This window comes from Mesorhizobium sp. AD1-1 (assembly GCF_020164655.1).
Taxonomy (GTDB): Bacteria; Pseudomonadota; Alphaproteobacteria; order Rhizobiales; family Rhizobiaceae; genus Mesorhizobium; species Mesorhizobium ciceri.
In genome coordinates, this window is the sequence record NZ_JAIUGP010000001.1 from 169,420 (window position 1) to 226,072 (window position 56,653).

General features: G+C 63.3%; 53 protein-coding genes (2 of these 53 running past the window's edge). 28 read left to right on the forward strand and 25 right to left on the reverse strand.

The genetic code is table 11. The annotated features are described in order from the left end of the window. Both LB519_RS00815 and LB519_RS00820 read right to left on the reverse strand, forming a co-directional pair. Positions 1-404 carry the beginning of an LLM class flavin-dependent oxidoreductase gene (locus LB519_RS00815; protein WP_224618352.1) on the reverse strand. It extends 604 nt beyond the left edge of the window, so 404 of the gene's 1,008 nt are visible here — the first part of the coding sequence; the start codon lies at positions 402-404; its stop codon lies beyond the left edge, outside the window. Between the two features lie 124 nt (positions 405-528). Next, positions 529-1,449 (reverse strand): LysR family transcriptional regulator, encoded by a 921-nt coding sequence (locus LB519_RS00820; RefSeq protein ID WP_013528236.1) that lies wholly within the window; start codon positions 1,447-1,449, stop codon positions 529-531. Positions 1,450-1,580: 131 nt separating this feature from the next. Here LB519_RS00820 and LB519_RS00825 point away from each other — a divergent pair, with 131 nt between their 5' ends. The 4 genes from LB519_RS00825 to LB519_RS00840 all read left to right on the forward strand — a co-directional run bounded on the left by LB519_RS00825 (position 1,581) and on the right by LB519_RS00840 (position 6,075). Beyond that, on the forward strand, positions 1,581-2,798 hold the full coding sequence (locus LB519_RS00825) for a urate hydroxylase PuuD (protein ID WP_024501931.1): 1,218 nt from the start codon (positions 1,581-1,583) through the stop codon (positions 2,796-2,798). A 1-nt stretch (position 2,799) separates the two neighbouring features. Then, on the forward strand, positions 2,800-4,116 hold the full coding sequence (gene guaD, locus LB519_RS00830) for a guanine deaminase (protein WP_063169826.1): 1,317 nt from the start codon (positions 2,800-2,802) through the stop codon (positions 4,114-4,116). Between the two features lie 193 nt (positions 4,117-4,309). Further along, entirely contained in the window at positions 4,310-4,813 is a 504-nt protein-coding gene (locus tag LB519_RS00835) for a heme-degrading domain-containing protein (protein WP_063169827.1), read from the forward strand. Next, positions 4,810-6,075, forward strand: coding sequence for a glycerate kinase (locus tag LB519_RS00840; RefSeq protein WP_063169828.1), 1,266 nt, complete (start codon positions 4,810-4,812; stop codon positions 6,073-6,075). Before LB519_RS00835 ends, LB519_RS00840 begins: the two co-directional genes overlap by 4 nt. A 51-nt stretch (positions 6,076-6,126) precedes the next feature. Here LB519_RS00840 and LB519_RS00845 read toward each other — a convergent pair whose 3' ends face one another. The 4 genes from LB519_RS00845 to LB519_RS00860 form a co-directional block, all read right to left on the reverse strand. Beyond that, positions 6,127-7,584: a UdgX family uracil-DNA binding protein gene (locus LB519_RS00845; protein WP_063169829.1), complete on the reverse strand. Its 1,458-nt coding sequence runs from the start codon at positions 7,582-7,584 to the stop codon at positions 6,127-6,129. A gap of 2 nt (positions 7,585-7,586) precedes the next feature. Further along, complete coding sequence (locus tag LB519_RS00850; RefSeq protein ID WP_224618353.1) at positions 7,587-8,822, reverse strand: putative DNA modification/repair radical SAM protein; 1,236 nt, start codon at positions 8,820-8,822, stop codon at positions 7,587-7,589. Between the two features lie 80 nt (positions 8,823-8,902). Continuing rightward, entirely contained in the window at positions 8,903-10,288 is a 1,386-nt protein-coding gene (locus tag LB519_RS00855) for a glutamine synthetase family protein (RefSeq protein ID WP_027163809.1), read from the reverse strand. 32 nt (positions 10,289-10,320) lie between these two features. Further along, complete coding sequence (locus tag LB519_RS00860) at positions 10,321-11,700, reverse strand: aspartate aminotransferase family protein (RefSeq protein WP_063169830.1); 1,380 nt, start codon at positions 11,698-11,700, stop codon at positions 10,321-10,323. Between the two features lie 154 nt (positions 11,701-11,854). Here LB519_RS00860 and LB519_RS00865 point away from each other — a divergent pair, with 154 nt between their 5' ends. After that, on the forward strand, positions 11,855-12,307 hold the full coding sequence (locus tag LB519_RS00865) for a hypothetical protein (RefSeq protein WP_063169831.1): 453 nt from the start codon (positions 11,855-11,857) through the stop codon (positions 12,305-12,307). 6 nt (positions 12,308-12,313) lie between these two features. Here LB519_RS00865 and LB519_RS00870 read toward each other — a convergent pair whose 3' ends face one another. Continuing rightward, complete coding sequence (locus LB519_RS00870) at positions 12,314-13,288, reverse strand: WD40 repeat domain-containing protein (RefSeq protein ID WP_027163812.1); 975 nt, start codon at positions 13,286-13,288, stop codon at positions 12,314-12,316. 253 nt (positions 13,289-13,541) lie between these two features. After that, entirely contained in the window at positions 13,542-14,594 is a 1,053-nt protein-coding gene (locus LB519_RS00875; protein WP_224618355.1) for a CobW family GTP-binding protein, read from the reverse strand. 199 nt (positions 14,595-14,793) lie between these two features. Here LB519_RS00875 and LB519_RS00880 point away from each other — a divergent pair, with 199 nt between their 5' ends. Both LB519_RS00880 and LB519_RS00885 read left to right on the forward strand, forming a co-directional pair. Then, complete coding sequence (locus LB519_RS00880; protein ID WP_063169833.1) at positions 14,794-15,540, forward strand: intradiol ring-cleavage dioxygenase; 747 nt, start codon at positions 14,794-14,796, stop codon at positions 15,538-15,540. Positions 15,541-15,761: 221 nt separating this feature from the next. After that, a complete protein-coding gene (locus tag LB519_RS00885; RefSeq protein WP_013528223.1) occupies positions 15,762-16,232 on the forward strand; it encodes a MarR family winged helix-turn-helix transcriptional regulator in 471 nt (156 codons plus the stop codon). A gap of 24 nt (positions 16,233-16,256) precedes the next feature. Here LB519_RS00885 and LB519_RS00890 read toward each other — a convergent pair whose 3' ends face one another. After that, entirely contained in the window at positions 16,257-17,126 is an 870-nt protein-coding gene (locus LB519_RS00890; protein WP_127365919.1) for an AraC family transcriptional regulator, read from the reverse strand. 49 nt (positions 17,127-17,175) lie between these two features. Between LB519_RS00890 and LB519_RS00895 the strand changes: the two genes are divergently transcribed. The 5 genes from LB519_RS00895 to LB519_RS00915 all read left to right on the forward strand — a co-directional run bounded on the left by LB519_RS00895 (position 17,176) and on the right by LB519_RS00915 (position 21,232). Further along, positions 17,176-17,583 carry a DUF2000 family protein gene (locus LB519_RS00895; RefSeq protein ID WP_013528221.1) on the forward strand — a complete coding sequence of 136 codons (408 nt, stop codon included), beginning with the start codon at positions 17,176-17,178 and terminating at the stop codon, positions 17,581-17,583. Positions 17,584-17,780: 197 nt separating this feature from the next. Continuing rightward, the gene (locus LB519_RS00900; RefSeq protein WP_063173523.1) at positions 17,781-18,665 is read left to right on the forward strand and encodes a DMT family transporter; all 885 of its coding nucleotides are present in this window, start codon (positions 17,781-17,783) and stop codon (positions 18,663-18,665) included. Between the two features lie 77 nt (positions 18,666-18,742). Next, positions 18,743-19,765, forward strand: a complete 1,023-nt coding sequence (locus tag LB519_RS00905; RefSeq protein ID WP_081714208.1) for a LacI family DNA-binding transcriptional regulator — start codon at positions 18,743-18,745, stop codon at positions 19,763-19,765. Further along, the gene (locus LB519_RS00910) at positions 19,762-20,745 is read left to right on the forward strand and encodes a 2-hydroxyacid dehydrogenase (RefSeq protein ID WP_224618357.1); all 984 of its coding nucleotides are present in this window, start codon (positions 19,762-19,764) and stop codon (positions 20,743-20,745) included. Before LB519_RS00905 ends, LB519_RS00910 begins: the two co-directional genes overlap by 4 nt. Positions 20,746-20,827: 82 nt before the next feature. Further along, positions 20,828-21,232, forward strand: coding sequence for a hypothetical protein (locus LB519_RS00915; protein ID WP_024501916.1), 405 nt, complete (start codon positions 20,828-20,830; stop codon positions 21,230-21,232). On the opposite strand, the gene LB519_RS00920 is transcribed toward LB519_RS00915, so the two are convergent. Beyond that, on the reverse strand, positions 21,233-22,006 hold the full coding sequence (locus tag LB519_RS00920; RefSeq protein ID WP_127259555.1) for a gamma-glutamyl-gamma-aminobutyrate hydrolase family protein: 774 nt from the start codon (positions 22,004-22,006) through the stop codon (positions 21,233-21,235). 263 nt (positions 22,007-22,269) lie between these two features. On the opposite strand from LB519_RS00920, the gene LB519_RS00925 reads away from it, so the two are divergent. Beyond that, positions 22,270-23,379, forward strand: a complete 1,110-nt coding sequence (locus LB519_RS00925; protein ID WP_013528215.1) for a TRAP transporter substrate-binding protein — start codon at positions 22,270-22,272, stop codon at positions 23,377-23,379. A gap of 85 nt (positions 23,380-23,464) precedes the next feature. Here LB519_RS00925 and LB519_RS00930 read toward each other — a convergent pair whose 3' ends face one another. The 4 genes from LB519_RS00930 to LB519_RS00945 all read right to left on the reverse strand — a co-directional run bounded on the left by LB519_RS00930 (position 23,465) and on the right by LB519_RS00945 (position 27,971). After that, on the reverse strand, positions 23,465-24,493 hold the full coding sequence (locus LB519_RS00930; RefSeq protein WP_224618704.1) for a zinc-dependent alcohol dehydrogenase family protein: 1,029 nt from the start codon (positions 24,491-24,493) through the stop codon (positions 23,465-23,467). A gap of 18 nt (positions 24,494-24,511) precedes the next feature. Next, positions 24,512-26,293: a TRAP transporter large permease subunit gene (locus LB519_RS00935; RefSeq protein ID WP_263484486.1), complete on the reverse strand. Its 1,782-nt coding sequence runs from the start codon at positions 26,291-26,293 to the stop codon at positions 24,512-24,514. Continuing rightward, complete coding sequence (locus tag LB519_RS00940; protein WP_013528212.1) at positions 26,293-26,877, reverse strand: TRAP transporter small permease subunit; 585 nt, start codon at positions 26,875-26,877, stop codon at positions 26,293-26,295. The genes LB519_RS00935 and LB519_RS00940 overlap by 1 nt, the downstream gene beginning before the upstream one ends. A gap of 188 nt (positions 26,878-27,065) precedes the next feature. Next, the gene (locus LB519_RS00945) at positions 27,066-27,971 is read right to left on the reverse strand and encodes a branched-chain amino acid ABC transporter permease (RefSeq protein WP_224618360.1); all 906 of its coding nucleotides are present in this window, start codon (positions 27,969-27,971) and stop codon (positions 27,066-27,068) included. A gap of 148 nt (positions 27,972-28,119) precedes the next feature. Between LB519_RS00945 and LB519_RS00950 the strand changes: the two genes are divergently transcribed. From LB519_RS00950 to LB519_RS01000, 11 genes are all read left to right on the forward strand, one after another. Further along, positions 28,120-28,731, forward strand: coding sequence for a CGNR zinc finger domain-containing protein (locus LB519_RS00950; protein WP_064992906.1), 612 nt, complete (start codon positions 28,120-28,122; stop codon positions 28,729-28,731). After that, on the forward strand, positions 28,724-29,260 hold the full coding sequence (locus tag LB519_RS00955) for a hypothetical protein (protein WP_013528209.1): 537 nt from the start codon (positions 28,724-28,726) through the stop codon (positions 29,258-29,260). The genes LB519_RS00950 and LB519_RS00955 overlap by 8 nt, the downstream gene beginning before the upstream one ends. 219 nt (positions 29,261-29,479) lie before the next feature. Continuing rightward, entirely contained in the window at positions 29,480-32,974 is a 3,495-nt protein-coding gene (locus LB519_RS00960) for an indolepyruvate ferredoxin oxidoreductase family protein (RefSeq protein WP_224618362.1), read from the forward strand. Positions 32,975-33,118: 144 nt separating this feature from the next. Beyond that, entirely contained in the window at positions 33,119-35,431 is a 2,313-nt protein-coding gene (locus tag LB519_RS00965) for a putative bifunctional diguanylate cyclase/phosphodiesterase (protein ID WP_013528207.1), read from the forward strand. Positions 35,432-35,766: 335 nt separating this feature from the next. Continuing rightward, the gene (locus LB519_RS00970; protein WP_013528206.1) at positions 35,767-36,546 is read left to right on the forward strand and encodes an N-acyl amino acid synthase FeeM domain-containing protein; all 780 of its coding nucleotides are present in this window, start codon (positions 35,767-35,769) and stop codon (positions 36,544-36,546) included. A gap of 120 nt (positions 36,547-36,666) precedes the next feature. Then, positions 36,667-36,816, forward strand: a complete 150-nt coding sequence (locus tag LB519_RS00975) for a DUF3096 domain-containing protein (protein ID WP_013528205.1) — start codon at positions 36,667-36,669, stop codon at positions 36,814-36,816. A 206-nt stretch (positions 36,817-37,022) separates the two neighbouring features. Beyond that, positions 37,023-37,247 (forward strand): aa3-type cytochrome c oxidase subunit IV, encoded by a 225-nt coding sequence (locus LB519_RS00980; RefSeq protein WP_013528204.1) that lies wholly within the window; start codon positions 37,023-37,025, stop codon positions 37,245-37,247. Positions 37,248-37,332: 85 nt separating this feature from the next. Beyond that, positions 37,333-38,613, forward strand: a complete 1,281-nt coding sequence (locus LB519_RS00985; protein WP_013528203.1) for a Re/Si-specific NAD(P)(+) transhydrogenase subunit alpha — start codon at positions 37,333-37,335, stop codon at positions 38,611-38,613. After that, positions 38,613-39,038 (forward strand): NAD(P) transhydrogenase subunit alpha, encoded by a 426-nt coding sequence (locus tag LB519_RS00990; RefSeq protein WP_032809881.1) that lies wholly within the window; start codon positions 38,613-38,615, stop codon positions 39,036-39,038. The genes LB519_RS00985 and LB519_RS00990 overlap by 1 nt, the downstream gene beginning before the upstream one ends. A gap of 6 nt (positions 39,039-39,044) precedes the next feature. Next, the gene (locus LB519_RS00995; protein ID WP_013528201.1) at positions 39,045-40,442 is read left to right on the forward strand and encodes an NAD(P)(+) transhydrogenase (Re/Si-specific) subunit beta; all 1,398 of its coding nucleotides are present in this window, start codon (positions 39,045-39,047) and stop codon (positions 40,440-40,442) included. A 147-nt stretch (positions 40,443-40,589) separates the two neighbouring features. Next, a complete protein-coding gene (locus LB519_RS01000) occupies positions 40,590-42,071 on the forward strand; it encodes a hypothetical protein (RefSeq protein WP_224618364.1) in 1,482 nt (493 codons plus the stop codon). 98 nt (positions 42,072-42,169) lie between these two features. Here LB519_RS01000 and LB519_RS01005 read toward each other — a convergent pair whose 3' ends face one another. Beyond that, complete coding sequence (locus tag LB519_RS01005) at positions 42,170-43,087, reverse strand: hypothetical protein (RefSeq protein WP_013528199.1); 918 nt, start codon at positions 43,085-43,087, stop codon at positions 42,170-42,172. A 231-nt stretch (positions 43,088-43,318) separates the two neighbouring features. Beyond that, positions 43,319-45,790 (reverse strand): DNA topoisomerase (ATP-hydrolyzing) subunit B, encoded by a 2,472-nt coding sequence (gene gyrB / locus LB519_RS01010; protein ID WP_013528198.1) that lies wholly within the window; start codon positions 45,788-45,790, stop codon positions 43,319-43,321. 194 nt (positions 45,791-45,984) lie between these two features. Here gyrB and LB519_RS01015 point away from each other — a divergent pair, with 194 nt between their 5' ends. Then, positions 45,985-46,125: a hypothetical protein gene (locus LB519_RS01015; RefSeq protein WP_155924935.1), complete on the forward strand. Its 141-nt coding sequence runs from the start codon at positions 45,985-45,987 to the stop codon at positions 46,123-46,125. Positions 46,126-46,240: 115 nt separating this feature from the next. Here the strand turns inward: LB519_RS01015 and LB519_RS01020 are convergent, their stop codons facing one another. Next, the gene (locus LB519_RS01020; protein ID WP_063169841.1) at positions 46,241-46,810 is read right to left on the reverse strand and encodes an NADPH-dependent FMN reductase; all 570 of its coding nucleotides are present in this window, start codon (positions 46,808-46,810) and stop codon (positions 46,241-46,243) included. A 177-nt stretch (positions 46,811-46,987) separates the two neighbouring features. Here LB519_RS01020 and LB519_RS01025 point away from each other — a divergent pair, with 177 nt between their 5' ends. Then, positions 46,988-48,355, forward strand: coding sequence for a cytochrome P450 (locus LB519_RS01025; RefSeq protein WP_013528196.1), 1,368 nt, complete (start codon positions 46,988-46,990; stop codon positions 48,353-48,355). Between the two features lie 29 nt (positions 48,356-48,384). On the opposite strand, the gene LB519_RS01030 is transcribed toward LB519_RS01025, so the two are convergent. The 8 genes from LB519_RS01030 to LB519_RS01065 form a co-directional block, all read right to left on the reverse strand. Then, positions 48,385-49,362, reverse strand: coding sequence for a complex I NDUFA9 subunit family protein (locus LB519_RS01030; RefSeq protein ID WP_013528195.1), 978 nt, complete (start codon positions 49,360-49,362; stop codon positions 48,385-48,387). 93 nt (positions 49,363-49,455) lie between these two features. Next, on the reverse strand, positions 49,456-49,908 hold the full coding sequence (locus LB519_RS01035) for a DoxX family protein (protein ID WP_224618375.1): 453 nt from the start codon (positions 49,906-49,908) through the stop codon (positions 49,456-49,458). A 196-nt stretch (positions 49,909-50,104) separates the two neighbouring features. After that, entirely contained in the window at positions 50,105-50,386 is a 282-nt protein-coding gene (locus tag LB519_RS01040; protein ID WP_224618376.1) for a hypothetical protein, read from the reverse strand. Between the two features lie 241 nt (positions 50,387-50,627). Continuing rightward, on the reverse strand, positions 50,628-51,629 hold the full coding sequence (locus tag LB519_RS01045) for an Ldh family oxidoreductase (protein WP_024501902.1): 1,002 nt from the start codon (positions 51,627-51,629) through the stop codon (positions 50,628-50,630). Positions 51,630-51,744: 115 nt separating this feature from the next. Beyond that, positions 51,745-52,554, reverse strand: coding sequence for an ABC transporter permease (locus LB519_RS01050; protein WP_224618377.1), 810 nt, complete (start codon positions 52,552-52,554; stop codon positions 51,745-51,747). After that, entirely contained in the window at positions 52,554-53,267 is a 714-nt protein-coding gene (locus LB519_RS01055) for an ABC transporter permease (RefSeq protein ID WP_196815384.1), read from the reverse strand. The genes LB519_RS01050 and LB519_RS01055 overlap by 1 nt, the downstream gene beginning before the upstream one ends. Positions 53,268-53,422: 155 nt before the next feature. After that, positions 53,423-54,223 (reverse strand): transporter substrate-binding domain-containing protein, encoded by an 801-nt coding sequence (locus LB519_RS01060; RefSeq protein WP_224618378.1) that lies wholly within the window; start codon positions 54,221-54,223, stop codon positions 53,423-53,425. Positions 54,224-54,276: 53 nt separating this feature from the next. Further along, positions 54,277-55,092 (reverse strand): ABC transporter ATP-binding protein, encoded by an 816-nt coding sequence (locus tag LB519_RS01065; RefSeq protein WP_063169844.1) that lies wholly within the window; start codon positions 55,090-55,092, stop codon positions 54,277-54,279. Positions 55,093-55,305: 213 nt separating this feature from the next. On the opposite strand from LB519_RS01065, the gene LB519_RS01070 reads away from it, so the two are divergent. Both LB519_RS01070 and LB519_RS01075 read left to right on the forward strand, forming a co-directional pair. Beyond that, entirely contained in the window at positions 55,306-56,178 is an 873-nt protein-coding gene (locus tag LB519_RS01070; protein ID WP_063171053.1) for a dimethylarginine dimethylaminohydrolase family protein, read from the forward strand. Continuing rightward, a protein-coding gene (locus tag LB519_RS01075; protein WP_032809890.1) for a TetR family transcriptional regulator C-terminal domain-containing protein crosses the window boundary here: on the forward strand, positions 56,175-56,653 show its 5' portion. Its footprint extends 169 nt past the window's final position; the window shows 479 of its 648 coding nt (coding positions 1-479); the start codon lies at positions 56,175-56,177; its stop codon lies beyond the right edge, outside the window. Before LB519_RS01070 ends, LB519_RS01075 begins: the two co-directional genes overlap by 4 nt.

Sequence of the window (56,653 nt, forward strand, 5' to 3'; positions counted from 1 at the left end):
TCGTTAGGCGAAAATCCTTCGGGCCGGCTGAAATTGGCTGCTTCCCGTGGCGCTTGCGTCATGGTTGCGTTCCAGCCACTGCGGCCGTGGCTGATAACGTCGAGCGAAGCGAAACGGCGTGCCAGATTGTAGGGTTGGTGGGCAATTGTCGAGGCAGCGGCAACCAAGCCGATCCTGCTTGTGACAGTCGCCAGAGCGGCCAGCAAGGTCGTCGCTTCGAAGGGCATCCGTTTGTTCGCGGCTTCGCTTTCGGACGCTGGCGCGGCATCGGCAAGCAGCACCATGTCCAGCCCGGCTGCTTCAGCCTTTTGCACGAAACCAGCCAGGCGGCTGAATTCCAACCCAGTCTCGAGTGATGGATCGGCGAGCGAAACGGCAAGATGCATTGTGGCGCCGTTGTCCATCGAGGGTTCCCTATGAGATGAAATGCCACCCGAACTATGTTCGCCACATCCTGGGATGGCAACCGCCGGCGCTGGGCCAAACCGCCGCTCACCTACCGGCCAGTCCCTATTTGCCGGCCAGCCTTTATTTGCCAGCAAGAAGATCGTTGATCAGCCGCTGGCAGCGCTCGGCCATGAAGTCGAGCAGCAGCCGCACTTTTGGGTCCTGCAGCTTCTTGTGCGGATAGACGGCGGCGAACTGCACCGGTGTCGGCGGCGTGCTGGGCAGGATCACCTTCAGCCGCCGATCGCGGATGAATGGCTCTACCTCGAAGCGCGGCTTGTTGATGATGCCGCGGCCTGAAAGCGCCCAGCCGGTCAGCACGTCGCCATCGTCGGTGTCGTAGGGCCCGTGTACCTCGAATTTCTGCGGGCCTGTGGGGGTCTGCAGCGTCCACACATATTCGCGCGCGCCGGAATAACGCAGCATCAGGCAGTCGTGCTTCTTGCCGATCAGCTCCTGCGGCTCCAACGGTTCGCCGCGCGCTTCGAGATATTTCGGCGCCGCCACCAGCACGCGCTCGCATTCCATGATGCCGCGCATCCTGAGGCTGGAATCCTCGATGATGCCGAGCCGGAAGGCGACGTCGATGCCTTCCTTCATGATGTCGACATTGTGGTCCGAGAGCCTGAGCCGCACCTCGATATCAGGGTATTTGTCGTGGAAATCGGGGATGCCCGAAGCCACCAGCCGGCGGCCGAGGCCGAGCGGTGCCGTGACGCGGATGGTGCCGCGCGGCTGGCCGGAAAGCGCCGAGACTGCCGCTTCCGCCTCGGTGATTGCCTCCAGCACCTGCTTGGCGCCCCCGTAAAAAACCGTGCCATGCTCGGTCGGCATCAATTGCCGCGTGGTGCGGTTGAACAGCCGCACGCCAAGGTGCTTCTCCAGTTCCTTGATGCGGTTGGAAGCGACCGCCGGCGAAATGCGCATGTCGCGCCCGGCCGCCGACAGATTGCCGAGTTCAACGACGCGAACGAAGACGGCGATGTTGTCGAGATAGGCCATGCGGAGCACCTTCGCCGGTTTGCAGGATCAACCTAGTATTTTCCATTTTTTTTTGAAAGTCCTCGTGCGCCTCGCCTCTTTCCGTTTGCGCTCCAGCCCGTAAAGTCACCCAATCGGCAGGGACGATTTCAATGATGGATTTCGCGATTTTCTGGGATTGGCTGAGTTTTGCCGTGCGCTGGCTGCATGTCGTCACCGGCATCGCCTGGATCGGCTCGTCGTTCTATTTCGTCGCGCTCGATCTCGGCCTGCGCCAGCGTCCCGGCATGCCCGTCGGCGCCTTCGGCGAGGAATGGCAGGTGCATGGCGGCGGCTTTTATCACATCCAGAAATATCTGGTGGCGCCGGCCGAAATGCCGGAACACCTGACCTGGTTCAAATGGGAATCCTACGCCACCTGGCTTTCCGGCTTCGCCATGCTGTGCGTCGTCTATTATGCCGGAGCCGATCTGTTCCTGATCGATCCGAACGTGCTGCCGATGTCGGTGCCGGTCGGTATCCTGCTGTCGCTGGCAACGATCGGCGTAGGCTGGGTGGTCTACGATCTGCTGTGCCGCTCGCCGCTCGGAAAAAGCGACACCGGCCTGATGCTGGTGCTCTATTGCGTGCTGGTGTTCATCGCCTGGGGACTGACCCACCTGTTCACCGGCCGTGCCGCCTTCCTGCATCTGGGCGCCATCACCGCCACGATCATGTCGGCCAATGTCTTCATGGTCATCATCCCCAACCAGAAGATCGTCGTCGCCGACCTCATCGCCGGCCGCAAGCCCGACCCGAAATACGGCAAGATCGCCAAGCAGCGCTCTCTCCATAACAATTACCTGACGCTGCCGGTGCTGTTCCTGATGCTGTCGAACCACTATCCGCTGGCGTTCGGCACTGAGTTCAACTGGGTCATCGCCTCGCTGGTGTTCATCATCGGCGTGCTGATCCGGCACTATTTCAACTCGGTCCATGCGCGCAAGGGCAATCCGACCTGGACCTGGATGGCGGCACTCGTCCTGTTCATCGTCATCATTTGGCTGTCGACCGCGCCGAAAGTGCTGACCGGCGAACCCAAGGAATCCGCGTCGGCGCAAGTCTATGTCGCTTCAGCGCATTTCCCGGCGGTGCGCGACACCGTGCTCGGCCGCTGTTCGATGTGCCACGCGGCGGAGCCGGTCTATGAGGGCATCTATCATGCGCCCAAGGGCGTGATGCTCGACACCGATGCGGATATCGCCAACCACGCCCGCGAAATCTATCTGCAGGCCGGCCGCAGCCACGCCATGCCGCCCGCCAACGTCTCTCAGATCACCGACAAGGAACGGGCGCTGCTGGTGGCCTGGTTCGAAGGCGCAGGGAAATAGCATGAATTCGACACTTCTGCGCGGCCGCACGCTGTCCTTTGTGCGCTGGCCGCAAACTCTCGAAGACCATTCCGCCTGGCGCTACGAGGAGGATGGCGGACTGCTGATCCGTGACGGCAGGATCGTCGCCGCGGGTAGTTATGCCGATGTTGAAAAGCAAGCCGACGAAACGGTGAAAAGGATTGACCACCGGCCGCATCTGCTGCTGCCCGGCTTCATAGATGCCCATGCGCATTTTCCGCAGATGCAGATCATCGCCTCCTACGGCGCCGAACTGCTCGACTGGCTGAACACCTACACTTTTCCGGAAGAAACGAAGTTCGCCAACGCCCAGCACGGCCGCCGCATCGCGCGGCTGTTCCTCGACGAAATGGTGCGCCACGGCACCACGACGGTCGCCGCCTACTGCTCGGTGCACAAGGCCTCGGCCGAAGCCTTCTTCGCAGAATCGCATGACCGCAACATGCTCAACATCGCCGGCAAGGTGATGATGGATCGCAATGCGCCCGACGGCGTGCTCGACACCCCGCAATCCGGCTATGACGACACAAAGGCGCTGATCAAGGAGTGGCACGGCAAGGGCCGCCAGCACTACGCCATCACGCCGCGCTTCGCCATCACCTCGTCGCCGGAGCAGATGGAGATGGCGGGCGTGTTGTGCCGCGAACATCCCGGCCTGCACATGCAGACGCATCTGTCGGAAAACCACGCCGAGATCGCTTTCACGCAGGAACTCTACCCGTGGGCGCGCGACTACACCGACGTCTACGAGCATTACGGGCTGTTAGGCAAAAAGAGCCTGTTCGGCCACTGCATCCATTTGTCGGAGCGCGAAGCGGATGCGCTTTCGGACTCGGGCTCGGTGGCGGTGTTCTGCCCGACCTCGAACCTTTTCCTCGGCTCCGGCCTCTTCGATTATCAGCGCTTTCGCCGACGCGACAAGCCGATCCGCATCGCCGCCGCCACCGATGTCGGCGGCGGCACCAACTACTCCATGCTGCGCACCATGGACGAAGGCTACAAGGTGATCGCGCTGAATGGCGAAAAGCTCAACCCGTTCCAGTCCTTCTGGCAGACGACGCGCGGCAATGCCGAGGCGCTGTCGGTGGTGGAAAAGATAGGCACGCTGGACGCGGGCACCGACGCCGACATCGTCGTGCTGGACGCCAGGGCAACGCCGGGAATGCGACTCAGGATGGAGACGGTCGAGACGCTGGCGCAGGAACTCTTTCTCCTGCAGACGCTGGGCGACGACCGCTCCGTCCGCGAAGTTTATGTGGCGGGGCGGCCAGCCAAGGCTGACATGAGCGCGGGGTAAGGCCCCCTCACCCGGATTGCCAACCGAATTGCGAAGGCAATTCGGGGCAATCCGGCCTCTCCCCGAGGGGAGAGGAGGAAGCCGAGGCCCGTGCTCGTCTCTTCTCCCCTCGGGAGAAGGTGGCCACGCCACGGAAGCTTGACCGAGCGGAGCTTGTCGTACACACGACGTGTGACGATTTCGGAGAAAGAAAATGGCCGTTGCTGACGACATCGCTCTGATCAAGAGACAGGAAGAGACCCTTGTCTTCGCGACCTTTGACGAGGCCGTCGCTTTCAAAATCGGCTCCGCCATTCGCGATCGTGCAATCGCCGAAGATCTACCCATCATAGTCGACATCAGGCTGTGGGACCGGCCGCTGTTCTACGCCGCGCTGCCGGGCTCGAACGCTTCCAATCCCGACTGGGCGCGGCGCAAGATCAATGTGGTCAAACGGTTCCTGAGAAGCACCTATCGCATGGTGTTGGAACAGCAGCGCCCCGACCGCACCTTCAAGATTGGTGAAGGGCTGGATATTGCCGACTACGTGCTGGCCGGCGGTGGCTTTCCGGTGAACGCCAAGGGCACCGGCGTCATTGGCGTCATCGCCGTTTCCGGACTGCCGGAGCGCGAGGATCACGGCGTCGTCGTCGATGCGCTGTGCGATCATTTGGGCGTCGACAAGCGCGGCTTGGCATTGCCTCGGGAAGCCGAATGACCGTGCTCGACCCCAAATCGTTCCTCGTCTCTATCTTCAACGCCGCCGTCGCCGCCGCCGATCCGGAACGAACCATCAGGGATCATCTGCCGGCCAAGCCCAAGGGCCGTACCATCGTCATCGGCGCGGGCAAAGGCTCGGCGCAAATGGCGGCAGCCTTCGAGAAAGTGTGGGACGCCCCCATCGAAGGGCTGGTCGTCACCCGCTATGGCTATGGCGCGACCTGCGAGCGCATCGAGATCATCGAGGCGGCGCACCCGGTGCCGGACGATGCCGGCCTTGAAGCCTCGCGCCGGCTGCTGGCGAAGGTGCAAGGGCTGACGGCGGACGATCTGGTGGTGGCGCTGATTTCCGGCGGCGGCTCGGCGCTGTTGCCGTCGCCGGCCGGCAGCTTGACGCTGGCCGACGAGATCGCCGTCAATGAGGCGCTGCTCGCCTCGGGTGCGCCGATCGCGGCGATGAACACTATCCGCAAGCACCTTTCCACCATCAAGGGCGGCAGGCTGGCGGCGGCCGCATGGCCGGCCAGGGTGGTGTCGCTGATCGTCTCCGATATTCCCGGCGATAATCCGGCAATGGTCGCCTCCGGCCCAACCGTACCGGATACAGGCAGCCGCGCCGACGCGCTGGCCTCGATATCGGCCTATGGCATGAAACTGCCGGCCTCGGTGATGGCGCATATCAATTCGCCGGCCGCCGATGCGCCAAGCCCGGATGACGAGCGCTTTTTGCGCAACGAGGTGCATCTGATCGCTTCGGCCGGGGTATCGCTGGAAGCCGCCGCTACGGAAGCGAAACGGCAAGGCGTCGAGGCGGTTATCCTCTCCGATGCCATCGAAGGCGAAGCGCGCGAGGTTGGCGGTGTCCACGCCGCGATCGCGCGTGAAGTGGCGACGCGCAACAGGCCTTTCTCGAAGCCGGTGCTGATCCTGTCGGGCGGCGAGACAACCGTGACGCTGCGCGCAAAAGGCAAGGGCGGCCGCAATTCGGAATTCCTGCTCGCCTTCGCCATCGGCATCAATGGCGTCGACGGTATCAATGCGCTGGCCGCCGACACTGACGGCATCGACGGTTCGGAAAACAATGCCGGTGCCTTTGCCGATGCTTCGACCGTGTCGCGCATGCGCGCTGCCGGGGTGGACGCCAAGGCTATGCTTGCCGGCAACAATGCCTGGACGGCCTTCAACGCGGTTGACGATCTCTTCGTACCCGGCCCGACCGGTACGAATGTCAACGATCTCAGGGCAATTCTGATCAGGTAGCCGCAGCAATTCCAGGAAGGTTTTCTGTCCGGAATCGCGCAAAACAGACAATCAGGCGGCCATCAGCCGCTTCACCAGCTTCATGTCCTGCAGGAACCGTTCGCGTTCAGCCTCCTTGTCCGCGGGTTCGCGGATGCGCAGGATGAAGGAGGGATGGATGGTGATGAACACGCGCAATCCGTCCTCGCGCTCGATCACTTGTCCGCGCATCTTTGTCACCGGAATCGCCTTGCCGAGCAGCGACATCGCCGCTGTCGCGCCGAGTGCCACGGCGAGGTTCGGCTTGATCAGCTCGAATTCTTGGTCGATCCACCAGCGGCAGGCCTGAATCTCACCGGAATTCGGTTTGGAGTGGATGCGGCGCTTGCCGCGCGGCTCGAACTTGAAGTGCTTGACCGCGTTGGTGACATAGACCTTTTGCCGGTCGACACCGGCATCGTCCAGGATCGCATCGAACACCTTGCCGGCCGGACCCACGAAAGGTTTGCCGGCGAGGTCCTCCTGATCCCCCGGCTGTTCGCCGACGAAGATCACCTTGGCATTGTCAGGGCCTTCACCGAAGACGGTCTGCGTCGCGTCGCGCCACAGCGGGCAGCGGCGGCAGCCTTTCGCTGCCTCGCGCAATTCCGGAATCGTGCTTGCATCATCTTCCGGTGCTTCGACGGGCTGCTTCGGCCAATGCCGTGCCTGCACCTTTGCGTGGTGCGGCGCGGGTGTTGTCGGCATCTTCGCAATCATGTCCTTGGCGGCCTTGTCCGCTCCTGCGATCATGTCTGGAATGAGCGAGGCCTCGGGAAGGTTCCGCCAATATTTCTTCGGCATCTCCTTCTGCATGGTTTTCACCTTCAATCGCGCCGGGTTGAAGATGTTCTCGAAATAGGTGCGCCAGAGCGCCTCGGTATCGTCCTGATCAGGCGCATCGCCCTTGGCCGCGCCCGGCCCGATCGCCAGCCTTTCGCCATCCCAGTCGGCAGAGGCATAAGGGGTCAGGATCGTCCAGCGCATGCCGGTGAAACGTCTGACGAAGAAATCGGCGTTGCGCTCGACGATGAAATGATCCGGCTCGAACCAGGCGACATAGCGCTCATCGGCACCGTCGCCGATTTTCCGGAAACGTACGAAGGCGTGCATCTTGTGGCTGTCGCGCCGCACCGCCTTCTCCATGGCCTCGAGCCGCCTGGTGTCGGAATCCGACGCGATTTCCAGCAGTTTAGCTTCGTCGCGCAATCGCCACAGCATTCGGTAGAGAAAGGCAAACCGGCCGGGATCGGAATGGCAGAACGCCGTTTCGGCATGCCCGAGGAAGTCGCGCGGCACGACGAGTTGCGCGCCCGCAGGCACTTCAGGCAATTGTGCCTGATCAGAGCCTGGCGCGACATGCCAGTCGACGTCCTCGGGCCTGACCTCATTCAAGGCCAGCCGCCGTGCCGCGTCACGCCAGCCGGCAAAATCCGTCTCGCTGTCGAGCCGAACTCTGTATCTGGCGAGATCGAGTTCCGCCGGCCGCATGATCAGAACAACGATAATTGTTCGCAGGAGTGGACGATCCTGTCGCGCAGGCCGGCCTTGTCGGTCAGCGCACCAGGCGACCAGCCTTCGGCGATGATGAAGGGCCTGAGCTTGGCGATCGACTGGCAGAACCGCCCGACATCCTCGAGCCGCATGCGCCGGTGCCGGCGCGTCTCCAAAATCTTCGCCACCACCTTGGTGCCGAGACCCGGCACCCGCAGCAGCGCTTCGCGGTCGGCGCGATTGATGTCGACGGGAAACTGCCCCCGGTTGCGCAGTGCCCAGCCCAGCTTCGGGTCGATGGCGAGATCGAGCATGCCGTCGCTGCTGCCGGCGAGGATTTCCGGTTGCGAAAAGCCGTAAAACCGCATCAGCCAGTCGGCCTGATAAAGCCGGTGCTCACGCATCAGCGGCGGCTTCTGCAGGGGCAGCGACGACGACGAATCCGGAATCGGACTGAAGGCCGAGTAATAGACCCGCCGCAGATGGTAGCTGCCATAGAGCCGGGCGCTCGTGTGCAATATGCCGTCGTCGGATGTCTTGTCGGCGCCGATGATCATCTGCGTCGACTGGCCGCCCGGCGCAAAGCGTTCGCGCTTTTTGGTCTTCAAAGTCGGCTCGGCCTTCTCCTCCATCTTCTGGCGCAGCCTGGCCATGGAAAGCCGGATTGTCTCCGGCTTCTTCTCGGGCGCCAGCCGCTTCACACCCTCGTCGGTCGGCAGTTCGACATTGATCGACAGCCGGTCGGCATAGAGACCGGCCTGCTCGACCAGTTCGGCCGAGCTTTCCGGGATGGTCTTCAAATGGATGTAGCCGGAGAATTTCTCCTCCAGGCGCAGCCGGCGCGCCACCTCGACCATCTCGCCCATGGTCTCGTCCGGCGAGCGAACGACACCCGAGGACAGGAACAGGCCTTCTATGTAGTTGCGCCGGTAGAAATCCATGGTCAGCTTCACCACCTCGTCGATGCCAAAGCGGGCGCGCCGCACATTGGACGACGATCGGTTGATGCAGTAGCTGCAATCATAGATGCAGAAATTGGTCAGCAGGATTTTCAGCAGCGAAATGCAGCGGCCGTCCGGCGCGTAGGAATGGCAGATGCCCATGCCCTCGGTGGAGCCGATGCCGCCTGATTCCAGCGAGTCCTTTTTCGCCGCACCCGACGAGGCGCAGGACGCATCGTATTTGGCGGCATCGGAGAGGACAGCCAGTTTTTCACGGACGGTGAGTGCGCTCATCTGTTCATGATATGTTCTTATCCGCCCTTATGCCACCTCATTTGATGGAAACGGCGAAAAAGTGATCGCCCGCCCGGCCCTCAGACTTCGTGCAGATAGAGGTGGTAATCCAGTTCGCTGACCGTGCGTGCCACGCGCAGGTATTCGGACTGTTTGATCGCCACGAAGGTCCGGTGCAGGTCCTCGCCGAGCGCGTTCTTCAGGAAGCTGGACGCCCGGGCCGATTCGATCGCGGCGCGCCAGTCGACAGGCATGGTTGTGCGCGTGACCGCTGCCTCATAGCCGTTGCCGGTCGTTTCGGGCCCCGGATCGAGCCCTTCATCCATGCCCTTGATGATGCCGGCGAGCACGGTTGCGGCGATCAGATAGGGGTTGGCGTCGACGCCCGACGGCCGGTGCTCGATGCGCCGGTTCTTGGCGTCGCCGGCCGGCACACGCAGCGCCACCGATCGGTTGTTGACGCCCCATGTCGGTGCCACCGGCGCATAGGATTGCGAGACGAAGCGCCGCCAGGAATTGGCGTGCGGCGCAAACACCAGCATCGATTCCGCCATGGTCTGGATGAGGCCGCCGAGCCCTTGCAGCAGCGGCAGCGACCAGCTCTCGCCGCCGGCTTCGGCAAAGACGTTTCGGCCGGCTCTGTCCTGCAGCGAAACATGGAAATGCATGCCCGAGCCGGCGTATTTCTCGATCGGCTTGGCCATGAAGCAGGCGGTGACGCCGTGGCGGCGCGCCTGCGCCCGCACCAGCCGCTTCAGCATGACCAGGTCGTCGGCCGCCCGCATCACATCCTTGCGGTAGTTCAGCGTCAATTCGTACTGGCCGGGCGCATATTCGGAAATGACCGTCTCGGCCGGAATGCCTTGCGCCTTGGCTGCGGCATAGATGTCGGAAAACAGCGGCTCCATGCCGTGCAGATGATCAACGGAATAGACTTCCGTCTTGCCCGAGACGCGGCCGTCGAGCACGGCGCGCGCCGGCTGCACCTTGCCGTCGGCGTCGCGCTCATTGGCCAGCAGGAAGAATTCAAGTTCGAAGGCTCCGGCCGGATAGAGGCCCTTGGCCGCCAGGATGTCGACTTGCCGAGCCAACGCCAGCCGCGGATCCGACGACATCGGCCGGCCGTCGAGCATGTACATCGCCATCAGCAGCTGGCCACGTGGCGGGCTCGTGCCGTAGAGCGGCACCAGCGTACCGGGGATCGGCCATGCCCTGAGATCGCCGTCGCCGGTCGTCCAGATCAACCCGGTCTCGTGCACATCCTCGCCGGTGATGTCGAGGCCCAGGATCGAGATCGGCATATGGCGGCCGCCCTCGAAGATGCTCTTCAGCTCATGCCGGCGCACGATCTTGCCGCGGCCGACGCCATTGGCGTCGGTCAGCACGATATCGAAGGCTTCGATCTCGGGATGGGCGTCGAGAAAGGCGTGCGCCTCGGCGGATGTCGAGCCCGAAGGTGAGGTCATTGTGGCATTGGGATGGTCCATCGCCGCTTGTCTCATGCCCCAAGCTTTGCCGCAACCGCGCCGAAGGCGGTGATCAGCCGGTTGACCTGGGTCGCAGTGGTCGCCGGCGAGATCAGCATCATGTTGTGGAAGGGTGCGATCAGCACGCCGCGATTGATCAGCGCGACATGGATGGCGGCCTCCAGTTCCGGCGCATGCGCCACTTCCGCCTCGGCGCCATTGCGCAGCGGACCGGGCGCGCAGATGAACTCGACGCGGGCGCCGACACGGGAAACATGCCAGGGCAGGCGATAGCGATCGATCACGCCGGTCAACCCGGCATCGAGCCGCCGCGCCAGGTGATCCATGCGGTCATAATTTTCCGGCGTCATCACCTCTTCAAGCGCGGCGCGCATCGCTGCGAACTGCAGCGGGTTGGCCGAGAGCGTCGTGCCCATGCCGGAATAGCCCGGCTCCTTGGTCCTGTTGTAGTCCGCGTAGCGCGAGGCGACGTCGTCGCTCATGCCCCAGACACTGGCCGGCACGCCGCCGGCGATCGGCTTGCCCAGGACGAAGAAGTCCGGGTCGAGACCATATTTCCTCGTGTAGCCGCCGGGGCCGGTCGAGATCGTGTGCGTCTCGTCGATCAGAAGCAGTGTGCCGGCTTGGCGTGTCAGTTTGCGCAGGGCGTCATGGTAGCCCGGATCGGCAAGCACCATGCAGGAGTTGGTCAGCACCGGTTCGGCGATGACGCAGGCGACGTCCTTATCCCCAAGCGCGGCTTCGAGTGCTGAGATGTCGTTGAACTCGATGACCTTGGCCGTACGCGTCAGGTCGCGGAACTCGCCCGCCAATCCCGGCCGGTTGACGGGCTTGCCGTCGATCAGCCGCACCATCGTCTCGTCGACCGAGCCATGGTAGCAGCCGTTGAAGACAAGGATCTTCTCCCGGCCGGTGACGGCGCGGGCGACGCGCAATGCAAAACGGTTTGCGTCGGTTGCCGTCGTCGCGATCTGCCAGAATGGCAGGCCGAAGCGCTGCTGCAGCAGCGGCCCGATGGCCAGCGCATCTTCCGAAGGCAGCATATAGGTCAGGCCACGTCCGGCCTGGCGGCGGATGGCGCGCGCCACCGGCGGCGGCGAATGGCCGAACATCGAGCCGGTGTCGCCAAGGCAGAAATCGTCGAGCTTGTTTCCGTCGATGTCGGTGATCGTGGCGCCCTTGGCGCTGTCGACCAGGATCGGAAACGGCGTCGGCCAGTCGTTCATCCAGTGCATCGGCACGCCGCCGAAGAAGCCGGGCAGGCCGTTGCCGACCTTTACCTGAGATTGCGGCCGCGCCTTGCGGAAGGCTGCCCCCTCGGTCTCGCGCAGATCGGCAATGCGGTCGCGGCCGATGCCGCCGATGGACGTCTTGGACATATCGCTGTGCATGAAAACCCCTCTGGTCGATTCCTCTTAGCCAATCCGTGTCTGCATCCGCAATTGGCCGCGCATCTGTCCTGCGTTGGCTCAGCCTTTGGCGGCGGCGCTTGACCGTGCTGCCGAAGTCGGCGCCAATATGAGCGGGAATTGAGGGGGAGGGGTAATGAGGACGGTCATCTGTGTGGCGATGCACCTGTCGTCGGCGAGCGCGGCCTTCGCCTCGGGCGGCATCTGGTGCTCCACCGACGACCCGGCGGCGACATTCGAGGTCGAGGCCGGCGTCACCAGAGGCATGGGCGGGCCGACCTTCAACTTTCGCGGCAACCTCGAAATTCTGAGCCGGCCTGCCAGCGACAGCCTGCGCAAGACCGTGTTCGAGGATTCCAACCTGACGCAGTACTGGCTCGACGGCAAGGAATTGCGGCTGAACATCTATCGTGAGCACGAGGCCGCGCAAAAGATCAACTCGGTCGAACTGACGATCCTGACCAGGACCAGCGACGAAGGCGTCTACGACGGGAGCTATACGCTCTCCATCTACGACGCCGCAGCGGATACGGACCAGGACGGCAAACCGGTCGAAATCAGCGGCAAAGTGTCGTGCGGAGCGGAGTGAGCGGGGTCAGGCCGTGATGTCGATGACGCCGCAGTCGCCTGCCGCGCTGCCGAAGGCGACGCGGCGTTCTTCCTTGTCCCACATCATCGAGGTGATGGCGCCCTTGCCCGGCCGCCGCAACAGCACTTCCTTGGCGTCGGCAAAACGCACCGCCATCACCATGCCGTCATCATAGCCGACGGCGACGACATCCTGGCTCGGGTGACAGGCGACAGCCGTCACCATGGCATTGCCGCGCGTGCCGAGTTCCAGCGGTGCCTTGCCCATCGGCCCGTCCTTGCCGGAAAACGGCCAGACGATCGCCGCCGGCGCGCCGGAACTCGCAAGCCACTTGCCCTTTACGCTCCACGACAGGCTTTTGACCTTGCCGGGATAGCCGGTCATGCGCATGTGCTTGCCGTCGGCGAGCTTCCACCCGTGCAATGCGTTTTCTTGCATGGTGGTGACGAGGAAGGCGCCATCCGGCGAGAAGGTGATGCCGGTATGGGCGCCGGCCCATTCGAGTTCCACCGGCTTGCCCTCGGCGGCCGGGAAATGCAGCGTCGCGCCATTGTAGCGGGCGACGCCGAAGCGCATGCCCTTGGGCGAGAAGGCCAGCCCCTCCACCGAACGCGGATGGACGAATTCCCTGGTCTTGCCGTCGGCGAAGCGCACGAAGGCAGTCTTGCCCGAGGCATAGGCGATGGCGCCTTGCGGCCCGGCGGCAACGCTGGTGATCCACTTCCTGGCCGCGCTTGCCAATTCCGTGGCCTCGCCGCCCGTTTTCACGGCAAACACCTTGCCGTCCTCGCCGCCGGTGATCAGCCGGTCATTGGCCGCATCATGGAAGGCGGCGAGCAGCCCGTCATTGGCCTGAACCGTCTTGTGGCCATGGTCGAGCCGATGGATGGCGCCGTCGGCCATCGCGAAATGCGGCACGTCGCCGAGAAAGACGGCGGCGATGCAATGGCCTTCGAGGTCTAGGGGGGCGACTGTTGGCATCAGGGAACCATTCCAATGAAGTTTGTTGCCATCCCCGGGAAGTCGCCAGCGCGGCCGGGTGTGGCGCCAACCTTCTCCCCTTGTGGGAGAAGGTGGATCGGCGCGCAGCGCCGAGACGGTTGAGGGGTGTTGGACGGATCGCCGTCGGTGCCCAGCTGGAGCACCCCTCATCCGACCGAGCTTCGCACGGCCACCTTCTCCCACAAGGGGAGAAGGACAGAAGGGGCAGCGCTAGCGTTATAAGGCTTGGAAATCAAGCCGCCTGGCAGGCGTCAAAACTCTTCTTCAGCCGCTCGGCGTCGAGTTCCCTGCCGATGAACACCAGCCGGCTCTCGTGCTTTTCGCCGTCTTTCCAGGCGCGCTGGTGGTCGCCTTCGATGATCATGTGCACGCCCTGGATGACATAGCGCTCGTCGTCGCCCTTGAGCGCGATGATGCCTTTCAGCCGCAGGATGTTGGGGCCTTCCATCTGGGTGATCTTCTCGATCCAGGGGAAGAATTTCTTCGGATCCATCTCGCCGCCGCGCAGCGACACCGATTGCACCGTCACGTCATGAATGTCGGAAGCATGCGCATGATGGTGGTGCCCGTCATGATCATGGTGGTGGTGGTCGTGGTCATGGTCATGGTCATGATGATCGTGATCGTCATGCGCCTCGAGGAAGTGCGGATCGTTTTCCAGTGCCCGGGACAGATCGAAAGCGCCGCGGTCGAGTACTTCGGTCAGGTCGACGCCGGCGCGGGTGGTACGATGGATCTTTGCCGCCGGGTTGATGGCGCGGATCGTTGCCTCGACCTTGGCGAGTTCTTCTGACGTGACGAGGTCGGTCTTGTTGAGCACGACGACGTCGGCGAAGGCGATCTGGTCCTCGGCTTCCCTGGAATCCTTGAGCCGCAACGGCAGGTGCTTGGCGTCGACCAGCGCCACCACCGCGTCAAGCCTGGTCTTGGAGCGCACATCGTCGTCCATGAAGAAGGTCTGCGCCACCGGCACCGGATCGGCGAGCCCGGTGGTCTCGACGACGATGGCGTCGAAGCGGCCGGGGCGGCGCATCAGGCCCTCGACGACACGGATCAGGTCGCCGCGCACCGTGCAGCAGATGCAGCCATTGTTCATCTCGTAGATTTCCTCGTCGGATTCCACGATCAGATCGTTGTCGATGCCGATTTCACCGAACTCGTTGACGATGACGGCGTAGCGCTTGCCGTGGTTTTCCGACAGGATGCGGTTGAGCAGCGTCGTCTTGCCGGCGCCGAGATAGCCGGTGAGAACGGTTACGGGGATTTGCGTCTGTGCGTCGCTCATGGCTTGCCTCGAAAGTGCTGGGCCGCGAAAGATCCGGCCCTCAAAAGGGATTGTCGGTTCCATATAGGATGTGTGCCGGGCTTTTGCACGGGGCAAACCGATGGGCCAAACCGGCTTGCTACAATACCGGATTTTGACTGGCGAAAGCCGCTGTGATTGCCTAGCTCGGGATGCGGAAGGTCAATTTGAGAGGCAAGATATGTCCGGCAAGCCATCCTCCTTCTCATTGAGCCGGCGCCAGGCGCTCGGGTTGATCGCGGTCACCGCCGGAGGTGGTGCCTTCCTGCCGGCCTCGGCAATGGCCGCTCAATCTTCGGCTGCCCAGGCTTCACCCTATGCCGGACTGGCCTTGTTCGAAAACGGCGCCGGTGTCTGCACCATTACGCCTGAAGTGACCGAGGGACCGTTCTATTTCGACCCGAAACTCGAACGTGCCGATGTCACCGAAGGCAAGAAAGGTATTGCCCTTGACGTCCGGCTGCAGGTTGTCGACGTGGACTGCCGCCCACTTGCCGGCGCCCGCGTCGATATCTGGCATTGCGACGCGCAGGGCGCCTATTCCGGCTATCCCGGACAGGGTGACGGCCGCGACGTCGACACGTCGGGCCAGACCTTCCTGCGTGGTTGGCAGAAAACCGATGCAAGCGGCATCGTCTCCTTCGCCACGATCTATCCCGGCTGGTATCGCGGCCGCACCACCCATATCCATTTCAAGGTCTTCCCTGACGACAGGTCGGTGATGACCGGCCAGTTGTTTTTCCCCGACAGCCTCAGCGAGCAGATCTTCACCTCTGTCGCGCCCTACAATGACCGGCCCGGCAAGCGCGACACTTCAAATGCCGATGACGGCATCGCCAGGCGGGCCGGATCGCAATCGCAGGCTGCGCTGCGCGAGTTGGAGGATGCCTATCAGGCGCTGATGATCGTGGCGGTGAAGTCCGGCTGAGCGGCGGTCACTCCACCACCACCACCCTGCTCGCGACGAAAACTCCGGCTGGGAATTCGTTTGTCATCTAACTGAAATAAACATCTGGCATTAGCCACGGCGGACACCACAATGCTTGCCGGCAAAGCTGTTTGAAGCACCGGAATCTTTTTGATCGTCGATTGCCAACCGGCCGGCTGCCTCTATGCTGCCCGCACCGGTACGGCCGAAGAGGGAAGACCATGGCCAAGGCGGACAAGACTGCGACAATGAGCCGGCTGCATTCCGCGGCAAGGCTGGCAAGGACGGCGCTGGCTGCCCGGCTTCTGGCGCACGGCTTCTATGCCGGCCAGGACCAGATCATGCTGGCGCTCGACCGTGAGGACGGCCAGACGCCGGGCAATCTTGCCGGACGTCTCGGCGTGCGCCCGCCGACGATCACCAAGACCATCAACCGGCTGCAGGCCCAGGGTTTCCTGGAGAAGCGCGCTTCTGAAGCCGATGCCCGCCAGGCCCACATCTTTCTCACCGATACAGGCCGCGACATCATCCACGCCATCGAGAAATCGGTGAAGAAGACCGAAAAGCAGGCGCTGAAGGGCCTCGACAAGAAGGACCAGAAGTCGCTGTTCAAACTGCTTGCCCGCATCGAGGCCAACCTCTCGAACGAGGAATTGGTGCTCATCGACGACGACGCCGAGTCGGACGACTGACCGGCGGATTGTGGCGGCAGGCGATCAAGCCGCCGCGGCAGAGCCCTGGATCAGCGACGACCAGCGTCCCGGTGTCATGCCGAACGCCTTCTTGAAGTGCCTGATGAAATGGCTCTGGTCGCTGAAGCCGGCTTCGACTGCGATCTGCGCCAACGGTTCGCCGGCGGCGATCATCCGCCGCGCACGCTGAAGCCGGCGCATCACCAGGAAGCGATGCGGACTGGTCGAGAACGCCGCGCGGAAATGCCGTGACAAGGCATAGCGGTCGAGCCCGGTTATCGCTTCCAGTTCGCCGGAGCGCACCGGCCGGGTCAGGTTTTCCGTGAGATAGTCGCGCGCCAGTGCAGCCGCCCGCCACGCCGTCCTGGTCATCGGCTTTGCCGGCTGGCCGCCATGCCGGGTCAGGCTTTGCATCAGTTGGACCAGGAAATCGTCGACGAACAGGTCGTCGAGTTCCTGCTCCAGCGGCCCCAGCGCCGAAAGCAGCGTTGCGCAAAAGGCGGCGTCCGTCACCACGCCATCCCTCACAAAAGGCAGCGAAGCGCCGCCGAGGCAGTCGAGCATCAGCGACGGCTCCAAATAGAGCATTCGGTAGCGCAGGCCGTCCTCGGTGCCGGCGCCGCCGTCATGCAGTTCGTCGGGGTGTAGCACGATGATCTGGCCTGGAAGGCTGTGACGCGCAGCACCAAGATAGCGAAACGTCTGCACACCGTGCAGCGTTACCCCGATCGCATAGGTGTCGTGGCGATGCAGGTCGAACGCGCTGCCATGGAAGCGTGCCTCGATCCGCTCCATGCCTGCGGGATCGGGACCGGAGATAATACGGTTTTCCGCCGCATCGATGCACAAACGTCCAAGACCCTCGAAGGCCTGGCTGTCTAGATCGTGCGACATCGTCTCCTTAAGCCTCGCATTGGGGCACAAACCGAATGGCCAATGTCTCATGTTCGATACGAAATTTGCAATCGTGCTCAGGGAAGATCTGGCGGTCTGGCAGAAACTCAACGTCACCGCCTTCCTGACCAGCGGCATCGTCGCGCAGTTTTCCGATATCATCGGTGAACCCTATCGCGACCGCGCCGGCAATCTCTATAACCCGCTGTCGATCCAGCCGGTCATCGTTTTGTCCGCCGACCAGGCCACGCTGGGCACGATCCACCGGCGCACGCTGGAGCGCGGCGTGACCACCTCGCTCTATGTCGAGGAGATGTTTTCGACCGGCTTTGACGCGGCCAACCGCGCCGTCTTCGCCGAATTTGCGCCTGAAGACGCCAAGGCGGTCGGGATCGCGCTTCGCGCCGACAAGAAGCTGGTCGACAAGATCACCAAGGGCGCCCGTATGCACCCGTAGCTTCAGAGGCATCGACTAAGCCTGCCGCCGACACTTGTTGTGCCAGCCGGCTTTGGCGTGGCGACAGCCGACAATTGGCTTGCCGGGAGCCGGCAATTCCCGCAAAGGTGGGTCCAGCCCAGCTCCCACCCGGCCTGCAAGTGAGTGCTCCCCAAAGACATGTAGAAAGCGCGACGCCCCCGGTGGCGATCCTGTGCATGCTTTCCACTTACGTCTGCTTCACCTTCCTCGACACATCAAGCAAATACCTCGTCCTCGCCGGCATTTCCGTGCTGGTCGTTGCCTGGGTGCGCTTTGCCGTGCATGTCATCCTGGTCGGCACCCTGTTGCGCGGCTGGCGCCAACCCATGCGGTTTCGCCCGGTCAACCTGCCTGCGCATATCCTGCGCGGGGCTTTCCTGTTCGGATCGACCATATTCAATGTCCTGGCGCTCAAATCCCTGCAACTGGCCGAGACAACCTCGATCTATTTCTTTGGGCCGATGGTGATCACGGCGCTGGCCGGTCCGCTGCTTGGCGAGTGGGCGGGCTGGCGGCGCTGGCTGGCCATCCTGGCGGCCTTTGCCGGCGTCCTCATCATCACCCGACCGGGCGTCGGCGTGTTCGGCATCGGACATCTCTTCGCGCTCGGCTCGATGCTGTCGAACTGCTTCTACGTCATCATGACGCGCCGCATGTCGGCGACCGAGACATCGGAGAGCCTCATCCTGTTTTCGGCGCTGGCGCCGGCGCTGCTGCTGTTGCCCCTGCTGCCGTTTTCGTTTTCCCTGCCGCATGACGGCTGGCACTGGTTCGTGCTGCTGATGCTCGGCGTGTTCGGCGGCGTCGGTCACTGGCTGCTCGTCCAGGCCTACCGGCTGGCGACGACCACGGCTTTGGCGCCCTATCCCTATTCGCAGATGGTGTGGATGATCATTTCCGGATGGATCGTCTTCAAGCAGTTTCCCGACCGCTGGACGCTGGTCGGCGCCGCCATCATCGTCGCCAGCGGCCTCTACATCGTCCATCGCGAGCATAGGCTTCGGCTGCGGAGCCGCGCGGCCTCGGACGTCGAGGCCGAGGCGTTGGCAAAAAAACTTTGATTTGCCCCCGATCGGTGGCATAACGCCGCCTTTAAACAGTTTAGGTCTGGAAAGTCAGGTCCGGGGAGCACACGTCGCTGGCACAAAAAATCAAGCTTTCGACGATCGCGGATGCGCTCGGCGTGTCCACGGCCACGGTCTCGCTGGCGCTGCGCGACAGCCCTCTTGTTGCCGGGACCACCCGTGACCGCATCAAGGAACATGCCCGCGCCATCGGCTATATCTACAACCGACGCGCCGCCAGCCTGCGCACCTCGCGTTCCGGCATTGTCGGCGTCGTCGTGCACGACATCATGAACCCGTTCTTCGCCGAGATCCTGCGCTCGATCGAAAGCGAGCTCGACCGCAGCCGGCAAACCTTCATCCTGTCCAACCACTATGATCAGCTCGAAAAGCAGCGCACTTTCATCGATACGCTTTTGCAGCTCGGCGCCGACGGGGTCATCATGTCGCCGGCGATAGGCACGCCGGCTTCCGACATCGTGATGGCCGAGGAGAACGGCCTGCCGGCTGTGCTGATCGCGCGCACCGTCGAGGGTGCCGACGTGCCGGTCTTTCGCGGCGACGACTCTTATGGAACAGGCCTCGCCACCAACCACCTGATCTCGCTCGGCCACAAGCGCATCGCCATGATCGGCGGCACCGACCAGACCTCGACCGGCCGTGACCGCTACCAAGGCTATATCAACGCGATGGAGGCGGCCGGGCTGGAAGTCAGGCCGTCCTGGCGCATCGCCGGGCCGCGCACCAAGCAGGCCGGCTTCGAGGCCGCCGGACAGTTCCTGGCGCTGAAGGACAGGCCGACGGCAGCCTGCTGCTGGAACGACCTCGTCGCCATCGGCCTGATGAACGGCATTGCCCGCGCCGGCCTGGTGCCGGGCGTCGACATCTCGGTCACCGGCTATGACGACCTCGAAGAGGCGGCGATCGCGACGCCGGCGCTGACCACAGTCTGGAACGGCCAGCGCGAGGTTGGCCGCCGCGCCGCCAGCGCGCTGCTCGACAAGCTCAACGGGCAGACGGTGCGACCCTCGCAGGAATTGATCAAGCCGGAACTGCATGTGCGTCAGTCGACCGGCAAGCCGGTGGAGCGTGCATGACCAAGGCCGAACAGTTGCAAGCCGTCGCCATCCTGGTGCCGGGCGATTTCAACGACCACGCGGTCGACCGCATCAACCGCACGTTCAGGCGTGTCAGAATTGAACGCGCCGATCCGGCGCTCGTCACCGACGAGATGCGCAGTGATGTGCGCGGCATCGCTTCCTTCGCCGGCATCAACGCGGCGATGATGGATGCATTGCCCAACCTCGAACTCATCGCTTCCTTCGGCGTCGGCTATGATTCGGTCGATGTCGGTCATGCGGCGGCGAAAAACATCATGGTCACCAACACGCCCGACGTGTTGACCGAGGAGGTCGCCGACACCACGATCGGGCTGTTGATCAACACCATCCGCGACCTGCCGCGCGCCGAGACCTGGCTGCGCGACGGCAGCTGGGTGCGCAAGGGCAACTATCCGCTGAGCCGGCTGACCTTGCGCGGGCGCAGTGTGGGTATTTTCGGCATGGGCCGCATCGGGCAGGCCATTGCCCGGCGTCTGGAAGCCTTTGGCTTGCCGGTCGCCTACCACAACCGGCGCCGTGTCGAAGGTCTTTCCTACCACTATCATGCGACCCTGAAAGGGCTTGCCGAAGCCGTGGATACGCTGATTTCGGTCGCGCCGGGGGGCGCCTCGACGGAGAAGGCGGTCAATGCCGAGATACTGTCGGCGCTTGGCGCCAACGGCGTCTTCGTCAACATCGGCCGTGGCAGCACGGTCGATGAGGCAGCGCTTGCGGCAGCCCTTGCCAACGGCACCATCGCCGCTGCCGGCCTCGACGTCTTTGCCGACGAACCGAACGTGCCCAAGGCGCTGCTCGACGCGCCCAACGCCTCGCTGCTGCCGCATGTCGGCTCGGCCTCGGACCATACACGCCGCGCCATGGCGGATCTGTGCGTCGACAATCTGGTGTCCTGGTTCACCGAGCGCCGGCCGCTGACGCCGGTGCCTGAGACGGCGCATGTGAAGGCTAGAAACTGATCGGTGGCTGCCACATTTATTAACGTCAGCTTAACCCTTTGGAATCATTGTTCAACCTGTCCGTGTACGTGGATGAAGAATGATGAAAGCACTTTCCGCATTGATCGCTGCCGCAGCGCTGTTTGGTGGCATTCAGCTGTTTCATGGCGGCAGCCGGGAAAGCGTAGCCAACGAGGCCGCCCCGTCCAACAGCTACAGGCTGGTCGCCAATGGCGATGAGGCGGTCTGTGCAGTCAGCCGCGGAGCCGAAATTTCGGACGGTTTGTCGTTGCTCACCGTTGCTCCCAAATGCCGTCGGCTCTTGCCGGGCATAGAACAGGCGAAGTTCTGGCGCGAGCAAAACGATGGCACCGTTGCCTTCAGCGCCAATGGCACCGATCCAATCGTCACCTTCGCGGCTGCCGATGGCGACGGCTACGAATCCTATGCCCCGGCGCTGCCGCTGCTGTCGCTGGCGGCCACCCGTGATAAAAAATCCGGCGACTGATTATTCCGCTGCGGCCCGCGCGCCCGCCTTCGCTGCGGCGTGCAGCCGAACCGCATCGCCGAAGGCACGGAATATTTTCACCGAATTGCTGTCCGACTTGACCCAGTATTCCGGGTGCCATTGCACGCCGACGGCGAAGGCGCGGGCGTCCCGCACCGAAACCGCCTCGACCGTACCGTCGGTGGCGACGGCCTCGACCTGCAGCTTCGAACCGAGCCGGTCGATCGCCTGGCGGTGCAACGAATTGACCTTGATGTCGCCGGCACCGAACACACCGGCCAGGCAACTGTCAGGTTTGATCGAAATGGTCTGGTGGATGGCGAAGCGTTCGTCCTGCTTGTCGCTCACCGGCGCGCGGTGATCGAGCGAGCCCTCGCGCTCCTGGATCTCGGTGCCGAGCGTGCCGCCCAACGCCACGTTCAGTTCCTGGATGCCGCGGCAGATGGCGAGCAGCGGCACGCCGCGTTCGATCGCCCGGCGGATCAGCGGCAGCGTCGTGGCGTCGCGCGCCGGATCATAGGGGCCATTGGCTTCACTGGCGTCGCCGCCATAGAGCGAGGGATGCACATTGGATTTCGAGCCGGTGACCATGACGCCGTCGACCGACGACAGGAGTTCGTCGAAATCGAGCCGGTCGCCGAACGATGGCACCAGCACCGGGAACACGCCGGCGCCGGTGATCGCCGCTTCCAGATATTGTTGTGGGGCGGCGTGCCAGGTGTAGTTGTCGAACTGGCGGACGTCGGTCGATATGGCGACGAGCGGCTGATGCATTTGGGCTCTGTGTTCCATCGGGGCAAGGGATACCTGCCTTCAAAATAGGCGATCCCACGTTATTTTTCCATGCCAAGTTTCGGCGTGTCGCATGGGCCACGAAACGGCCTGTTAGACTATAGTTGCAGTGCAGCCGGGCTTCGCCGTCAAATCGGGCCGGCCTGCTGGACTCGACTTCTTGCCTGTGTATTGTCTCGAACGAACCGACACGGAAACCGAGGATTTTCTGACGTCGGCCTGTTGATCCAAAAGGGAGGAACTTCATGGATCGTCGTTCATTCATTCGCAAGGCCGGTGTCACCGGCGTCGGTGCCGCGGCGGCGGCGGCCACGCTGGCGGCGCCTGCAATCGCCCAGTCCAATCCCAAGGTGACATGGCGGCTGGCGTCGTCCTTCCCGAAGTCGCTCGACACCATCTATGGCGGCGCCGAGGTGTTCTCGAAGATGCTGTCGGAAGCCACCGACGGCAATTTCCAGATCCAGGTTTTTGCTGCCGGTGAGCTGGTGCCTGGCCTGCAGGCCGCCGACGCCACCACCGCCGGCACGGTCGAGGCCTGCCATACGGTGGCATATTATTACTGGGGCAAGGACCCGACATGGGCGCTCGGTGCGGCGGTGCCCTTTTCGCTCAACGCACGCGGCATGAATGCCTGGCATTACCATGGCGGCGGCATCGACCTGTTCAACGAGTTTCTCGCCACGCAGGGCCTTTTCGGCCTGCCGGGCGGCAACACCGGCGTGCAGATGGGTGGCTGGTTCCGAAAGGAAATCAACACGGTGGCCGACCTTTCCGGCCTCAAGATGCGAATCGGCGGTTTTGCCGGCAAGGTGGTGCAGAAACTCGGCGTCGTGCCGCAGCAGATCGCCGGTGGCGACATCTATCCGGCGTTGGAAAAAGGCACCATCGACGCGGCCGAATGGGTCGGTCCCTATGACGACGAGAAGCTCGGCTTCTACAAGGTGGCGCCCTATTATTACTATCCCGGCTGGTGGGAGGGCGGCCCGACCGTCCACCTGATGTTCAACAAGGCGAAGTACGAAGAGCTTTCGCCAACGTACAAGTCGCTGCTGCACACTGCCGCGCAGGCGGCCGACGCCAACATGCTGCAGAAATACGATTATCTGAACCCTGCGGCGGTGAAGCGGCTGGTGGCCGGCGGCGCGAAACTGCGCCCGTTCAGCCAGGAGATCATGGCCGCCTGCTTCGAAAAGGCCAACGAGGTCTATACCGAAATGGAAGCTTCCAACGCCCCGTTCAAGAAGATCTGGGAATCGATCAAGGGCTTCCGCAAGGAGCATTATCTCTGGGCACAGGTGGCCGAATACAATTACGACACCTTCATGATGGTCCAGCAGCGCAACGGCAAGCTGTAGCCGGCCGGACTTCTGCTCAAAAGCTCTCTGGGCGGACCCCGCTCAGGGAGCTTTTCTGTATATGCCGGGAGGCGAAGCCGGCGGTTCAGCCGCGGCGCGGCACCACCAGAACCTTGACCTCGCCGGGCGCCGGCGGATTGGCGATCACCGCTGGCGCTTCTTCAAGCGACACCTGCCTGGAGATCAGCCTGTCGATCTCGACCGCACCGGAAGCGATGAGTTCGGCGGCGCGGCGATGGGTGTAGGGATTGAGGAAGGAACCGAGCACCTTCAGTTCCCGGAACAACAGGTCGAACGGCTCGAATTCCGCTTTCATGCCTTGCGGCGTCACGCCGACAATGACGACCGTGCCGCCGGCTCGGGCCAGCCGCATGGACTGCTCGACGGTCTCTCGCACGCCGGCGCATTCGAAGACGACGTCGACGCCACCTGGCGCCAGACCGGCCGGTCCGGCGATCGCATCGATGACATCGGTGGCTGTCGGATCGATCGTCGCTGTCGCGCCGAGGTCCTCGGCGAGGGCGCGCCGCGAAGCCTGCCTGGTCGACAGGATGATGGTCGTGGCTCCCGCCAGTCTTGCCAGCTGCACGGTGAGCAGGCCGATCACGCCGCCGCCAAGCACGACCACCGAGCTGCCCGGTTTGATACCGGCCAGGTCGACGCCATGCAGGCAACAGCCGAGCGGCTCGCAGAAGGCACCGTGCAGGGGGTTCAGGCCTACAGGCAGGACGAAAGCCTGTTTCTGCGGCAAGGCAAGATAGTCGGCAAAGCCGCCGTCGCGATGAATGCCGATCGCGCACAGATTGCTGCAGAGATTGACTTGTCCCGCGTGACAGTGCGCGCAGCGCCCGCAGGCTATGTTGGGGTCGCCGGTAACACGATCGCCGATGGCAAAACCCGAGACCGATTTTCCGATCGCCTCGACGATGCCGGAAAACTCATGGCCGGGCGTCACCGGTGGCGTGCAAGGAAATTCACCGTGAAACAGATGCCGGTCCGTGCCGCAGACGCCGCAGGCTTCGATGCGCACCAGTAGCTCATCCGAACCGATGTCAGGCATGTCGACGTCGCGCAGCGTGATGTCGCCCACTGCTTCCAGCCGCACCGCTTTCATGGTCTTGACCATGCCGGTTCAGTTGAAGCTTGGCGGTTGCGACAGGTCGGGCTGCGGCGCTGCCGGCTTTGTCGGTGTCGGATCGCCGAAACTGGGCGGTTGCGAAAGGTCAGGAGCGGCCGGCGCCGTGGCGCCACCAGCGGGCGCCGCTCCATCCGCCGGCGGCGTGCCCAGCGGCGACAGGCCGGGCACCTCCGGTACCTTGTAGTCGATGGTGCCCGGATCGACGGTCGTTCCCTTGTAGTGCATCACCATTTGCGGGAAGGCGATGGTCAGCCCGATCATGATCACCTGGATGCAGACAAAGGGCACCGCGCCCCAATAGATCTGGCCGGTGGTCACCGGCGCGATTTGTTTGCCGGTGAGACGATCGAGATAGGGCACGCGCGCGGCCACCGAACGCAGGTAGAACAGCGCGAAGCCGAAGGGCGGGTGCATGAAGCTGGTCTGCATGTTGACGCCCAGGAGCACGCCGAACCAGATCAGGTCGATGCCGAGCTTGTCGGCGGCGGGCGCCAGCAGCGGTACGATGATGAACGCCAGTTCGAAGAAGTCGAGGAAGAAGGCGAGGAAGAAGACGAGCATGTTGACGCCGATCAGGAAGCCGACCTCGCCGCCCGGCAGCGACGTCAAAAGGTGCTCGACCCAGATGTGGCCGTTGACGCCGTAGAAGGTCAGCGAGAACACCCGTGCGCCGATCAGGATGAACAGCACGAAGGACGACAGCCTTGTCGTCGAGGCCAGTGCCTGCTTGACGACGTCAAGCGACAAGCGCCCCTTGGCCGCCGCCATGAACAAGGCGCCGACCGAGCCCATGGCGCCGCCTTCGGTCGGCGTGGCGATGCCCAGGAAGATGGTGCCCAGCACCAGGAAGATCAGCGCCAGTGGCGGGATCAGCACGATGATCACCTGCTGCGCGAGCCTGGACATCATGTTGAAGTTCAGGCGCTTGTCGGCAATGGCGACGATGTAGATGAACAGCACCCCGGCAGTCGCGCCAAGAATGTCGGCATTGTCGCCATGCGCCGGCGCCAGATAACGATATGCCGCGTAGGAAACCGCCGATGTGACCAGCAAAGCCACCAGCAGCGACATCACGCCATGGCCAAGTGTACGGGCCTCGAGCGGCAGCGCCGGCATCGAGTTCGGCCGGATGATCGACATGATCAGGATATAGGACATATAGAGGCCGGTGAGCACGAGGCCCGGGATCAACGCGCCCGCGTACATATCGCCGACCGAGCGGCCGAGCTGGTCGGCAAGCACGATCAGCACCAGCGACGGCGGGATGATCTGGGCAAGCGTGCCGGAGGCGGCAATGACACCGGATGCGAGCCGGCGGTCATAGCCATAGCGCAGCATGATCGGCAGCGAGATCAGGCCCATGGCGATGACGGAAGCCGCCACCACGCCGGTGGTCGCCGCCAAAAGCGCGCCCACGAAGATCACCGCATAGGCGAGGCCGCCGCGGATTGGCCCGAACAGTTGGCCGATCGTGTCGAGCAGGTCTTCGGCCATGCCCGATCGCTCGAGCACGATGCCCATGAAGGTGAAGAACGGGATGGCCAGCAGCGTGTCGTTCGACATCACCCGGCTGCCGTAGAAATTATCCGGCAATGCGTGCAGGAGCGGCCAGGCGAGGTTGATCGATCCTCCGGAATAGGGAGACAGCAGCACGCCGATGAAGAAGAACATCAAGCCGTTGGCGGCCAAGGAAAAAGCGACGGGGTAGCCGATCAGCAGGAAGATGATCAGCGAAGCGAACATGATCGGCGCCATGTTCTGCGCGATGAACTCCATCACGAACGCACCTCGTCGGCCAGCGCCTTGGCTTCGAGTTCGGCCTGCTCATGCACCGATATGAAGGGATTGGGGTCGTCCATGTCTCCGCGCATGATGGCGATCTTCTTGATGATCTCGGAGATGCCCTGCAGCGCCAGCAGGAAAAACCCGACGAGCAGGATGGCCTTGGCGGGCCAGATGATCAGGCCGCCGGAATTGTTGGACATCTCGCCGCTGCGAAACGACAGCGACACATAAGGAACGAAATAGATCACCATCAGCGTCACGAACGGCATCAGAAAAAAGACATGCCCGAAAAGGTCGATCCAGTGCTGCACGCGGCGCGGAAACAGGCCGTAGACGACGTCGATGCGGATATGTTCGTTCTGCTTCAGCGTATAGGCGGCGGCCAGCATGAAGGCGGCGCCGAACAGATACCATTGCAGCTCGAGCCAAGCGTTCGAGGATATGTCGAACACCTTGCGGATAATGGCGTTGGCGGCGCTCACCAGGATCGCCAGCAGGATCAGCCACGATATCCATTTGCCGATGAACTCGTTGGCGCGATCAATAGTCCTGGATAGAGCGAGAAGCCCTGCCATGCATTCCTCCCTTGTACCGGAGGCGTGCCGGCTTCCCCCTTTTTGTCCGTCACGCCACGTGGTCCAACGGTATGCCGCGCGTGGACTGACGGGTCAACAAGGATAGAGGCAGCGAATATCATCGCAGGGCAGACAGTGCCCAATACCGGCGATCTGCCCTCGCGTCATGCAACCAAAGTCTGACGTTTTCAGGCGATTTTGCCGGTGTCGCGGCGGGCGCCGATCAGGATCAGCGTCGTGACCAGGAACAGGTACATCCACGCGTCGCGCCACTCGACCGGGAAATAGCCGGCCCACAGCGATTCGGCCATGCCGAAGACGGCCGCGCCGAGCGCCGCGCGCGGTGGCGAGAGATAGCCGCCGACCGCCGTCACGAACAGGATCTTCAGTCCGTAGACGAGGCCCGACCCGAAGCTGACATTGCCGTAATAGAGCCCGGCCATGACACCGGCCAGCGCGGCGCAGAAGCCGCCGAACAGCACCGCGTGCCGGAACACCGCGCGTACGTCGACGCCGCACATCGCGGCAGCCTTGGGGTCGTCGGAGACGGCGCGCCAGCACCGTCCGAAGCTCGACCGGGCAAAAGCCCAGCTTGCCAGCGCGATTGCCGCCACCACCACGGCGCAGTCGATAAGCTGGATGAGCGTCAGCGTTGCCTTGAAGGTCGCGCCCTGCGCGAAAACGATGGGCTCCGCCAGCATCGGCGGCAGCCACAGATCATGCGTGTCGGCGGCGATGCGGCTCGCTTCGGACAGCAGCAGCAGGATGCCGAGCGTCGTCACCACGATTGCATTGGGCGTGCGGTCGGCCAACGGTTCGAAGACACTGCGCGACAGCACGTGGCTGATCAGCGCGGCATAGAGGAACGCAGCGACGACGCCGAGCGCCACCGCCGCCAGCAGCGTCAGCCACAGCACCTGATAGCCGAAGGCCGCGGTCAGGATCATGGTCTGGCCGCAAAAGGCGAACAACGCGCCATAGGCGAGATTGGTGCGGTGCAGGATGCCGTTGGTCAGCACATAGCCAAAGGCGAGCAACGCATACAGCGCGCCCGAATGCAGCCCGTTCAGCACCTGCTGGAAGAAATAGAGCATGCAAAACCTCGAAGCATGCCGCCCAAAAATGCGAAGCGGTCCTGGCCAACAGCATGCTCAAAAGGCTGCGGAGACCACCGCATCCCGGAGTGAGGTTGCATCGCGGAATCTAACTTGTCAAATACGATTTATCGGTTAGATTTTCGCCATGACGGTATCATGGACCCCGCACCGCTTCACCGGCGGCCTGCTTGCGCTCGACACGGCGAACACCGTCGTGCTGCGCGGCGATCCGGAGCGGACGTTCGACCGCTTCGAAGATCCGGCCGAGATTGCCCGCTTCGCCGACGCGGCGAGCCGCTTTCGCGCCGCCGAGCTTGGCGAAAGGCCGCTGGCGGTATCCTCAGCGGCGGCGATCGCACCCGTCGTGCTGTCGATCCGCGAGGCCACGGACCGGCTGTTTCGTGGAGCGGTATCGAAGGGTGCGGTCGCCACCGCTGATCTGCCCGGATTCCTGAGCGCCTGCGCCGAGGGTCTTGCCGGCAGCCGGACCGAGATCGGTGCGCCGGGAAGGCCGTTCGGTGATCCCCTGACGCCGATCGCCTTCGAGGCGGCGCTGGCGGTTTCGGCGCTATCGCTTCTGCGCGACGATACCGTCGCAAGGCTCAGGATCTGTCCCAACTGCACCTGGCTGTTCGTGGACAGAAGCCGCAATTCCAGCCGCCTATGGTGCGACATGGCGGTGTGCGGCAACCGTCAGAAGGCAAGCCGTCACTATCGCCGTCGTCGCATGGCGGAAAATGAGGTCAAGAATGCGTAGCGGCCTTTCCCGTTCGATCCTTGTTGGCGCGGCGCTCATCGTGGCCGTTGCGCTCGGCGCCTGCCGCGACACCGGCGACGCCGAAGGCAAGCTGTTCGAGATTTCCGGCAAGATATTCGTTTTCAACTACCGCCTCGCCAGGGCGACTTATGTGGTGACCCTGCGGCCGCTGAAGCCAATGGGAGAGGGCCAGGTGGCGGTCGCCAGCTTCCAGGATCCCGCTGGCGGCGCACCTCTGGTGGTCGAGCAGAAGGTCTGGCCGAAGCTCGACAAGGTGACGCTGGAGAGCCCGGCACTGACCTGCGTCGTCAAGAACAAGCCCTATGCGATTGCCATCAGCATCAAGGGCGCCGACGGCGCGGTCCTGCAGAAGATCGACACCACGCTGATGTCGACGGAAGACCAGTCGATCCTGCCCGACCGGCCGCTGGTCATCGACCAGCTCTACACCGCCAATCCCGATCTCGTCGGCCATCCCGACGGCAAGCTGCCGGGCGAGCCGAAGCCAGATTGCTCGAAAGGCGGCTGACGCGGCGCGGCCGGCCGCGCCGCAGCTGTAATGTTCATGCGCCGGGCAATGTCCGCGGATCGGTTTCATACTCGATTCAGGATGGCCGCGGACTGTTCGTTGCGCGTTGCCTGGCATCTGCGATTTTGTTTGACCTGCCTTGCAAGGGGAGAAAGGATGCGTCATCCGACCCCGACGTTGGCTGCCTGCCCCGCGTGGCCTCCGCAGAGGAAATGCCTGATGACGCTGCACGACGTCGCGCTCGACGACAAGTTCGATCTCGCAAAGGAGCGCATCTTCCTGTCCGGCGCGCAGGCGGTCATTCGCATGCTCTTGATGCAGCGCGAGCGCGACCGTCGCGCCGGCTTGAACACGGCCGGGTTCGTCTCTGGCTATCGCGGTTCGCCGCTCGGCGGCCTCGACATGCAGCTGTGGAAGGCGAAGAAACAGCTCGCCCAGGCTGACATCATCTTCCAGCCGGGTCTCAACGAGGAGCTTGCCGCCACCGCCTGCTGGGGGGCGCAGCAGACGGAGCTGCTGGGCGAGGGCACTCATGACGGCGTCTTTTCGGTCTGGTACGGCAAGGGACCGGGCGTCGACCGCTCAGGCGATGTGTTCCGCCACGCCAACCTCGCCGGATCGTCGAAGCACGGCGGCGTGCTTGCGCTGATGGGCGACGACCATATGGCCGAATCCTCGACCAATGCGCACGCCACCGAATTCCTGTTCGTCGACACGATGGTGCCGATCCTCAACCCGGCCGGTGTCCAGGAGATCATCGACTACGGGCTCTACGGCTTCGCCATGTCGCGCTTTGCCGGCACGTGGGCGGCGATCAAATGCGTCAAGGACAACATCGAATCGACCGCCTCGGTCGATGCCGCGCTCGAGCGGCTGAACATCGTCGTGCCGGAGTTCGACATGCCGCCTGGCGGTCTCAACATCCGCCACGAGATCGACATGCTCGGCCAGGAGGAGCGGCTGCATGAACACAAGCGCGCCGCGGCCTCCGCCTTCATCCTTGCCAATGGGCTGAACCGCATCGTCTATTCGGGCGGCCGCAATCCGAAGATCGGCATCATCACGCTCGGCAAGAGCTATCTCGACGTTCGCCAGGCGCTGGAGGATATCGGCATCGACGAAGCGGCCGCCAACCGCATCGGGGTGCGGCTGTTCAAGGTCGGCTGCCCCTGGCCGCTCGACCTGCATCACATCGCCGGTTTCGCCCGCGGCCTCGACACCGTCGTCGTCGTCGAGGAGAAGCGCTCGCTGATCGAGGTACAGTTGCGCGAAAGCCTTTATGGCACTGCCACCCAACCGGTCATTATCGGCAAGAAGGACGAGCGCGGCGACTGGCTGTTTCCGGCCAAAGGCGCGCTCGATCCCAACGAGATCGCCATCGCGCTTGGCGAGAGGATCGTCAGGACCATCGGCCCGTCCGAAGAGATTTCGGCGCGCGTGGCAAAACTGCGCCAGTTCCAGGCAATGCTCACCGAGGCCACCGACATCGGCTCGCGCACGCCGTTCTTCTGTTCCGGTTGCCCGCACAATTCGTCCACCAAGGTGCCGGACGGCTCGATCGCCGCGGCCGGCATCGGCTGCCACTTCATGGCGCTGTGGATGGACCGCAACACAGTCGGCTTCACGGCCATGGGCGGCGAGGGCGCGCAATGGGTCGGCCAGGCGCCGTTCTCCAAGCGCGAGCACATCTTCCAGAATCTTGGCGACGGCACCTACAACCATTCCGGTACGCTGGCGATCCGCTTCGCGCTGTCGAGCAATGCCAACATCACCTACAAGATCCTCTACAACGACGCGGTCGCCATGACCGGCGGCCAGCCGCACGAAGGCGGCCTGACCGTCGATATGATTGCCAGGCAGGTGCGGGCCGAGGGTGTCGACCGCATTGCCATCGTCACGGATGAGCCGGACAAATATGCTGGCAAAGCCGAATTCCCGGCCGGCGCCACTATCCATCACCGCGACGACCTCGATCTCGTCCAGCGCGAGCTGCGCGACGTCAAGGGCGTTTCGGTCTTGCTCTACGACCAGACCTGCGCCGCCGAAAAACGCCGCCGCCGCAAGCGCGGCACATTCCCCGATCCCGACAAGCGCGTCTTCATCAACGAACTGGTCTGCGAAGGCTGCGGCGATTGCGGCGTACAGTCGAACTGCGTCTCGATCCAGCCGGTCGAGACCGAATTCGGCCGCAAGCGCAAGATCGACCAGTCGAGCTGCAACAAGGATTTCTCCTGCGTCAACGGCTTCTGCCCGTCCTTCGTCACTGTGCACGGCGCCAAGATCCGCAAGGCCGAGGGCCTGGCCGGCAAGGCCGATCCGCTGGAAGGCGTGCCCGTGCCGGCGCAATTCCCGCTTGGCGAGCAGGGCTGGGCGGCGATCATCGACGGCGTCGGCGGCACCGGCGTCGTCACCGTCGGTGCGGTGCTAGGCATGGCGGCGCATCTTGAGGACAAGGGCTGCGGCATGATCGACATGGCCGGCCTCGCCCAGAAGGGCGGCTCGGTGTTCACCCATGTCCGCATCGCTCGTACCCCGGACGACATCCATGCAATCCGCGTTTCGGCGGGGAAGGCCGATCTCGTGCTTGGCTGCGATCTCGTCGTGTCGGGCGCCAAGAAGGTGCTGACCGCGGTGCGCGAGGGCCACACCATCTTCGTCGCCAACACCGCCGAGATCATGCCCGGCGAATTCGCCCGCTCGGCCGATTTTTCGTTGCCGATAGAGCGGCTGAAAAAGGCGATCCGCGCGGCTGCGGGCGACGACAAGGCACATTTCTTCGATGCCACCCGCACTGCCACGGCACTTTTCGGCAATTCGCTCGGCGCCAACATGTTCATGCTTGGCTTTGCCTTCCAGCACAGCGGCCTGCCGCTGTCCGCCGAGGCGGTCGAGAAGGCGATCGAGCTCAATGGCGAAGCCGTGGCGATGAACATCGCCGCCTTCCGCTGGGGCCGTCGCGCTGCCCATCAGCCGGATTTCGTGCGCGGGCTGGTTGCCCAGCCGGGTCCGACCGCGGCTGGAAAGGCAGGCCAGGCCACGGATATCGCCGAGACGCTGGACGACATCATTGCCCGCCGCGTCGCCTTCCTGACCGCCTATCAGAACGCCGCCTATGGCAGGCGTTATGCCGGAAAACTGGCCGCGTTGCGCGCCGCCGAAGCGAAGGCCGTGCCTGGTTCGACCGCGGTGTCGCAGGCTGCCGCCAGGAACCTGTTCAAGCTGATGGCGATCAAGGACGAATACGAGGTGGCGCGTCTTTACACGGACGGCTCTTTCGCCGCCGAACTGGGCAAGCAGTTCCAGAGCTACGAAAGGCTTGAATTCCATCTCGCGCCGCCGATCATGGGCCGTCGCGGCAATGACGGAAGCCCGCGGAAATCGAGCTTCGGCCCGTGGATGATGAAGGGTTTTCGCGTGCTGGCGGCGATGAAGGGCCTGCGCGGCACCGCCTTCGACCTGTTCGGCTACACCGCCGAACGGCGCATGGAGCGGCAGCTGCTGGCGCGGTACGAGGCGGATCTGGAGCTCATCGCCGGATCGTTGGCCCCAGCCAGGGTCGATGCGGCGGTTGCGCTGGCCTCGGTGCCTGCCCTCATCCGCGGCTATGGCCACGTCCGTCAAGCCAGCGCGCAAAAGGCCGCCGGCGAGCGCCAAAGGCTGCTCGAACGCCTGTCGAGTACGCCGGCGCGGCCCGAACTTCAGGCCGCCGAATGATCGATACGCCTTGTTTACCTGAACGACAGTTTCCTTGCTTTCCGCTGCGTCACCCGGCTTGACGGCAGGAGCGCGAGGGTCTCTCTAAATCTTTCTTAAGGCGGATGTGGCACTGCTTGGCTCCCCAGGGTTGGGATTCAGGCGTTGAATCTGCGAAAAAAGAACGAGATCCCGGTCGACGTCTATATTCCGTTCGTGGAAACCCTGTTTCGCGACGGGCTGACGCTTTCGATCGGCATTCTCGCGCAGACTTTCCTGATCGGCCTGGTCTGGTGGAAGAGCGGCGATCCGCGGTATTTGCTGGTCGCGATCTCGATGGTTCTCGTCGGTGTGTTCCGCATGAGAAACTTTCGAAAATACAACAGCATGCCGTCGCCGACGACCTGGGAAGAGGCGCACAAGCGTGAGAATGACTACATTCTCTATGGCTCCCTGCATGGCTTGACGCTTGGCGCTTTCTGCCTGCTCGGCATCTATTTCGCGCGCGATGGTTTCGCCGAAATCGCCTCCGTTTGCCTGACGCTCGCGACGGCGACCTCCATCGCCGGCCGCAACTACGGCTCGCCGCGCATGGTCACCATCCTGACCATTGCCTTGACCTGGCCGATCTCGCTTGGCTTCCTGCTGCGCGGCGACATCTACCATGTCCTCCTCGGGCTCCTGTCGGCGCCGTTCCTGTTCGCCATCCGGAAATTCGCCAACACCGTACGCGATGTGCTTTTTGCGGCCGTCTCGGAAGAGAAGAAGGCCAACCGCATTGCCCAGCGCTTCAACCGGGCGCTCAACACCATGTCGCACGGCCTTGTCATGCTCGGTCCGGACGGCCGCGTCGCGGTGGCCAATGCCGAGGCCGCGCATCTGATGTCGCTCAAGTCGCCCGACGCGCTGCTCGGACGGTCGATCCACGGTCTGTTGATGCGCGGTGTCGCCGGCGGCATGCTGGCGCCCAAGGATTGCCGCTACATCGAGGCGCAGCTGACGCGTGCCCTGCGTGAGGGTCGCGACCGCAAGGTGCTGGTTTCCCTCGCCAACGGCCAGCATTACGAGTTCTCGGCTCGCGAGGGCAGCCAGGAACTGGGCGTCATCACCTTCGAGGACGTCACCGCCCGTGTCGAGGCGGAAGACAAGATCCGCTTCATGGCACGCTACGACAATCTCACCGGCCTGCCCAACCGGGCCTATTTCCATGAATTGGTGGGCGAGGCCATGGCGTCCGGCGATCGCGACCGTCTCTGCGGCCTTGCGGTGCTCGATCTCGACGATTTCAAGAGCGTCAACGACACGCTTGGCCATCCGATCGGCGACGGCTTGATCTATGCCGTTGCCGAGCGGCTTGGCGCCATTGCCAAGCAAGATATCACGGTCAGCCGTTTCGGTGGCGACGAGTTCATGATCTTCTTCGACCGCGTCGAGGATGAGAGCCATCTGACCAGCCAGCTCGACGAGATTTTCGCCGGCCTGCAAGGGGAAGTCGACGTCGCCGGTCACGGGCTGCGCATTCAGGCCAGCGGCGGCGCGGTGCTGTCACGGGTCAAGGATACCGATGTCGACGCCATGATCGTGAAGGCGGACCTGGCGCTCTACAAGGCCAAGGAACTCGGCAAGAACAGCTGGCGATTGTTCGAAGCTTCGATGGATGCCGCCTTCCGCAACCGTCAGCTGATGAAGGCGGATCTGCGCACCGCGGTAGAGGGCAAGAGCCTGCGGGTGGTCTATCAGCCGATCGTGGCGATGAGCACCATGCGTATCGCCAGTTGCGAGGCGCTGTGCCGGTGGGATCATCCAGATCTCGGGCCAATCTCGCCCAGCATCTTCATTCCACTGGCCGAGGAAATGGGCATCATTTCCGAGATCAGCACCTTCGTGCTGCAGGCAGCCTGCGCCGAATGCGCCAAATGGCCGGACCAGACCAGCGTTTCGGTCAATCTCTCGGCCAAGGATTTCCGCAGCCGCGATGTCATCCAGAAGGTTCGCGATGCGTTGGCCGGCTCCGGCCTCGCCGCCAGTAGGCTCGAGATCGAGGTCACCGAAACGGCGCTGCTCGACGACAAGTCGCTGACGCGTCAGTATATTGAGGAGCTGAAGCAGCTTGGCGTGCGCATCGCGCTCGACGATTTCGGCACCGGCTATTCGAGCCTGAGCTACCTGCACAAGCTGCCGCTCGACAAGATCAAGATCGACCGCTCTTTCCTGATGGACGTCACCCAGAATCCCCGTTCGCTCGAGCTGCTCAAGGGTATCGTCAACCTGTCGCGGCCGCTGGGGCTTTCGGTGACCGTCGAAGGGGTCGAGACCTTCGAGCAGCTCAAGATCCTGGCGCTGCAGGTCAAGCCTGATCTTGTCCAGGGGTTCCTGTTCGGTTCGGCGCTCAGCGCTTCCGGTATCGAGACGATGTCGAACACGGTATGGCCCTTCGCCAAGGATATCAGGACCGCCAAAAAGGCGGTACGCCGCTGATTTGAGGCGCCTGGCGCATGGTGTCCAGGCACTGAGAGCCCATCCCTGTTTCCATCAGGATTGAACAGGCGCCCAGGCTTTAGGCATTCACTGCATTCGAGGTTTCTTTGCACATCGCGGGCCATGCCAGAATTTCAGCCGCTTCCCGTCATGTTCGAGACACGCTCTTTCCCCGTCGCGACGCAGAAAACGAAGAAAACCACCAATTTTAGTTTTATTTTAGCAATCGTTAACCTTAACGACTGGTAAACGGGCTGCTTCCTGTTTTCATCTTTTACATCCCAAGACCCTGTCGTAGTGTCGGATCGCGGCGGCAATGTACGGGGATTGAGTTGATGATTGTGCAGTTGAGTTCGCTTCGTCCGGTGACGGGCGAGGACGGCAAGGACGCCGCCGACACCATGTCCAGCTTCGCCCGCAACGTTTCGGCGATGCTTGAGCGGACAGAGTACCGCCGCTGCGACAAGGGCGAAGATCTCGAGGACATCTACCGCCTGCGCTACAAGTCATATCGCTCGAACGATATGGTGCCCGACAACGAAAACCATACCATTCACGATGAGCTCGACGAGGCACCGAATGTGTACCGCTTCGGGGTCTATATCGACCAGGAACTCGTCAGCACGCTGCGTATCCATCACGTCACCTTGGCCACGCCGATGTCGCCTTCCACCAAGGCCTTTGGCGACATCGTCATGCCGATGCTTCGTGACGGGCTGAGCTTCATCTGTCCCAGCCGGTTTGCGTCCGATCCCGAATGGTCGCGCGTCTACCCGCAGATTCCCTACCTGACGCTGCGGCTGGCCGGCATGGCGTGCTTCCATTTCAACGCGCCCTACTGCCTGTCGACCATTCGCGAGGATCACGCCGGCTTCTACAAGCGTATCTACTACTCGGAGAAGATCAGCGAGTCGCGCGCCTATCCGGGCGTTTTCAACAAGGTCGTGCTCTACCGCGCCGACGTCAACGCCATCCGCGAGCGGTCCTTCTCACGGTTCCCGTTCTTCCGCTCGACGCCAATGGAGCAGCGCATGCTGTTCGATACGCCGCATGTCGGGGAACTCGCGCCGCTGACCATCCTGCCGACGGCAAAATACTATCACGAAGCCGCCTGATACGGCAGGGATCCACACGATTTTGCAGGGCCGACAGGGAGCCTTTTGGCGACTTCGGCGTTCTGGGTGAGGCCACGAGCAGCGCTCCGGGTTGATCTGAGGTTTTTGAGGGAACCCGCCATGACCATTTCCACACTTGCGCTAACCCCGCTCATCTCGCTGATCGCCGGCGTGCTGATCCTGGTCATGCCAAGGCTGTTGAACTACATCGTCGCGCTCTATCTGATCGTCGTCGGGTTGCTCGGGCTATTTCCGCATCTAGCCGGCTGAGGCGCCGGCTTAGGCCACGCAAGCGTCCGCCCTTCGGAGTTCCGCATCAAGCATCAGAATCCAGCGATCGGACTCCGTCGCGGCGTCGACTGCTGGCTTCAATCTTTCTTTGAGGCAGTTGTCGGTTGTTGTGCGGCAATAGCGCCATTGCTCTCGGCGCGGCTTTTCGCTATGTGCCTGAAAGATGTCTTCGAAGGGGTATTCCTATGGCTGATCACTCGCCGACTGGTCCTGTCGAACTGGGCGCGAAGATGGACTATGCCGAGCATGACCGCACCTATGCGGGCTTCCTCGCGCTGGCCAAGTACGGCTCGCTGTTTTGTGGCGCCCTGCTCCTGGCGATGGCCTTCGGCTTCTTCGCGGGCGGCTTCTTCTCGGCGACCATTCTGTTCGTGCTGATTCTGGCTGTCGGCGCCTTTATCCTCCGATAGATTTTTCCGACATCTTGTCCACGGCGCCGCCGCGAGGCCGGCCGGCGTCTTGCGGGAAATAGCTTCCGGCCGAAAGGATCATGCGGTGGGACAGACGGTTTTCATCCCTCGTGAGCTCGATGCCAACGAGCCGCGCGTCGCGGCTTCGCCCGATACGGTGAAACGGCTGGCGGCGTTGGGCTTCGACGTCGTCGTCGAGGCCGGTGCCGGTCTGAAATCGCGCATCATCGATGCCGACTATGCGAGCGCCGGCGCTGCTATCGGCAAGGCTTCCGATGTCGCCAAGGCCGATGTGGTGCTGAAGGTGCGCCGGCCTGGTGATGCCGAGCTGAAGAGCTACAAGCCCGGCGCGGCTGTGATCGCCATCATGGACCCCTACGGCAACGATGCCGCCGTGGCAGCTCTTGCCAAGGCCGGCGTCACCGCTTTCTCGATGGAATTCATGCCCCGGATCACCCGCGCGCAGTCGATGGACGTCTTGTCCTCGCAGGCCAATTTGGCCGGCTATCAGGCGGTGATCGACGGGGCTTCGGAATATGACCGCGCCTTGCCGATGATGATGACGGCGGCCGGCACGGTGCCGGCGGCGAAGGTCTTCATCATGGGCGTTGGCGTCGCCGGCCTGCAGGCGATCGCCACCGCGCGCCGGCTTGGTGCGGTTGTCACCGCCACCGACGTTCGCCCCGCCGCCAAGGAACAGGTCGCCTCGCTCGGCGCCAAGTTCCTCGCGGTCGAGGACGAGGAATTCAAGGCGGCCGAAACGGCCGGCGGCTACGCCAAGGAAATGTCGAAGGAATATCAGGCCAAGCAGGCGGCACTCACATCAGAGCACATCGCCAAGCAGGATATCGTCATCACCACGGCGCTCATTCCCGGCCGGCCGGCGCCCAAGCTGGTCTCGGCGGCGATGGTCGCTTCGATGAAGCCGGGCTCGGTGATCGTCGACCTCGCGGTCGAGCGCGGCGGCAATGTCGAGGGCGCCGAAGCCGGCAAGGTGGTCACCACCGCCAACAACGTCAAGATTGTCGGCCATCTCAATGTGCCTGGCCGCATCGCGGCGTCGGCCTCGCTGCTTTATGCCAGGAACCTGTTCGCCTTTCTCGAGACGCTGGTCGACAAGACGACCAAGACGCTTGCCATCAATCGCGACGACGATCTGGTCAAGGCAACGATGCTGACCGATGGCGGCAAGGTGGTTCATCCGGCTTTCGTGAAAGCCGACCAGCAGCCGGCAAAGGGCCAATATGTCGAGCCGGCCGCGATCCCGGCCAAGACCATGGTCGCCGATGCTTCGCCCAAGAAAGCCGCGCCCAAGAAGGCGGCCGCACCCAAGTCGCCCTCGTCGAAGCCGAAAGGGATCGCGTGATGGACCAGACCCTGCAGAAAGCCCTCGACCAGCTCGACCAGGCCTCCGCCGCCGTCCGGCTGGCGGTGCACAATCTGGCGACCGCGCCCGGCGGCACTGACGCGGCCGGTGATGCCGCGCATGCGCTCTCCGGCGGCGCCATCGATCCCTTCGTCTTCCGCTTCGCCATCTTCGTCCTGGCGATCTTCGTCGGCTACTACGTCGTCTGGTCGGTGACCCCCGCACTGCATACGCCGCTGATGGCCGTCACCAATGCCATCTCCTCGGTCATCGTCGTCGGCGCGCTGCTTGCCGTCGGCATCGCCGCCTCCGGCATTGCCGCGGGCTTCGGCTTCGTCGCGCTGATGCTGGTTTCGGTCAACATCTTCGGCGGCTTCCTCGTCACCCAGCGCATGCTGGCCATGTACAAGAAGAAGGACAAGTAGAGCGCCATGAACGCCAACTTCGCGTCCTTCCTCTACCTCGTCTCCGGTGTCCTGTTCATCATGGCGCTGCGCGGCCTGTCGCATCCGACCACCAGCCGCCAGGGCAATCTCTACGGCATGATCGGCATGGGTATTGCCATCGCCACCACACTGGCTCTGGCGACCCCGTCCGCCGGCCGCTTCGGCCTGATCGTGCTCGGCCTTGCCATTGGCGGCGGCGTCGGCGCCGTTACCGCGCGCCGCATCGCCATGACCTCGATGCCGCAGCTGGTCGCTGCCTTCCACTCGCTGGTCGGCCTCGCCGCCGTCATGGTGGCGGCTGCCGCGATCTATGCCCCGGAAAGCTTCGGCATCGGCACGGATGGCGACATTCATGCCCAGGCCCTGATCGAGATGAGCCTTGGCGTCGCCATCGGCGCCATCACCTTCACCGGCTCGGTCATCGCTTTCCTCAAGCTCGATGGCCGCATGTCCGGCAAGCCGATCATGATCGGCGCACGCCACTTCATCAACGCCGCACTTGCTATCGCGCTCGTCGTGCTGATCGTGTTGCTGGTCACCACCGAGTCCAAGCTGGTCTTCTGGCTGATCGTTGCCGCCTCGCTGGTGCTCGGTATCCTGCTGATCATCCCGATCGGCGGCGCCGACATGCCGGTCGTCGTCTCGATGCTGAATTCCTATTCCGGCTGGGCGGCGGCGGCGCTGGGCTTCACGCTCGGCAATCTGGCGCTGATCATCACCGGCGCGCTGGTCGGCTCATCCGGCGCGATCCTGTCCTACATCATGTGCAAGGGCATGAACCGAAGCTTCATCTCGGTCATTCTCGGCGGCTTCGGTGGGGAGACGGCAGCGGCCGCCGATGACGGCATCGAACGCACGGTCAAGCAGGGTTCTGCCGACGATGCCGCCTACCTCATGATGAACGCCCAGAAAGTCATCATCGTGCCGGGCTACGGCATGGCGGTTGCCCAGGCGCAGCATGCGCTGCGCGAAATGGCCGACAAGCTCAAGGCCAATGGCGTCGACGTGAAGTACGCCATCCACCCGGTCGCCGGCCGCATGCCCGGCCACATGAACGTGCTGCTCGCCGAAGCCAATGTGCCCTACGACGAGGTGTTCGAGCTTGAGGACATCAACTCGGAGTTCGCGCAAGCCGACGTTGCCTATGTCATCGGCGCCAACGACGTCACCAACCCGTCCGCGCGCGACGACAAGTCCTCACCCATCTACGGCATGCCGATCCTCGACGTCGACAAGGCGCGCACCTGCCTGTTCGTCAAGCGCTCGCTCGGTTCCGGCTATGCCGGTATCGACAACACGCTGTTCTACAAGGACGGCACCATGATGCTGCTCGGCGACGCCAAGAAGATGACCGAAGAGATCGTCAAAGCCATGGATCACTGATCCGGGATAAGCGCCGGGACACGCCAAGAATCGCCCGGCTTCGCGCCGGGCTTTTTCTTGGCAGGCTTTCTTGGCTTGACGGCGATTTCGGCGCTACGATGACGAATTCCCGCCTCGACGGCGGGATTGTCGTCGACGGAGACGTTGGTGCCTGACCCGATCGCATCGCCGCCCGCCGGGAAAGCGCCGCGCAAGCCTGGCCAGGCGGTGGTGATCGTGCATGGCATGGGCGAACAGCGGCCGATGGATACGCTGCGAGGCTTTGTCCAGGCTGTCTGGAGCCATGACCCCAACCGCGCGCCGTTTTATGCCCATGTCGCCGATCCGGCCGACCCCGCCGGCGCGAAGATCAACCAGAGCTGGATCACTCCCGACAGTCGGACCAATTCGTACGAACTTCGCCGCATCACCACGCCCTACGATGTCGATGGCCGCCGCACCGACTTCTACGAGCTTTACTGGGCCGACATCACGCAGGGCACGACGCGAGGCCGGCTTGCCGCCTGCGTGACAAATCTGCTGTGGCGCAAGCCCACCGACATACCGCCGGACGCCCGAAAGCTCTATCTGGTCACTCTGGTTGCCGCCATCATCGTCCTGGTCGCGACGCTCGCGCTTGCGACGTCGGTTTGGCAGCAGCAGATTTCGTGGACCGTCGGCGTCCTCGTCACCATCCTGGCCTCGTTCGTCATCTGGTCGGTGGACCGTTTTGGCCTTCCCTATTTCGGCGATGTCGCGGGCTATGTGCGCGCTGAAGCGGCCACGGTAGAGAAGCGGGCGCTGATCCGCGACCGCGGCCTGAAGCTGCTGAAGCGTCTGATGATGGACGATACCTACGATCGCATCGTGCTGGTCTCGCACAGCCTCGGCTCGATGATCGCCTATGACCTGTTGCAGATCTTGTGGTCCGATTTCAGGCCCCGAAAACTCGAGGCCATCCGCGACAAGGCGAAACTGAAGGCTATCCACGCCATCGACAAGGCGACGCTTGTTGCCGACGGCTCGGCATGGCCCGGCAGCCTTGACGATCTTGCCGGGTTCCGGCGCGATCAGTGGGAGCTCTATCGCCAACTGCGCACCAGGGACGACAGCCATCGGCCTTGGAAGATCAGCGATTTCGTCACGCTTGGTAGCCCGCTGACCCACAGCGAATTTCTGGTGACGCACAATCTCGCCGAATTCAGGCGCGGCATCGCCGAGCGCCTGTTCTCGGCATGTCCGCCGATTGCCGAGGGAGCGGCGGCCGGTGGCACCGTGCTTTATCAGGAAGGGCGCAACCGTTCTTCCGGCAAGCCACAGCGGGCGGTGCATCATGGCGCGGTGTTTGCTGCGACGCGCTGGACCAATATCTTCGACCGCGGCAACGGTTGGCTGACGGGCGATCCGATCTCAGGGCCGATGGCGGAGAATTTCGGCCCGGGCGTGGAGAACGTTCAGGTCGAGCTGCGCGGTTCCCTCGGCCGTGTCTTCACCCACACGCTGTACTGGTCGTTGGCGGCGACCGGTATCGAGGTTGCTGCCGGCGATCAGCCGCGCTCGCATCTCGCCGTGCTGCGCGACGCTGTCGACCTCGGTCGCAAACTGGAGCCGAGCCAAGCCGAAGTGCCGGCGATTCCTCCCCGAAAATAAGAACGGATTTCAGCGAACGGGGTCGTGGCAGCGCCGCTCGACAACTTCAAAGCAAAGCCGCTCCGGGCGGGCCAGAGTGGCTTTGTTGCAAGTGCAGTTCAACGGTTGGTGATAAAAACCGCTTCCTCATCGTCGCGCTGCCTGCCGCCAAGGGCCGCGGCAGCACTGGCGATAAAGGCGCCGATGGCCAGCGAGAGCGCACCAAGCAGGGCAAACGTCGCGCTGGCCTTCCTGGCTGTGTCGGCGGCCTGCTGCGCCTTGACCTTGGCGTCCTGGGCCTTGGCGAGGACGGCATCCACCCGGGTCCTGGCATCTGCTTCCGAAAGCCCCGTGCGAACGGCGACCAGCTGCGACAGATAGGTTTTGTCGTCTGCGGAAACCTCGCCTGCCGCGGCGCCGGCGATCAGGATGCGCGAAGCCTGCCCAACCGCGGCCGCATCGCTGTCCGGATTGGCGGCCGCGAGCTTGCCCGGATCAGCCGGACGGAACAGTGAATCCACCAGGTAGGATGTCGCATTGTCGGCCGACGCGCTGCCGGCATTGGCCGAAGCCCCCGCCGATGCGCCCATGGCCGCACCAGACGCGATGGTGGACACCGCCTGCACGCCCGAGCCTATGGCAGCGGAAAGCGCGGAGCCAAGCACGCCGACGACGAGCAGTGTGGCCAACGCCCAGGCAAGAAAGCCATGGGCGGTATCACGGAAATACACCTCGTCCGTGTGGATGCCGACCCATTTGGTGCGCAGGCGTCCGGCAAGGTAGCCGCCGACACCCGAGGACAGCCATTGCACGATGATCAGCCAGACGGCGGTGGATGCCGCGAAAGTGGTGACAGATGCGCCGGATCCCGACCAGGGCGACACCATGCTCAATCCAAGCCCGGAGCCCAGCAGCATGAGGATGAAGGTCAGCGTCGAGGCCGCGAAGGCACCGGCGATGATCGGTCCCCAACTGACGGCGGTGGAGGAGGATTCTGTTGAAGTGGAAACGTCGACAGCCGATAGGGTGGACTGCATAAGTGCCCCCTATCGTACGAACAGCATGATCAGAATGATGATCGGGATCGGTATGCCGAGCAACCAGAGCAAAATGCCGCGTCCCATGGAAGCCTCCTGTTAGAAATTGTGATCGATATTGTCACAATGTCTCGCAGGGACTTCCGTTCCGGCGCGTTGCAAATTGATTTTGTTGCCGCCGGTGGAACAATTGGCGCGCCGCAGCGCGCCAATTCAGATTTAACGGCCAGATCAGATATCCAGATTGGCGACCGACAGCGCGTTGTCCTGGATGAACTCGCGCCTGGGCTCGACCTCGTCGCCCATCAGCCGCGAAAACAGCGAATCCGCATCGGTCGCGTCATTGACCTTGACCTGCAGCAGCGAGCGCACGTTCGGATCGAGCGTGGTTTCCCACAGCTGTTCGGCGTTCATCTCGCCGAGACCCTTGTAGCGCTGCATCGTCAGGCCCTTGCGGCCTGTCGCAAAGACCGCATTGAGCATCGCCAGCGGCCCCGAGATGGTTTCGGAGACATCCTTGCGGCGCAGCACCGGCGGCGACCCGTAGACCTCGCTGAGGCGCTGTGCGTAGCGGTCGAGCTGGCGTGCGTCGGCCGAATTGATCAGCGCCAGGTCGAGATGCGCATATTCCTTGACGCTGCGCACCGTGCGCTCGAACACATAGCCGCCAACGCCTTCATTCGAGGTCGACATGCGGCCGGTCCAGCCGCGCTCGGTGTCCTCGGCAATGATGTCGAGGCGTTTTGCAATCCGCTCCGCCATGTCGTTGGCGCGACCGAGATCGGCGAACACGTCCGGGTTGAGCCCACCGGCGATCGCCGCCTGCTCGACGACGCCTCTGTTGTAGCGCGTGTGCAGGCCGTTGATCAGCTGGCGCACCGCCAGCGCGTCATCGATGGCGCCACGCAGGTCCTGCCCGATGCGAACCTCGCCCGAGCCGAGCGTAAGCGATGCTTCCTCCAGTCCCGAGCCGATCAGGAACTCCTCGAACGCGCTTTCGTCCTTGATGTATTGCGAGCTCTTGCCGCGCGTCACCTTGTAGAGCGGCGGCTGGGCGATGTAGAGATGGCCGCGCTCGATCAGCTCCGGCATCTGCCGGAAGAAGAAGGTAAGCAGCAAGGTTCTGATATGGGCGCCGTCGACGTCGGCGTCGGTCATCAGGATGATCTTGTGGTAGCGCAATTTGTCGGCGTTGAACTCGTCCTTGCCGATCGAGGTGCCGAGCGCCGTGATCAACGTGCCGATCATGTCGGAGCCGAGCATGCGGTCGAAGCGCGCCCGCTCGACATTGAGGATCTTGCCGCGCAACGGCAGGATCGCCTGGTTCTGGCGCGAACGCCCACCCTTGGCGGAGCCGCCGGCGGAATCACCCTCGACGATGAAGATTTCGGATTTCGCCGGGTCGCGTTCCTGGCAGTCGGCCAGTTTGCCGGGCAGGGAAGTGACGCCGAGCGAACTCTTGCGGGTGATATCGCGCGCCTTGCGCGCCGCTTCGCGCGCCGCCGCCGCCTGGATCACCTTGTCGACGACCACCTTGCCTTCGCTCGGGTGTTCTTCCAGCCAGGTGCCGAGCGCTTCGTTGACCAGGCCTTCGACGACAGGACGGACTTCCGACGAGACCAGCTTGTCCTTGGTCTGCGAGGAGAATTTCGGGTCGGGAACCTTGACCGACAGCACCGCCGTCAGACCTTCGCGGCAATCGTCGCCGATCAACGAGACCTTTTCCTTCTTGGTCAGCCCAGAGGATTCGCCATAGCCGGTGATCTGACGCGTCAGCGCGCCGCGGAAGCCGGCCAGATGCGTGCCGCCATCGCGCTGCGGGATGTTGTTGGTGAAGGCCAGCACGTTCTCGTGGTAGCTGTCGTTCCACCACATCGCCACTTCGACGGTGATCCCGTCGCGCTCCGCCCGGATGGCGATCGGCTTGTCGATCAGCGGTTTCTTGACGCGATCGAGATATTTGACGAATTCTTCGAGGCCTCCATCGTAGTGCAGTTCATGGCGCACGACATCGGCGTGACGGGCATCGGTCAAAATGATGCGCACGCCGGAATTGAGGAAGGCAAGCTCGCGCAGCCGGTGTTCCAGCGTGCCGAAGTCGAACTCGACCATGGTGAAGGTCTCGGCCGACGGGAAGAAGGTGATCTGGCTGCCGCTGCGGCCCTCATAGGTGCCCGGCTGCTTGTCCTGCTCATAGGTGCCGGTCGCCTTCAGAGGTGCGTCGGCATTGCCATGCGTGAAACTCATCTCGAAGATCTGGCCGTTGCGGCGGATCTTCAGCTTTAGCCACGCCGACAGCGCGTTGACCACCGAGACGCCGACGCCATGCAGGCCGCCCGAGACCTTGTAGGAATTCTGGTCGAACTTGCCGCCGGCATGCAGCTGCGTCATGATCACTTCGGCCGCCGAAATGCCTTCTCCGGTGTGGATATCGGTCGGAATTCCGCGGCCATTGTCGATCACAGTGACCGAACCATCGGGGTTGAGCGTCACGGTGACGAGGTCGGCGTGACCGGCCAGCGCCTCGTCGATGGCGTTGTCGACCACTTCATAGACCATGTGATGCAGGCCCGAGCCGTCGTCTGTATCACCGATATACATTCCGGGGCGTTTGCGGACAGCGTCCAACCCCTTCAAAACCTTGATGGAATCGGCGCCGTATTCGGCTTCAGCGCCGTTGTTGTTGTCGATCTGATCGCTCATGAAAACCTGTTGTCTGGATGCCGCCTGCACAGCGCGAAAAGTCCGCGCCGAATCGCGCCTCTGATATCGACTAGATATAGGCGCAAAAGGCGGTTTTTCCAAGGTTTGCAGGCATTTCACTGGGAATGGCCGGCTGCCAATGGCGGGCCTCCGCCGGCCCCCATTTCACTTCGGCCAGCGGTCCTTGAGAAACCTTGATCATGAACTTGTATCTCGGCGCCAGCCGCCTGCTGCGGTCGCGCCCCGGCGTCATGTCGGGCGGGCGGCCGGATCAGGCGGTGGTCGTCGTTGGCGATGACCAGGGCCAGGCGCCACCACTGCGGTGGCGGTGGTGAGCATAGGCAGCAAGGCAAACAGCAAGCGCAAATCGAACTGCCCCCCAGTTCGTTCCTGTGCACGACCACCTCTCTATGGCAGCAAACCGGGGTTTTTTGCGGAAGACCAGCGTTTTCAGCCTGCCCGCATCGGCTTCAAAGCCTCGCTCCAGCGCAGCAGCCCGTCGAGCATGGTTTTGGCTCCGCCCTGCACCTGTTCGCTGGCGTTGAAAGCGCCATTTTCGTCGAGCAGTTTCTGGTACATCGGCAGCGCGACGCCTTCCGGGATCGGCATGACACCTACCGAGGTCAGCAGCGGCTTCAGCGCTTGCGCCGCGCGCAGGCCGCCGGAGACGCCGCCATAGCTGAAAATGGCGGCTGCCTTGTACTTCCATTCGCGCGAGAGATAGTCGATCGCGTTGACGATCGCCGGCGCCACGAAATAATTGTATTCCGGCGCCACGAAGACGAAGGCATCGGCGGCATCGATCGCCTTGGACCAGGCTTTGGTATGATCGTTCTGGTAGTTGCCAAGCCTTGGATGGTGCGGTTCGTCCAGCACCGGAAGCTTGAACGCATCGATGTCGGTCAGTACAGGCTCGAATTTCCCGTGCTCGCGCGCGAACCTCTCCAGCCACTCGGCAAAAATCGGTCCGGCGCGGCCTGGCCGCGTGCTGCCGATGATGATGTTCAACTGGTGCTTCAAGCTGGGCTCCTGCGGTGGCGGTATCCATTGGTGACTGCCACCTAGGGCATGCCGCTCGGGGCAACAAGAAGGCACCTCGCGGTAACCGGTCACATTCCGGAGAGTAGGGCCTTGCCGTTCGGTCACATGGACGCCTGCTTTGCGGCCCACTACATTGGGTCATCAGCGGAGCACAGCATGGACATCCAGCCCGCCCCCTTCATTCCCCCGGCGCCGAAGCCGCGCACGACGCCGCCCTCGACGCTGGAGATGATCCGCATCGTCTACCGCAACCCGCTCGAATTGTGGGGTGAGCATACCTACAACGAGCCGTGGATTTCGGCGAACGGCGTTGGCGGACATCTGATCGTCGCCAATGATCCCGCCCTGATCCGGCATGTGCTGGTCGACAACGCCAGGAACTACAAGATGGCGACGGTGCGCCAGAAGATCCTGCGGCCGATCCTGCGCGACGGCCTGCTCACCGCCGAGGGCGAGGTCTGGAAGCGGTCGCGCAAGGCGATGGCGCCGGTGTTCACGCCGCGCCACATCTTCGGCTTCGCCCAGCCGATGCTGAGGCGCACGCAGGACTTCGTCACCCGTTACGAAGACGGCGGCACGTCTGACATCGCCCATGACATGACGCTGCTCACTTATGACATCCTGGCCGAGACGCTGTTTTCCGGCGAGATATCAGGCGAGCCCGGCAGTTTCGCCAACGAGATCGACCGCCTGTTCGAGACCATGGGTCGCGTCGATCCGCTCGACCTGTTGCGTGCGCCCGACTGGCTGCCGAGGCTGACCCGCATCCGTGGCCGCAAGACCATGGCCTATTTCCGCAAGATCGTCACCGACACGGTCAAGATGCGCGAAGCGAAATTCAAGCGCGATCCCGATGCCGTGCCGCAGGATTTCCTGACACTGCTGCTCAAGGCCGAGGGACCCGACGGACTGACGCGGGCCGAGGTCGAGGACAATATCATCACCTTCATCGGCGCCGGCCATGAGACGACGGCGCGTGCGCTCGGCTGGACGCTCTATTGCCTGGCTGAATCACCGTGGGAGCGCAACCGGGTCGAGCAGGAGATCGACCAGGTGCTGGCGCGCGAGCCCGATCCGACGAAATGGCTCGATGCCATGCCGTTCACGCGCGCGGCTTTCGACGAAGCGCTCAGGCTCTATCCGCCGGCGCCGTCGATCAACCGCGAGCCGATCGAACCGGAAATGTGGAAGGATCTTCATATCCCCAAGCACGCCGCGGTGCTGGTGATGCCTTGGGTCGTGCATCGCCACAGGAAACTGTGGGACCGGCCGGATGCCTTCCTGCCGGAGCGCTTCCACCCGGGAAATCGCGAAAAGATCGACCGCTTCCAGTATCTGCCGTTTGGCGCCGGCCCACGCGTCTGCATCGGCGCCAGCTTCGCCATGCAGGAGGCGATCATCGCGCTGGCGATCATGCTGTCGCGCTTCCGCTTCGACACCACCGCCGAAACGAAACCCTGGCCGGTACAGAAACTGACCACGCAGCCGCAAGGCGGTCTACCGATGCAGGTCACGCCGCGTTAGGCGTGACACCTTCAGGCAGTTGCGCCGAATTAGGCCGCGGGCTTGCGTTGCTGGAACTGGCCGGCGGCGCGGTAGCGCCAGAGATAGCTGGGCAGGATCGTCGCGATCGACTGCGACTGGATGCCTAGCCCCGCAAGCGTCCTGTTGGTCTGGTTGGCGGCGTCCGAAACGATGTTGTGCTCGCGCAGCTGCATCACCTGGTCCTTGGTCAGCAGCGGGTTGGGCAGGAGACCGAGGATCGAGGCCTGGATGTTGGCCACCCACCACGGAACCGGCACCAGCAGCCGCTTGCGCTCGATCACGTCGAGCAGCTCTTCCATACACTGCTTGAAGGTGAGCACCTTCGGTCCGCCGAGTTCATAGATCTGGCCGCCATCCACCTTGCCGTCGACCGAGCGCGCCACCGCTTCGGCTACGTCGCCGACATAGACCGGCTGAAACTTGGTCTGGCCGCCGCCGATCAGCGGCAGCACCGGCGAATAGCGCGCCATGTTGGCGAAGCGGTTGAAGAAGCCGTCTTCGGGTCCGAAATTGATCGACGGCCGGAAGATCACGGCGTCCTTGATCGTCTCCAGGACAGCCTTTTCGCCAAGCGCCTTGGTGCGCGCGTAGTCTGATTCGGAGTCCAGATCGGCGCCAAGCGCAGAAATGTGGGTCAGGCCGGCGCCGACCGAGCGCGCGGCCTCGGCCACTGCGCGGGCGCCGAACTCGTGCACGGCGGAGAATTTCTGCCGGCCGCTCTCATGCAGGATGGCGACCAGATTGACGACATGGTCGGCGCCTTGCACGGCGCGGTCTACCGACCAGCGCACGCGCACATTGGCCTGGACCGGCTGGATCTGGCCGACATTGCCGAGCGGCTGCAAATGGCCGGCGAGATCGGGCCGCCGGCAGGCGACCCTGATGCGATAGCCGCGCTTGGCCAACGCGCGCACGACATGGCGGCCGACAAAGCCTGACCCGCCAAAGACGACGACGAGCTTTGGGGTCTGCAGGATTTCGGTCATGGCTGGCTCCGGCGCTCGCAGGCTTGGCTGAAGCCGTTTCATAATCCGTTTCGTGCCAAAGGCAAAGGGCGACGCGTCGTCGCTATCAGCCTGTCAGAACGCTTTGCCGATACGGTTGTCGACCGAATGGCGGTTGCCGCCGCGAATGACGAAGAAGAGCAGGATCGCTGCCCACAGCAGCGACTTTTCCGCACCCGAATAGCCTTGGCCCATGGTGACCCAGTGGAACCAGACCGTGACCAGCAGCACGAACAGGCCGGCAAAGGCGGCCGGCCGCGTCAAAAAGCCGATGGCGATGAAGATGCCGCCAAAGAATTCAGTGCAGGCCAGAAGCAACGACCACAACGCGCCCGGATAGAAGCCGAGACCCTCGACCATCTCGGCAGCGCCGAAAGGATTGGCGATCTTCTGCGAACCGTGGATGGCGAGAAACCCGCCGGCGACGACGCGAAGAACGGTTTCGGCACCATCGTGCAGGGCCGCGTAAAACCTGCCAAGGACCGGGATGACAAGGGCGTTGCGGGGATTGTCCGTGCTTGCCGACATTGTAGCTCCTCTGTTTTGCTCAATCAGCGCAAACGGCCGATCAGGTTGGTCGAAGTCAAATAAACAAAAGTTGACCAAAACGAGAATGTTTTACCATCGTGCGATCAAAACGCAGAAAACCCCGCCGAAGCGGGGTTTTCCGGGTGACATCCATGCGAAGCCAGGGGCCGACGGCGCGGCCTGACCTGAGACGGTATCAGGAGGGCGTGAAGCAAGTACGCCCACCCCAGCCCTGAACATCCGACATGGTGCCACCAACCTTCTTGCAGGCGGCGACGAAATCGGCGCTGCAATTGGCGAATTTTGCATGGCCGTTCTTGCAGTAGTGGTCTTCGGTGGCCCCGCCGCCCGGGGCAGCGATGACACCTGGGCTGGACGGCTTGACCGGTGCGGCCTTCAGGGTGGCTGCCTGTGTGGCGCCCATGAACGAGCCGAGCAGAAGGACGGCGGTCAGCATGGTGATCTTGGTGTTGGTCATGGCAATTTCCTTTGATTTGGGTTGAGTTTTCCGAGGCGCGAAGGACCGGCCTTCGCGTGATGCAGGCTTTCGATTTCGGTTTGCTGCTTCCCTCGGTGTGGATCGGGCAAGCTCGCCTTGCCCTGGACAAAGCTGGGTCGCAGCAAGGCGCGAAAAGGTTCAGCGGCGCGCAAAGAAAATCGCACTGCGCCGCGCCTGCGGCGGGCGAATTCCAGATAACCAATTGATATTTAATAGATATTCAGGAAGAATAGCGTGCAGCGAATTCGGAAATGCGCTGCACCACGGCCTTCGATGCAGTAATGCCGCGCGCTTGCGCCTTCTCGGCGGCCTCTGCGCGGGCACGACCGGGCACATGCACGCCGAAGCGCCGCCGCAGCCGGTCAAGCTGGTCCTTCATTCGTTGCTCGAAATCTGGATCGAGCAGCTTGGGTTCGATAGCAAGCACGAACAGTCCCGTGCCGGGGCTGTCCGGCCCGCCGCTGAACCATGGCGCGTCGAGCGACCAGTTGGCGCCCGACAGGCCCGCCGCCAGCACCTCGACCATCAGCGCGATGTTGGCGCCGCGCTGACCGCCGAAGGCGAGCATTGCGCCCTTCATGGCGGCGGCGGGATCGGTGGTCGGGTTGCCGCTGGCGTCCAGCGCCCAGCCTTCCGGGATTGTCTTGCCGTCCTCGGCCGCTTTGCGGATGTTGACGAAAGCGGTGGCGCTCGACGACTGGTCGATGACCAGCGGCGCCCCGTCGGCGGCAGGCGCGGCAAACGACATCGGGTTGGTGCAGTAGACCGGCTTGACCGAGCCCGAGCCGGCAAGCACGGCCGGGCCGTTGGTGGCTGCGAACGACACCAGTCCTTGTGCTGCCAGCCTTCCGGTGAAATAGCCGAGCGCGCCGCATGTATAGGCGTTCTTCTGCGAGAAGATGGCGACACCGAACAGCTTTGCCGCCTTGGCGAGGTCGTCGATGGTGCGGTCGAAGCCGGTATGCGCCAGCCCGCCGCGTGCATCGGAGAGATAGACTGCCAGCGCCGGCCGGGTGATCACCGGGTCGGCATTGCCGTCGATGCGTCCGGCTTCCAGCGCCTCGAGATAGTCGATGAAATGCGACAGACCGACCGAGGAAAGCCCTTCGGCCTCGGCTGATATGATCGAAGCAGTGAGCGATTGCGCCGCTTCCTCATTGGCGCCGGCGCCAAGTGCCGCCATCCGGCACAGTCCTTTTGCCTGGTCGAGACTGAGTTGCATCATGGCCGTCCTAGGGGAGTAGGGGAATAGGGGAGTACGGGACAGTGGGCAGTGAATAGCGAATGGGGATGGAAATGTGAATGTGGATAGTAGCCCGATACTCCCCTACTCCCCTCTAACCAATCTTGTTCGGGATCCTGGCCTCTATCCTGCTGAAGGCGAAGACCAGAATGCCGGTTATCGTCATGTAGATCAGCGCCAGCAGCAGCAAGGGCTCGTAGGTGAGGTAGGTGTCCTGCCGTACTTTGGACGAAACGGCGAAGATGTCGATGACGCTGATCGTCGCCACCAGCGGCGTCGACTTCAATTGCAGCACGGTCTCGCCGGTCAGCGTCGGCAGCGCCCGGTAGATGGCTTGCGGCAGCCAGATCCGCCGGAACGCCTTCCAGCGGCTCATGCCGAAGGCGCGGGCGGCTTCGAGTTGCCCCTTGGGCACGCCGGCGAAGGCGCCGCGCATCACCTCGCCCTCATAACCGGCGAACGACAGGGTCAGCGCCAGCACGCCATAGGGCCAGGCTTGCCGCAGATATGGCCACATCCAGGATTCGCGGATCCACGGATATTGCGGGAACAGCGAACCCAGGCCGTAATAGAGCAGCCAGAGCTGGATCAGCAGCGGCGTGCCTCGGATCACCGTGCAGAACACCTTGGCGGGTGCGGCGAACCAGAACGAGCCGGCAGCCTGCGCCAGGCCAAGCGGGACGGCCAGCAGGAAGCCCAGCACGCAGGTGACGGCCAGGATCCACAGCGAGCGCCAGAGGCCGATCAAGCCCATTTCATAATATTGCGGCAGCCAGTCCCAGCGCATGAAAAAGGCGGCCGACAAAACAAGGCCCAGTGCGATCACGATCAGCACGATGCGGTGCGGCTGCAGCCACAGCGACGTTCGCGCGGCGACGTCGATGATGGTCGCCTCGTTGGCCATCAGCGCGCCTCCTTGAGCGAAGGCATGCCGCGCCGCGACCAGGTCTCGACCCGGCCGATAACGAGGTTGGAAAACAGCGACAAAAGCAGATAGAGCACGCCCGCCGCGAAAAAGAAGGTGAAATAGGCCTTGGTGACGCCCGCTGCCTGCCGCGTTGCCAGCGCCAGCTCATAGAAGCCGACAACAGCCAATAGCGCGGTGTCCTTGGTGGCGATCAGCCAGAGATTGGCGAGGCCCGGAATAGCGAAGGGCAGCATTGACGGCAAGGTGATGCGCCGCAACATCAGGCCCGGAGACATTCCATAGGCGCGGGCGGCTTCGATCTGGCCCTGCGGAATGGCCAGGATCGCGCCGCGTATCACCTCTGTCGAATAGGCGCCCTGGACGAAGCCGAGCACGGCGATGCCGGCGGCAAGGCCGCTCACGTCGACGCGCTGATAACCCATGGCCGTCAGCGCCTGATTGATCAGGTCGGTGCCGGCGTAATAGAGCAGCAGGATCAGCACCAGTTCGGGCACGGCGCGCACGATGGTGGTGTAAACCGCCAGGAGATCGCGCACCACCGGCCCGCCATAAAGCTTGCCATAGGCGCCGCCGGTGCCGATCAGAAGGCCGAGGCACGTGGCGCCCAGCGCGATCTCGATCGAATGCAGCAGCCCAACCAGAAGCGCCCCGCCCCAGCCTGGCGGGTAGGGCGAGAGAAGCTCGGTGATGCCGGCCGCGGAGGCCGAAAGAAGTGCGTCGATCAGCGTCGCCCCCGAAGTGCTGACTAACCGCCGACGGCTGCGTCGGCGGCAAACATGCCTGGGAAAGATCGAGCAGGTGGGGCATGGCGCGACGCCACACCCCACAGCTCATACGAGGATCGTCAGTTCGACTGCGCGCCGCCGCCGCCGTAAATGTCGAAATCGAAGTATTTCTTCGAGATCTCGTCATATTTGCCGTTGGCGCGGATCGCCTTGATGCCGGCGTTGATTTTGCCCTTCAGTTCGGTGTCTTCCTTGCGCACGCCGGCGCCGACGCCCGGTCCGAGCACTTCGTCATCGGGAGCGACCATGCCCTTTAGGTCGCAGCAGGCTTTGCCCTGGTCGGATTTGAGGAATTCGCCAAGCGCGATGGAATCGGCCTGCACCGCGTCGAGACGGCCGGCGGCCAGATCGTTGTTGGCCTCGTCCTGGGTCTGGTATTCCTTGATCTCGGAGGCTGTGCTGCCAAAGTGCTTCTTGGCATAGACAGCGTGCACCGTCGACACTTGCACGCCGACGATCTTGCCCTTGAGGTCGTCCGGAGCGGAGCCGAATTTCTGGTCCTTCGGGCCGATGATCGCGGTCGGCGTGTTATAGTACTTGTCCGAGAAATCGATCGTCTTCGCGCGTTCGGCGGTGATCGACATCGAGGAGACGATGAGGTCGATCTTCTTGGTCGTCAGAGCCGGGATGATGCCGTCCCAGGCAACCGGGGTGATGACGCAATCGAGCTTCTCCTCGGCGCAGACGGCGTCGATGAAGTCGATCTCCCAGCCGATCCATTTGCCCGAAGCATCGGGCGAGGTGAAGGGCGGATAAGGCTCGGCGGCGACGCCGATCTTGACCGGATCGGCCTTGGCCACGCCCATGGCGGCGACGCCGAGCAGCAGCGCTGCGGCAAATGTCTTCAGAACGGTCTTCATTTCATGACTCCCAGTTTGTTGTTGGTTCCCGGTTTTCTTCCGTCCCGGCTTGCCTAGCCGATGTTGCGGATGAACTGCTTCAGCCTTTCGGATTTCGGTGCGCCGAAGATCTGCTCCGGCGGCCCTTCTTCCTCGACCAGCCCGTTGTAGAGGTAGACGACATGGGTCGCGACCTCGCGGGCGAACTTCATCTCGTGGGTGACCAGCACCATGGTGCGGCCTTCGCGCGCCAGGTCGCCGATCACCTTCAGCACCTCGCCGACCAGTTCGGGATCGAGCGCGGAGGTGGGCTCGTCGAACAGCATGACGCGCGGATTGATGGCCAGCGCCCGGGCGATCGCGGCGCGCTGCTGCTGGCCGCCCGACAGATAGGCCGGATAGACGTCGCGCTTTTCAGCCAGACCGACACGGGCGAGCAGCCTCTCGGCCTCGCCGATCGCCACATCACGCTTGACGCCAAGCACATGCACCGGAACCTCGATGACGTTTTCGATCAGCGTCATGTGGCTCCACAGGTTGAAGTTTTGGAACACCATGCCGAGCTTGGAGCGGATGCGCTCGATCTGCTTGCGGTCGGCCGGAATGGTGTGGCCGTGGCTGTCGGCCTTGAGTTTGATCTCCTCGCCATTGACGCGAATGATGCCGCTGGTCGGGTTTTCCAGGCAGTTGATGCAGCGCAGCAGGGTCGATTTGCCGGACCCCGAGCCGCCGATGATGGCGATGACCTCGCCGTCGCGCGCCGACAGCGAGACGCCCTTCAGCACATGCAGCTCACCGAACTTCTTGTGCAGGTTCTCGACATGGATGGCTTCGGCGGCGCCGTCCTGCGCCTTGCCGGATCGGACTGCGGCAGCTTCCACCACGCTCACCGGGTGACCTCTATCGGGTCGGCTGCGGTTCGTCGAACGTGTATCCGGCTAATTAACATATACGCTGTACTGCCCCGCTCCAGACTTCAGCATGGACCCAACGGCGAGAGCCCGTCAATCCTGCTTATTACGGCACTTGCGAGCTTGTTGTGCAAGTGTATAAATAGCCTTCCATGAAATTTTCTCGATTTTTTTCAGCGAAAAAGGACTTCGATGAGCGCTTTCGGATCACAGTCCATGGCGGCGCCGCTGCGCCGCGTGCTGATGCGGTCGGCGGCCAACGCCATGCGCAATGCCGACAGGGTTGCCTGGCACTATGGCCCGGGATTCAATCCGGCGAAAGCGGCATCGCAGCACGCGCTCCTTGCTGAACTGGTGGCGGCTTCCGGTGCCGAAATCGAATGGATCGAGGACACGGCGGATGGACTTTCGGACTCGGTGTTCACGCACGACCCGTCGCTGATGACCGATCGCGGCGCGCTGATTCTGTCCATGGGCAAGCCGTTGCGCGCCAGGGAGCCCTCGCTGCATGAGGAAACCTACCGAAGGCTGGGCATTCCAATCCTGGGCCGCGTCGAGGTTCCTGGCCAGGTCGAAGGCGGTGATTGCGTATGGCTCGATGCCCGTACGCTGGTGATCGGGCGCGGTGTCCGCTCCAACCAGGAAGGCATCCAGCAGGTTTCCAACCTGCTGACGCCGCTGGGCGTTTCCGTCTACGGCTTTGATCTTCCGCTGTGGCAAGGCGAAGAAGCGTGCCTGCATCTGATGTCGGTGATCAGCCCGCTGGCCGACGACCTCGCACTGGTCCATTCACCGCTTTTGCCGGCCCCATTCTATCAGATGCTGAAGGCGCGTAACATCCGGCTGGTCGAAGGCGACGCCGAAGAGTTCGCGGCTTCCAACGGCCTTAGCCTGAACGTGCTGCCGACCAGCCCACACAAGATCATTGCCGTCGCGGGCTTTCCAAAGACCAAAGCCGCGATGGAAGCCGCCGGCTGCACGGTCGAAATCTTCGAGGCGGATGCGCTCTGCATCGCCTGCGAGGGCGGGCCGACATGCCTGACGCGACCGATCCTGCGCCAATGAATATGCCATCCCGCCGCAGGTTCCGTCGCGAGGGCGAGGAGCGGCGGCGGCAGGATCTGATCGAGGCCACTCTGGACAGCGTGGCGGAACATGGCCTGCAGGGCGCCACCTTGCGCACCATCGCATTGCGTGCCGGCGTCACCGCCGGGCTGATCCGGCACTATTTTCCCGGCAAGGAAGAATTGCTGCAGGAAGCCTATGCAGCGCTGATGGGCCGCATGACCGAGCAGGCGAAAGCGGCTTTGGTCATGGAGAATGCCTCGCCTCGCCAGCGCCTTGCGGCTTTCGTCACCGCCAACCTCAATGCGCCGATTATCGACGCGCGGGTGTTTTCGCTCTGGGCAACCTTCATCGGCCGCGCCAGAGCGGATCCGACCTTGGCCCACGCCCACCGCGAAGGCTACCTTGGTTTTCGCAATGAGGTGGAAGCGGTTGTGGCCGAGGTGCTCGCCGCCGAACGGCGCAAATCGGACGC

What these genes read in the sequence shown, in the direction of transcription:
- LB519_RS00880 (WP_063169833.1), top strand. Translation starts at nt 14,794, where the DNA reads ATGTCCGGCAAGCCATCCTCCTTCTCATTGAGCCGGCGCCAGGCGCTC.
- LB519_RS01025 (WP_013528196.1), top strand. Translation starts at nt 46,988, where the DNA reads ATGGACATCCAGCCCGCCCCCTTCATTCCCCCGGCGCCGAAGCCGCGC.
- LB519_RS01050 (WP_224618377.1), bottom strand. Translation starts at nt 52,554, where the DNA reads ATGGCCAACGAGGCGACCATCATCGACGTCGCCGCGCGAACGTCGCTG.
- LB519_RS00865 (WP_063169831.1), top strand. Translation starts at nt 11,855, where the DNA reads ATGAGGACGGTCATCTGTGTGGCGATGCACCTGTCGTCGGCGAGCGCG.
- guaD (WP_063169826.1), top strand. Translation starts at nt 2,800, where the DNA reads ATGAATTCGACACTTCTGCGCGGCCGCACGCTGTCCTTTGTGCGCTGG.
- LB519_RS00825 (WP_024501931.1), top strand. Translation starts at nt 1,581, where the DNA reads ATGATGGATTTCGCGATTTTCTGGGATTGGCTGAGTTTTGCCGTGCGC.
- LB519_RS00885 (WP_013528223.1), top strand. Translation starts at nt 15,762, where the DNA reads ATGGCCAAGGCGGACAAGACTGCGACAATGAGCCGGCTGCATTCCGCG.
- gyrB (WP_013528198.1), bottom strand. Translation starts at nt 45,790, where the DNA reads ATGAGCGATCAGATCGACAACAACAACGGCGCTGAAGCCGAATACGGC.
- LB519_RS00935 (WP_263484486.1), bottom strand. Translation starts at nt 26,293, where the DNA reads ATGGAGTTCATCGCGCAGAACATGGCGCCGATCATGTTCGCTTCGCTG.
- LB519_RS00990 (WP_032809881.1), top strand. Translation starts at nt 38,613, where the DNA reads ATGGACCAGACCCTGCAGAAAGCCCTCGACCAGCTCGACCAGGCCTCC.
- LB519_RS00860 (WP_063169830.1), bottom strand. Translation starts at nt 11,700, where the DNA reads ATGCACAGCGATATGTCCAAGACGTCCATCGGCGGCATCGGCCGCGAC.
- LB519_RS00955 (WP_013528209.1), top strand. Translation starts at nt 28,724, where the DNA reads ATGCGTAGCGGCCTTTCCCGTTCGATCCTTGTTGGCGCGGCGCTCATC.
- LB519_RS00890 (WP_127365919.1), bottom strand. Translation starts at nt 17,126, where the DNA reads ATGTCGCACGATCTAGACAGCCAGGCCTTCGAGGGTCTTGGACGTTTG.
- LB519_RS00930 (WP_224618704.1), bottom strand. Translation starts at nt 24,493, where the DNA reads ATGAAAGCGGTGCGGCTGGAAGCAGTGGGCGACATCACGCTGCGCGAC.
- LB519_RS00960 (WP_224618362.1), top strand. Translation starts at nt 29,480, where the DNA reads ATGACGCTGCACGACGTCGCGCTCGACGACAAGTTCGATCTCGCAAAG.
- LB519_RS00925 (WP_013528215.1), top strand. Translation starts at nt 22,270, where the DNA reads ATGGATCGTCGTTCATTCATTCGCAAGGCCGGTGTCACCGGCGTCGGT.
- LB519_RS00850 (WP_224618353.1), bottom strand. Translation starts at nt 8,822, where the DNA reads ATGAGCGCACTCACCGTCCGTGAAAAACTGGCTGTCCTCTCCGATGCC.
- LB519_RS00855 (WP_027163809.1), bottom strand. Translation starts at nt 10,288, where the DNA reads ATGACCTCACCTTCGGGCTCGACATCCGCCGAGGCGCACGCCTTTCTC.
- LB519_RS00840 (WP_063169828.1), top strand. Translation starts at nt 4,810, where the DNA reads ATGACCGTGCTCGACCCCAAATCGTTCCTCGTCTCTATCTTCAACGCC.
- LB519_RS00870 (WP_027163812.1), bottom strand. Translation starts at nt 13,288, where the DNA reads ATGCCAACAGTCGCCCCCCTAGACCTCGAAGGCCATTGCATCGCCGCC.
- LB519_RS00945 (WP_224618360.1), bottom strand. Translation starts at nt 27,971, where the DNA reads ATGCTCTATTTCTTCCAGCAGGTGCTGAACGGGCTGCATTCGGGCGCG.
- LB519_RS00915 (WP_024501916.1), top strand. Translation starts at nt 20,828, where the DNA reads ATGAAAGCACTTTCCGCATTGATCGCTGCCGCAGCGCTGTTTGGTGGC.
- LB519_RS00950 (WP_064992906.1), top strand. Translation starts at nt 28,120, where the DNA reads ATGACGGTATCATGGACCCCGCACCGCTTCACCGGCGGCCTGCTTGCG.
- LB519_RS01070 (WP_063171053.1), top strand. Translation starts at nt 55,306, where the DNA reads ATGAGCGCTTTCGGATCACAGTCCATGGCGGCGCCGCTGCGCCGCGTG.
- LB519_RS00940 (WP_013528212.1), bottom strand. Translation starts at nt 26,877, where the DNA reads ATGGCAGGGCTTCTCGCTCTATCCAGGACTATTGATCGCGCCAACGAG.
- LB519_RS01030 (WP_013528195.1), bottom strand. Translation starts at nt 49,362, where the DNA reads ATGACCGAAATCCTGCAGACCCCAAAGCTCGTCGTCGTCTTTGGCGGG.
- LB519_RS01040 (WP_224618376.1), bottom strand. Translation starts at nt 50,386, where the DNA reads ATGACCAACACCAAGATCACCATGCTGACCGCCGTCCTTCTGCTCGGC.
- LB519_RS00845 (WP_063169829.1), bottom strand. Translation starts at nt 7,584, where the DNA reads ATGCGGCCGGCGGAACTCGATCTCGCCAGATACAGAGTTCGGCTCGAC.
- LB519_RS00995 (WP_013528201.1), top strand. Translation starts at nt 39,045, where the DNA reads ATGAACGCCAACTTCGCGTCCTTCCTCTACCTCGTCTCCGGTGTCCTG.
- LB519_RS00975 (WP_013528205.1), top strand. Translation starts at nt 36,667, where the DNA reads ATGACCATTTCCACACTTGCGCTAACCCCGCTCATCTCGCTGATCGCC.
- LB519_RS00900 (WP_063173523.1), top strand. Translation starts at nt 17,781, where the DNA reads ATGCTTTCCACTTACGTCTGCTTCACCTTCCTCGACACATCAAGCAAA.
- LB519_RS01005 (WP_013528199.1), bottom strand. Translation starts at nt 43,087, where the DNA reads ATGCAGTCCACCCTATCGGCTGTCGACGTTTCCACTTCAACAGAATCC.
- LB519_RS00920 (WP_127259555.1), bottom strand. Translation starts at nt 22,006, where the DNA reads ATGCATCAGCCGCTCGTCGCCATATCGACCGACGTCCGCCAGTTCGAC.
- LB519_RS00820 (WP_013528236.1), bottom strand. Translation starts at nt 1,449, where the DNA reads ATGGCCTATCTCGACAACATCGCCGTCTTCGTTCGCGTCGTTGAACTC.
- LB519_RS00895 (WP_013528221.1), top strand. Translation starts at nt 17,176, where the DNA reads ATGTTCGATACGAAATTTGCAATCGTGCTCAGGGAAGATCTGGCGGTC.
- LB519_RS01035 (WP_224618375.1), bottom strand. Translation starts at nt 49,908, where the DNA reads ATGTCGGCAAGCACGGACAATCCCCGCAACGCCCTTGTCATCCCGGTC.
- LB519_RS00875 (WP_224618355.1), bottom strand. Translation starts at nt 14,594, where the DNA reads ATGAGCGACGCACAGACGCAAATCCCCGTAACCGTTCTCACCGGCTAT.
- LB519_RS00835 (WP_063169827.1), top strand. Translation starts at nt 4,310, where the DNA reads ATGGCCGTTGCTGACGACATCGCTCTGATCAAGAGACAGGAAGAGACC.
- LB519_RS01060 (WP_224618378.1), bottom strand. Translation starts at nt 54,223, where the DNA reads ATGAAGACCGTTCTGAAGACATTTGCCGCAGCGCTGCTGCTCGGCGTC.
- LB519_RS00980 (WP_013528204.1), top strand. Translation starts at nt 37,023, where the DNA reads ATGGCTGATCACTCGCCGACTGGTCCTGTCGAACTGGGCGCGAAGATG.
- LB519_RS00910 (WP_224618357.1), top strand. Translation starts at nt 19,762, where the DNA reads ATGACCAAGGCCGAACAGTTGCAAGCCGTCGCCATCCTGGTGCCGGGC.
- LB519_RS01045 (WP_024501902.1), bottom strand. Translation starts at nt 51,629, where the DNA reads ATGCAACTCAGTCTCGACCAGGCAAAAGGACTGTGCCGGATGGCGGCA.
- LB519_RS00970 (WP_013528206.1), top strand. Translation starts at nt 35,767, where the DNA reads ATGATTGTGCAGTTGAGTTCGCTTCGTCCGGTGACGGGCGAGGACGGC.